The 55,336-nt window shown below is 70.6% G+C and carries 56 protein-coding genes and 2 pseudogenes (2 of these 58 cut by a window edge); 34 read left to right on the forward strand and 24 right to left on the reverse strand.

Going from position 1 to position 55,336, the window contains the following annotated elements; translation table 11 throughout:
- Positions 1–683, reverse strand: partial view of a helix-turn-helix transcriptional regulator gene (locus ABZ441_RS04670; RefSeq protein WP_358968315.1) — the 5' portion only. Its footprint begins 202 nt before the window's first position; 683 of the gene's 885 nt are visible here — the first part of the coding sequence; it begins with the start codon at positions 681–683; its stop codon lies off the left edge, out of view.
- 217 nt (positions 684–900) lie between these two features.
- Here ABZ441_RS04670 and ABZ441_RS04675 point away from each other — a divergent pair, with 217 nt between their 5' ends.
- The 7 genes and pseudogenes from ABZ441_RS04675 (at position 901) to ABZ441_RS04705 (ending at position 5,971) form a co-directional block, all read left to right on the forward strand.
- Complete coding sequence (locus tag ABZ441_RS04675; protein WP_358968318.1) at positions 901–1,221, forward strand: carboxymuconolactone decarboxylase family protein; 321 nt, start codon at positions 901–903, stop codon at positions 1,219–1,221.
- 71 nt (positions 1,222–1,292) lie between these two features.
- Positions 1,293–1,727, forward strand: coding sequence for a cupin domain-containing protein (locus ABZ441_RS04680; RefSeq protein ID WP_358968320.1), 435 nt, complete (start codon positions 1,293–1,295; stop codon positions 1,725–1,727).
- Positions 1,724–2,581 (forward strand): aldo/keto reductase, encoded by an 858-nt coding sequence (locus ABZ441_RS04685; protein ID WP_358968322.1) that lies wholly within the window; start codon positions 1,724–1,726, stop codon positions 2,579–2,581. The genes ABZ441_RS04680 and ABZ441_RS04685 overlap by 4 nt, the downstream gene beginning before the upstream one ends.
- 340 nt (positions 2,582–2,921) lie before the next feature.
- Complete coding sequence (locus ABZ441_RS04690) at positions 2,922–3,908, forward strand: aldo/keto reductase (protein ID WP_358968324.1); 987 nt, start codon at positions 2,922–2,924, stop codon at positions 3,906–3,908.
- Between the two features lie 172 nt (positions 3,909–4,080).
- Positions 4,081–4,275 (forward strand): annotated as a pseudogene (locus ABZ441_RS04695) (Tn3 family transposase); the annotation flags it as partial.
- 188 nt (positions 4,276–4,463) lie between these two features.
- Positions 4,464–5,039 carry a helix-turn-helix domain-containing protein gene (locus ABZ441_RS04700; protein ID WP_358968326.1) on the forward strand — a complete coding sequence of 192 codons (576 nt, stop codon included), beginning with the start codon at positions 4,464–4,466 and terminating at the stop codon, positions 5,037–5,039.
- Between the two features lie 59 nt (positions 5,040–5,098).
- The gene (locus ABZ441_RS04705) at positions 5,099–5,971 is read left to right on the forward strand and encodes an NmrA family NAD(P)-binding protein (RefSeq protein WP_358968328.1); all 873 of its coding nucleotides are present in this window, start codon (positions 5,099–5,101) and stop codon (positions 5,969–5,971) included.
- Positions 5,972–6,007: 36 nt separating this feature from the next.
- On the opposite strand, the pseudogene ABZ441_RS04710 reads toward ABZ441_RS04705, so the two are convergent.
- Positions 6,008–6,193, reverse strand: a pseudogene (locus tag ABZ441_RS04710) (site-specific integrase); the annotation flags it as partial.
- A 534-nt stretch (positions 6,194–6,727) separates the two neighbouring features.
- Here ABZ441_RS04710 and ABZ441_RS04715 point away from each other — a divergent pair.
- Positions 6,728–6,997, forward strand: coding sequence for a type II toxin-antitoxin system Phd/YefM family antitoxin (locus ABZ441_RS04715; RefSeq protein ID WP_358968330.1), 270 nt, complete (start codon positions 6,728–6,730; stop codon positions 6,995–6,997).
- Complete coding sequence (locus ABZ441_RS04720) at positions 6,990–7,253, forward strand: type II toxin-antitoxin system RelE/ParE family toxin (protein WP_358968332.1); 264 nt, start codon at positions 6,990–6,992, stop codon at positions 7,251–7,253. Before ABZ441_RS04715 ends, ABZ441_RS04720 begins: the two co-directional genes overlap by 8 nt.
- Positions 7,254–7,337: 84 nt before the next feature.
- Here ABZ441_RS04720 and ychF read toward each other — a convergent pair whose 3' ends face one another.
- Positions 7,338–8,426: a redox-regulated ATPase YchF gene (gene ychF / locus ABZ441_RS04725; RefSeq protein ID WP_056793849.1), complete on the reverse strand. Its 1,089-nt coding sequence runs from the start codon at positions 8,424–8,426 to the stop codon at positions 7,338–7,340.
- A 344-nt stretch (positions 8,427–8,770) separates the two neighbouring features.
- Here ychF and ABZ441_RS04730 point away from each other — a divergent pair, with 344 nt between their 5' ends.
- Positions 8,771–9,253, forward strand: a complete 483-nt coding sequence (locus ABZ441_RS04730; RefSeq protein WP_358968816.1) for a DUF6542 domain-containing protein — start codon at positions 8,771–8,773, stop codon at positions 9,251–9,253.
- Positions 9,254–9,256: 3 nt separating this feature from the next.
- Here ABZ441_RS04730 and ppgK read toward each other — a convergent pair whose 3' ends face one another.
- Together ppgK and ABZ441_RS04740 are read right to left on the reverse strand one after the other, a co-directional pair.
- Positions 9,257–9,994 (reverse strand): polyphosphate--glucose phosphotransferase, encoded by a 738-nt coding sequence (ppgK, locus tag ABZ441_RS04735; protein ID WP_358968335.1) that lies wholly within the window; start codon positions 9,992–9,994, stop codon positions 9,257–9,259.
- A 120-nt stretch (positions 9,995–10,114) separates the two neighbouring features.
- Positions 10,115–11,104, reverse strand: coding sequence for a 4-hydroxy-3-methylbut-2-enyl diphosphate reductase (locus ABZ441_RS04740; protein WP_205018623.1), 990 nt, complete (start codon positions 11,102–11,104; stop codon positions 10,115–10,117).
- Between the two features lie 78 nt (positions 11,105–11,182).
- Here ABZ441_RS04740 and ABZ441_RS04745 point away from each other — a divergent pair, with 78 nt between their 5' ends.
- From ABZ441_RS04745 to ABZ441_RS04760, 4 genes are all read left to right on the forward strand, one after another.
- Entirely contained in the window at positions 11,183–12,532 is a 1,350-nt protein-coding gene (locus ABZ441_RS04745; RefSeq protein ID WP_358968818.1) for an APC family permease, read from the forward strand.
- Positions 12,533–12,562: 30 nt separating this feature from the next.
- Entirely contained in the window at positions 12,563–13,774 is a 1,212-nt protein-coding gene (gene xseA / locus ABZ441_RS04750) for an exodeoxyribonuclease VII large subunit (RefSeq protein ID WP_358968337.1), read from the forward strand.
- A 40-nt stretch (positions 13,775–13,814) separates the two neighbouring features.
- A complete protein-coding gene (locus ABZ441_RS04755; RefSeq protein WP_358968339.1) occupies positions 13,815–14,069 on the forward strand; it encodes an exodeoxyribonuclease VII small subunit in 255 nt (84 codons plus the stop codon).
- A gap of 341 nt (positions 14,070–14,410) precedes the next feature.
- Positions 14,411–15,001: a malonic semialdehyde reductase gene (locus ABZ441_RS04760; protein ID WP_358968341.1), complete on the forward strand. Its 591-nt coding sequence runs from the start codon at positions 14,411–14,413 to the stop codon at positions 14,999–15,001.
- A gap of 91 nt (positions 15,002–15,092) precedes the next feature.
- Here the strand turns inward: ABZ441_RS04760 and ABZ441_RS04765 are convergent, their stop codons facing one another.
- Positions 15,093–15,650: a DUF4245 domain-containing protein gene (locus ABZ441_RS04765; protein WP_358968343.1), complete on the reverse strand. Its 558-nt coding sequence runs from the start codon at positions 15,648–15,650 to the stop codon at positions 15,093–15,095.
- A gap of 144 nt (positions 15,651–15,794) precedes the next feature.
- Between ABZ441_RS04765 and glpX the strand changes: the two genes are divergently transcribed.
- Positions 15,795–16,826 carry a class II fructose-bisphosphatase gene (gene glpX / locus ABZ441_RS04770; protein ID WP_358968346.1) on the forward strand — a complete coding sequence of 344 codons (1,032 nt, stop codon included), beginning with the start codon at positions 15,795–15,797 and terminating at the stop codon, positions 16,824–16,826.
- Between the two features lie 64 nt (positions 16,827–16,890).
- Here the strand turns inward: glpX and ABZ441_RS04775 are convergent, their stop codons facing one another.
- Together ABZ441_RS04775 and ABZ441_RS04780 are read right to left on the reverse strand one after the other, a co-directional pair.
- Positions 16,891–17,262, reverse strand: a complete 372-nt coding sequence (locus ABZ441_RS04775) for a WhiB family transcriptional regulator (protein ID WP_358968349.1) — start codon at positions 17,260–17,262, stop codon at positions 16,891–16,893.
- A 164-nt stretch (positions 17,263–17,426) separates the two neighbouring features.
- Positions 17,427–18,098 (reverse strand): DUF1707 domain-containing protein, encoded by a 672-nt coding sequence (locus ABZ441_RS04780; RefSeq protein ID WP_358968351.1) that lies wholly within the window; start codon positions 18,096–18,098, stop codon positions 17,427–17,429.
- Between the two features lie 189 nt (positions 18,099–18,287).
- Between ABZ441_RS04780 and ABZ441_RS04785 the strand changes: the two genes are divergently transcribed.
- From ABZ441_RS04785 to ABZ441_RS04800, 4 genes are all read left to right on the forward strand, one after another.
- The gene (locus ABZ441_RS04785) at positions 18,288–19,955 is read left to right on the forward strand and encodes a fumarate hydratase (RefSeq protein ID WP_358968354.1); all 1,668 of its coding nucleotides are present in this window, start codon (positions 18,288–18,290) and stop codon (positions 19,953–19,955) included.
- 174 nt (positions 19,956–20,129) lie between these two features.
- Positions 20,130–21,533: a class II fumarate hydratase gene (locus ABZ441_RS04790; protein WP_358968358.1), complete on the forward strand. Its 1,404-nt coding sequence runs from the start codon at positions 20,130–20,132 to the stop codon at positions 21,531–21,533.
- 44 nt (positions 21,534–21,577) lie between these two features.
- Entirely contained in the window at positions 21,578–22,303 is a 726-nt protein-coding gene (locus tag ABZ441_RS04795) for a DUF402 domain-containing protein (protein WP_358968361.1), read from the forward strand.
- Between the two features lie 381 nt (positions 22,304–22,684).
- A complete protein-coding gene (locus ABZ441_RS04800) occupies positions 22,685–24,619 on the forward strand; it encodes an ATP-binding SpoIIE family protein phosphatase (RefSeq protein WP_358968363.1) in 1,935 nt (644 codons plus the stop codon).
- Between the two features lie 64 nt (positions 24,620–24,683).
- Here ABZ441_RS04800 and ABZ441_RS04805 read toward each other — a convergent pair whose 3' ends face one another.
- On the reverse strand, positions 24,684–26,912 hold the full coding sequence (locus tag ABZ441_RS04805; RefSeq protein WP_358968365.1) for a transglycosylase domain-containing protein: 2,229 nt from the start codon (positions 26,910–26,912) through the stop codon (positions 24,684–24,686).
- A gap of 222 nt (positions 26,913–27,134) precedes the next feature.
- On the opposite strand from ABZ441_RS04805, the gene ABZ441_RS04810 reads away from it, so the two are divergent.
- From ABZ441_RS04810 to ABZ441_RS04830, 5 genes are all read left to right on the forward strand, one after another.
- The gene (locus ABZ441_RS04810; RefSeq protein ID WP_358968368.1) at positions 27,135–28,106 is read left to right on the forward strand and encodes an SPFH domain-containing protein; all 972 of its coding nucleotides are present in this window, start codon (positions 27,135–27,137) and stop codon (positions 28,104–28,106) included.
- The gene (locus ABZ441_RS04815; protein ID WP_358968371.1) at positions 28,103–28,369 is read left to right on the forward strand and encodes a hypothetical protein; all 267 of its coding nucleotides are present in this window, start codon (positions 28,103–28,105) and stop codon (positions 28,367–28,369) included. The genes ABZ441_RS04810 and ABZ441_RS04815 overlap by 4 nt, the downstream gene beginning before the upstream one ends.
- Before the next feature lie 97 nt (positions 28,370–28,466).
- Positions 28,467–28,991 carry a PadR family transcriptional regulator gene (locus tag ABZ441_RS04820; protein WP_358968373.1) on the forward strand — a complete coding sequence of 175 codons (525 nt, stop codon included), beginning with the start codon at positions 28,467–28,469 and terminating at the stop codon, positions 28,989–28,991.
- On the forward strand, positions 28,988–29,674 hold the full coding sequence (locus tag ABZ441_RS04825) for an ABC transporter ATP-binding protein (protein WP_358968376.1): 687 nt from the start codon (positions 28,988–28,990) through the stop codon (positions 29,672–29,674). The genes ABZ441_RS04820 and ABZ441_RS04825 overlap by 4 nt, the downstream gene beginning before the upstream one ends.
- Positions 29,671–32,007: an FtsX-like permease family protein gene (locus tag ABZ441_RS04830; RefSeq protein WP_358968379.1), complete on the forward strand. Its 2,337-nt coding sequence runs from the start codon at positions 29,671–29,673 to the stop codon at positions 32,005–32,007. The genes ABZ441_RS04825 and ABZ441_RS04830 overlap by 4 nt, the downstream gene beginning before the upstream one ends.
- 31 nt (positions 32,008–32,038) lie before the next feature.
- Here the strand turns inward: ABZ441_RS04830 and ABZ441_RS04835 are convergent, their stop codons facing one another.
- The gene (locus ABZ441_RS04835) at positions 32,039–32,998 is read right to left on the reverse strand and encodes a LysR substrate-binding domain-containing protein (RefSeq protein ID WP_358968382.1); all 960 of its coding nucleotides are present in this window, start codon (positions 32,996–32,998) and stop codon (positions 32,039–32,041) included.
- A gap of 132 nt (positions 32,999–33,130) precedes the next feature.
- Between ABZ441_RS04835 and ABZ441_RS04840 the strand changes: the two genes are divergently transcribed.
- Both ABZ441_RS04840 and ABZ441_RS04845 read left to right on the forward strand, forming a co-directional pair.
- A complete protein-coding gene (locus ABZ441_RS04840) occupies positions 33,131–33,685 on the forward strand; it encodes a peroxiredoxin (RefSeq protein ID WP_014154322.1) in 555 nt (184 codons plus the stop codon).
- Between the two features lie 12 nt (positions 33,686–33,697).
- The gene (locus tag ABZ441_RS04845) at positions 33,698–34,234 is read left to right on the forward strand and encodes an alkyl hydroperoxide reductase (RefSeq protein WP_358968387.1); all 537 of its coding nucleotides are present in this window, start codon (positions 33,698–33,700) and stop codon (positions 34,232–34,234) included.
- Positions 34,235–34,357: 123 nt separating this feature from the next.
- Here ABZ441_RS04845 and ABZ441_RS04850 read toward each other — a convergent pair whose 3' ends face one another.
- The 4 genes from ABZ441_RS04850 to ABZ441_RS04865 all read right to left on the reverse strand — a co-directional run bounded on the left by ABZ441_RS04850 (position 34,358) and on the right by ABZ441_RS04865 (position 39,462).
- Positions 34,358–35,779 (reverse strand): AI-2E family transporter, encoded by a 1,422-nt coding sequence (locus ABZ441_RS04850; protein ID WP_358968389.1) that lies wholly within the window; start codon positions 35,777–35,779, stop codon positions 34,358–34,360.
- Between the two features lie 133 nt (positions 35,780–35,912).
- Positions 35,913–36,626 carry a lytic transglycosylase domain-containing protein gene (locus tag ABZ441_RS04855; RefSeq protein ID WP_358968391.1) on the reverse strand — a complete coding sequence of 238 codons (714 nt, stop codon included), beginning with the start codon at positions 36,624–36,626 and terminating at the stop codon, positions 35,913–35,915.
- Between the two features lie 389 nt (positions 36,627–37,015).
- Entirely contained in the window at positions 37,016–38,338 is a 1,323-nt protein-coding gene (locus ABZ441_RS04860) for a PhoH family protein (protein ID WP_358968394.1), read from the reverse strand.
- 335 nt (positions 38,339–38,673) lie between these two features.
- Entirely contained in the window at positions 38,674–39,462 is a 789-nt protein-coding gene (locus tag ABZ441_RS04865; RefSeq protein ID WP_358968397.1) for an isoprenyl transferase, read from the reverse strand.
- Positions 39,463–39,670: 208 nt separating this feature from the next.
- Between ABZ441_RS04865 and mgrA the strand changes: the two genes are divergently transcribed.
- Positions 39,671–40,708, forward strand: coding sequence for an L-glyceraldehyde 3-phosphate reductase (gene mgrA, locus ABZ441_RS04870; RefSeq protein WP_358968400.1), 1,038 nt, complete (start codon positions 39,671–39,673; stop codon positions 40,706–40,708).
- 321 nt (positions 40,709–41,029) lie between these two features.
- Complete coding sequence (locus tag ABZ441_RS04875) at positions 41,030–42,208, forward strand: winged helix DNA-binding domain-containing protein (protein WP_358968403.1); 1,179 nt, start codon at positions 41,030–41,032, stop codon at positions 42,206–42,208.
- 46 nt (positions 42,209–42,254) lie between these two features.
- Here the strand turns inward: ABZ441_RS04875 and ABZ441_RS04880 are convergent, their stop codons facing one another.
- From ABZ441_RS04880 to ABZ441_RS04890, 3 genes are all read right to left on the reverse strand, one after another.
- The gene (locus ABZ441_RS04880) at positions 42,255–42,710 is read right to left on the reverse strand and encodes a hypothetical protein (protein ID WP_358968406.1); all 456 of its coding nucleotides are present in this window, start codon (positions 42,708–42,710) and stop codon (positions 42,255–42,257) included.
- Between the two features lie 116 nt (positions 42,711–42,826).
- Positions 42,827–43,639 carry a class I SAM-dependent methyltransferase gene (locus ABZ441_RS04885; protein WP_358968409.1) on the reverse strand — a complete coding sequence of 271 codons (813 nt, stop codon included), beginning with the start codon at positions 43,637–43,639 and terminating at the stop codon, positions 42,827–42,829.
- A gap of 71 nt (positions 43,640–43,710) precedes the next feature.
- On the reverse strand, positions 43,711–44,496 hold the full coding sequence (locus ABZ441_RS04890) for an A24 family peptidase (protein WP_358968412.1): 786 nt from the start codon (positions 44,494–44,496) through the stop codon (positions 43,711–43,713).
- Between the two features lie 105 nt (positions 44,497–44,601).
- Here ABZ441_RS04890 and ABZ441_RS04895 point away from each other — a divergent pair, with 105 nt between their 5' ends.
- Positions 44,602–44,991 carry a DUF192 domain-containing protein gene (locus ABZ441_RS04895; protein ID WP_358968414.1) on the forward strand — a complete coding sequence of 130 codons (390 nt, stop codon included), beginning with the start codon at positions 44,602–44,604 and terminating at the stop codon, positions 44,989–44,991.
- Positions 44,992–45,027: 36 nt separating this feature from the next.
- Here the strand turns inward: ABZ441_RS04895 and ABZ441_RS04900 are convergent, their stop codons facing one another.
- From ABZ441_RS04900 to ABZ441_RS04910, 3 genes are all read right to left on the reverse strand, one after another.
- Entirely contained in the window at positions 45,028–46,215 is a 1,188-nt protein-coding gene (locus ABZ441_RS04900) for a hypothetical protein (RefSeq protein ID WP_358968417.1), read from the reverse strand.
- Between the two features lie 67 nt (positions 46,216–46,282).
- On the reverse strand, positions 46,283–46,726 hold the full coding sequence (locus tag ABZ441_RS04905) for a hypothetical protein (protein ID WP_358968420.1): 444 nt from the start codon (positions 46,724–46,726) through the stop codon (positions 46,283–46,285).
- Positions 46,727–46,861: 135 nt separating this feature from the next.
- Positions 46,862–47,341 carry a hypothetical protein gene (locus ABZ441_RS04910; protein WP_358968423.1) on the reverse strand — a complete coding sequence of 160 codons (480 nt, stop codon included), beginning with the start codon at positions 47,339–47,341 and terminating at the stop codon, positions 46,862–46,864.
- A 330-nt stretch (positions 47,342–47,671) separates the two neighbouring features.
- On the opposite strand from ABZ441_RS04910, the gene ABZ441_RS04915 reads away from it, so the two are divergent.
- The 3 genes from ABZ441_RS04915 (at position 47,672) to ABZ441_RS04925 (ending at position 51,391) form a co-directional block, all read left to right on the forward strand.
- Complete coding sequence (locus ABZ441_RS04915; RefSeq protein ID WP_358968426.1) at positions 47,672–49,663, forward strand: hypothetical protein; 1,992 nt, start codon at positions 47,672–47,674, stop codon at positions 49,661–49,663.
- 20 nt (positions 49,664–49,683) lie between these two features.
- Positions 49,684–50,277: a hypothetical protein gene (locus ABZ441_RS04920; RefSeq protein ID WP_358968429.1), complete on the forward strand. Its 594-nt coding sequence runs from the start codon at positions 49,684–49,686 to the stop codon at positions 50,275–50,277.
- Between the two features lie 139 nt (positions 50,278–50,416).
- A complete protein-coding gene (locus ABZ441_RS04925) occupies positions 50,417–51,391 on the forward strand; it encodes a hypothetical protein (protein ID WP_358968432.1) in 975 nt (324 codons plus the stop codon).
- A gap of 27 nt (positions 51,392–51,418) precedes the next feature.
- Here ABZ441_RS04925 and ABZ441_RS04930 read toward each other — a convergent pair whose 3' ends face one another.
- Complete coding sequence (locus ABZ441_RS04930) at positions 51,419–51,925, reverse strand: ATP-binding protein (RefSeq protein WP_358968435.1); 507 nt, start codon at positions 51,923–51,925, stop codon at positions 51,419–51,421.
- Between the two features lie 278 nt (positions 51,926–52,203).
- Here ABZ441_RS04930 and ABZ441_RS04935 point away from each other — a divergent pair, with 278 nt between their 5' ends.
- The gene (locus tag ABZ441_RS04935; protein ID WP_358968438.1) at positions 52,204–53,055 is read left to right on the forward strand and encodes a DUF5753 domain-containing protein; all 852 of its coding nucleotides are present in this window, start codon (positions 52,204–52,206) and stop codon (positions 53,053–53,055) included.
- Between the two features lie 11 nt (positions 53,056–53,066).
- Complete coding sequence (locus ABZ441_RS04940) at positions 53,067–53,258, forward strand: hypothetical protein (RefSeq protein ID WP_358968441.1); 192 nt, start codon at positions 53,067–53,069, stop codon at positions 53,256–53,258.
- On the opposite strand, the gene ABZ441_RS04945 is transcribed toward ABZ441_RS04940, so the two are convergent.
- From ABZ441_RS04945 to ABZ441_RS04955, 3 genes are all read right to left on the reverse strand, one after another.
- The gene (locus tag ABZ441_RS04945) at positions 53,255–54,526 is read right to left on the reverse strand and encodes a hypothetical protein (RefSeq protein WP_358968443.1); all 1,272 of its coding nucleotides are present in this window, start codon (positions 54,524–54,526) and stop codon (positions 53,255–53,257) included. The two genes, ABZ441_RS04940 and ABZ441_RS04945, sit on opposite strands and share 4 nt — an antisense overlap.
- A gap of 71 nt (positions 54,527–54,597) precedes the next feature.
- Positions 54,598–55,248: an OmpA family protein gene (locus ABZ441_RS04950; RefSeq protein WP_358968447.1), complete on the reverse strand. Its 651-nt coding sequence runs from the start codon at positions 55,246–55,248 to the stop codon at positions 54,598–54,600.
- A gap of 8 nt (positions 55,249–55,256) precedes the next feature.
- On the reverse strand, positions 55,257–55,336 hold the end of the coding sequence (locus ABZ441_RS04955; protein ID WP_358968451.1) for a hypothetical protein. It continues 514 nt past the right edge of the window; only the last 80 of its 594 coding nucleotides appear in the window; its start codon lies beyond the right edge, outside the window — the gene reads right to left on this strand; its stop codon occupies positions 55,257–55,259.

The following is a 55,336-nucleotide window of genomic DNA, read 5'->3' on the forward strand; positions in this document are numbered from 1 at the left end:
CCGGTGTGGTGCAGGCGCACGTTGTGCTTGGCCCAGGCGATCCGGAATTCGTCACTGCGGGTGACCAGCTCGCCGATCAGCCCGGTGAGTTCCGTTTCGTGCGGAGCGCGCCCCGCCTCGGTGCGCAGTAGCGAGACGGTGGTGTTGAGCGAGGCGTCCCAGTCGGGGAAGAAGTCCCGGCCGGTGGAGTTGAGGAACTGAAAGCGGGCGATGTTGACCGGGCGCGGTGCGTCAGGGGTGAAGAGCGGGGCGTAGAGGGCGCGGCCGAGGCGGTTGATGGCCAGGATGTCCAGGCGTCCGTTGCGGACGAAGGCCGGGCTGTCGGTCATGGAGTCCAGGACGCGCTGGATGCTGGCGGGGATGGGCCCGCGCGGCTTCCTGGTGCGCCGGGCGGGGCGGGTGCGCTGGGCTGCGGCCAGGTCGTAGAGGTGGGCGCGTTCCGCGTCGTCGAGCTGGAGGGCGTTCGCCACGGCGTCCAGGACCTCCTCGGAGGCTCCGGCGAGGTGGCCGCGCTCCAGGCGGACGTAGTAGTCGATGCTGACACCGGCCAGGAGGGCGACTTCCTCGCGGCGCAGTCCCGGTACGCGGCGGTTGCTGCCGAAGGCGGGCAGCCCCGCCTGCTGGGGGGTGATCTTCGCGCGGCGGGTGGCGAGGAACTCACGGATGTCGTGGGCGGTGTCCATACAGCCAGGCTAGGACCGCTTCGGCGGTCCTGGGGAGTCCTGTCAGTACCTGTAACGACAGTACCTTCCGCCCGCGTATGACCTGCGGTTTCCTCGATAGGGAAGGCAGCGACGCCGCCCCGGTCCTGAACGGGGACGGCTGAGGCTGCCGGGCAGACCGCCCTGTTGGAGAGTGGATCTGCCGGATCCGTGACCGTACCGCGTAAGGAGTCATCGCATGGCGAAGCAGTCCGCGCCCCCCGAACTGGCCGGCATCGCGCCGAAGCTCGTCGAAATCTCGAACGATGTGCTGTTCGGCGACGTGTGGGAGCGCCCAGGGCTCTCCCCCCGCGACCGCAGCCTGGTCACGGTGAGCGTCCTGGCCGCTCTCTACCGCAGCGAGCAGCTCCCGTACCACCTAGGCAAGGCCCTGGAGCACGGGCTCAGCGTCGAAGAGCTCTCCGAGGCCATTACCCATCTGGCGTTCTACGCCGGATGGCCCAACGCCATGACCGCGATCACGCTGCTGAAGAAGATCGCGGACGAGCAGTCCGCCTGACCACCAGCGCATCCAACGCCCCGATGCCCCACACGGCCGGACGGGCGTGTTGAACCAAAGGAGAGAACGAGATGGCTGCCCACGAATTCGATCAGGTCTTCCCCCTCGGGGAGAAGAACGACGCCTTCGCGCAGTACTTCACCGGCCAGAGCTACCTGGCTCCGCTCGCCTCGGGCAGCGTTCCCGTCAGCAACGTCTCCTTCGAGCCGGGCTGCCGCAACAACTGGCACATCCACCACGGCACGGACGGCGGTGGTGACCAGATCCTGCTAAGCACGGCGGGCAGCGGCTGGTACCAGGCCGAGGGCGCAGAGCCCGTCAGCATGGAGCCTGGCACGGTCATCCGCGTCCCGGCGGGCACGAAGCACTGGCACGGCGCGAAGGCTGATGCGTGGTTCTCCCACGTCGCCTTCATCACGCCGGGCGAAGACGTCAGCAACGAATGGCTCGAGCCCGTCACCGACGAGGTGTACGGCAAGCTGCCTAAGAGCGGAGCGAACGCATGACCATCCTCAACGAGACGTACAGGCTCTCCACCGGCGTCGTGATTCCCAAGTTGGGGCTCGGGACCTGGTTCATCGACGATGGCCAGGCGGCCGGCGCGGTCCGCGCAGCCGTTCAGATCGGCTACCGCAACATCGACACCGCCCAGGCGTACGGCAACGAGCGCGGCGTCGGCGAGGGGGTGCGCACCTCGGGAGTATCCCGCGAGGAACTGTTCGTATCGACGAAGCTCGCCGCGGAGATCAAGGACTACGACCAGGCGCTCGCCGCGATCGACGGCTCCCTGGACACGCTGGGCCTGGACCGTATCGACCTGATGTTGATCCACAGCCCGCAGCCGTGGGACGACTTCCGCGGCGGCGACTACGCCCAGGGCAACCGCGAGGCGTGGCGTGCCCTGGAGGACGCCCACAAGACGGGCAAGATCCGCTCCATCGGCGTCTCCAACTTCCAGCAGCACGACTTGGAGAACATCCTGCAGGGCGCGACGGTGGTCCCGCACGTGAACCAGTTGCTCGTCCACGCCGGCAACACCCCCACAGAGCTCCTGGCCTACTGCGAGAGCAAGGAGATCCTCGTCGAGGCGTACTCGCCGATCGCCCACGGCGCGATCCTGAAGAACGCCGAAGTCCAGGCGATGGCACAGAAGTACGGCGTGACCGTCCCCCAGCTGTGCATCCGCTACACCCTTCAGCTGGGCGCCGTGTCGCTGCCCAAGACGGCGAACCCCGAGCACATGCGGTCCAACGCCGACGTCGACTTCGAGATCTCCGGCGACGACATGAACGTCCTGCGGGACCTGCGCGACGTGGACTACGGCGAGCACAGCGCCTTCCCCGTCTACAGCGGCAAGTGACGCCAGGCGAGCACCACCATCGCGTCAACGGGCTGGCCCTGACGCCGCGGGCCGGACGCCACAGCGCCTCGGCGTTGGGGCTAGCAGCCGCGCGGTCCTTCGCGCAGGCGGGTGCAGCTGTCGTTCTCGCCGACGTCAACCAAGGAGGCAGCCGCCATGGCTGACGGAGCACCCGTCGGGCGTCTCGGCACCGCCGAGGGAGTCGCCGCCGCCCTCTGACTGCGCGTGACACCGCCGGCTTCGTCGTCGGTGTTGCCCTGCCCATCGACGGCGGGTACACGACCCACCGAACCACCCGCGTCCCGCACCACCACCGCACGCCCGACGAAGGAGATCGATTATGCACATGCGCACGTTGGGCCAGGGCCTGCGAGTGTCTGCCATCGGCCTGGGCTGTATGGGGATGTCCCAGAGCTACGGCCCCAACCCGGGCAGCCGCGCGGACATGATCGGCGTGCTGCGCGGCGCGGTCGAGCGTGGCGTCACGTTCTTCGACACGGCGGAGGTCTACGGCCCCTACGTGAACGAGGAACTCGTCGGTGAGGCCCTGGCACCGGTCCGGGATCAGGTCGTGCTGGCAACGAAGTTCGGCTGGCGCATCGAGAACGGCGCCTCGACCGGCCTCGACAGCCGACCCGAGCAGATCAAGCAGGTCGCCGACGCCTCACTGCGCCGGCTCCGCACCGAGACGATCGACCTCTTCTACCAGCACCGGGTGGACCCCGACGTGCCGATCGAGGACGTGGCCGGAACCGTCGGCGAACTGGTGCAGGCGGGGAAGGTACGGCACTTCGGGCTGTCCGAGGCGGCGGCCTCCACGATCCGCCGCGCCCACGCCGTGCACCCGGTGACCGCGGTGCAGAGCGAATACTCACTGTGGACCCGCGACCCCGAGCCCGAGGTCCTTCCGGTGCTGGCCGAACTCGGCATCGGCTTCGTGCCGTTCAGCCCGCTCGGGAAGGGCTTCCTCACCGGGACGGTCGACACCAGGACCACGTTCTCCGACGGCGACGTCCGCACCACGATCCCCCGCTTCAGCGAAGACAACCGTGCCGCCAACCAGCAACTGGTCGACCACGTCGCCGCCCTGGCCCAAGCAAAGGACGCCACACCAGGGCAGGTGGCGCTGGCGTGGCTGCTCGCCCAGCACCCCTCGATCGTGCCGATTCCTGGTACCCGCCGTACCGAGCGGGTGGAGGAGAACACCGCTGCCACGCAGGTGGCCCTGTCGGCGGATGAGCGGGCGGATCTGGATGCGGCAGCGGGACGTCTCGGTATCCACGGTGACCGCTACAACGAGATGCACATGGGGCTGGTCGGCAAGTGACCCCGCGGCGGCGACCGCCCTCGCACACCGGCGCAGACCGGGGTGGTGCCTTAACTCGGGCACCATCACGACCTACGGGTCTGCGGGTTCTACCGGTACCGGTAATGAACACGCCTCCCCACGCGCGTGACCAGCAGTCTCCTGGAAGCGACTGGGCAGCGACCGTACTGGCTACTCAAAGCCCACGCTGGCGTTCGGCGACCTGCCCGACGAGAAGATGTGGCGCATCGACCGCACGGCCGACTACGGCGCTTTCCAGGACGCTGCCCGCGGCCGGGTCGACCTGGCCCGCATCGAGCGGCACTGGGAGGACATCCTGCGGATCATCGGGTCCATGCACACCGGGGCCGTGCGCGCCTACGACGTGTGGCCGCGCAGAGCCCGCCGCGGGTGCGCGATCCCGGGCAGGGCCGCAAAGCTCACACCTGCCCGAATCACGCACGCGGCATCTTCCGGATGCCGGGGTGTACAGTTTTAACGGAACGCATTCCGTTTAATGTTCTAAACGGAATGCGTTCCGGAAGATGAGTCGAGGTGATCGAAGGAGGATGCCGCATGCCCACCGCCCCCCGCAGGACCAGGAGCGATGCGCTGCACAATCGCGAGCGACTGCTGGAGATCGCCGCACATGCCTTCGCCGAGCAGGGCCCTGAGGCCACGCCGGCCGCCATCGCCAAACAAGCGGGCGTAGGGGTCGGCACCCTCTACCGGCACTTCCCGACCCGCGAAGCCCTCCTCGTCGCCGCCCATACCCGGCAGATCACCCTCGTGTGCGAGAAGGCCGGCGACCTCGCGGCCCGGCACACCGGCGCCGAGGCCACCCGGGCATGGCTGGACCACTTCCTGGACCACGCGATGGCCAACAGCAACATGTGCGCGGCCCTGAATGCGGCCCTCGTCTCCGATGCCGACCCTTACGCCCATACGCACACGCTGCTGAACGAAGCCGTCATCACCCTGGTCGACGCCGGAGCCCGGGACGGCTCCCTGCGCGCCGACATCACCCCGGGCGACGCCCTGCTCCTGGTGGGCAGCGCCGCCGCCTGGGCACAGCACAGCACCAGGGAGCAGGCCCACCGGCTCGTCGAACTCCTCATGGACGCGCTGACCAAAAACGCGACCGCGTCCTGAACCCGCACCGTCGCACCGACGCGGCGACGTTTCACCCGCAGAACTGAAAGGCATCCACCATGGCAACGACCCTCATCATCGGCGCGTCCGGAACCATCGGATCGCATCTGGTCAACGAGCTGGACAAGGACCACGAGGGACTTGAGGTCCGCCTCGCGACACGGCGCGCCGATGTCGCCGAGCAGTGGCGCGCGCAGGGGCGCGAAACCGTCGTGCTGGACCTGGACCGGCCCGAGCACTTCGCCGAAGCACTGGAGGGGGTCGACCGGGTCTTCCTCCTGACCGGGTACACCGCGAACATGCTCTACCAGAGCAAAATGTTCATCGACGCCGCCGCGCAGACCGGCGTGGAGCACATCGTCCACCTCGGAGTCTTCAGCTCCGGCCACGACAGGATTCCGCACTACAGCTGGCACGAGCTGATCGAGACCTACATCGAGGCCAGCGGCATCGCCTGGACGCACCTGCACCCGAACGTCATCACGGACACGGTCCTGGCCACGGTCGCCGAAACCAACTCGTTCAGCGTGTCCTGGCAGGAGACGGCCCTCGGGTGGGTGAGCGCCGCCGACATCGCCGCGGTCGCCGCCGCGGTACTGCGGGAAGGACCGGCCGAACACGGCGGAAAGAACTACTGGCTGAGCACAGAAGTGGTCAGCGGTCCGCAGGTAGCCGAGATCCTCAGCAAGGTGCGGGGAGCCCAGATCACGTGCACCGTGTCCGGCCCCGAGGGCTTGGCCGACTACGTGAGCTCGATCCCCTCGGCCGGCGACCGCCTCTACATGGAAAGCGCCGTCGCGACGATGCGCCAGACCGTGCTCGGCACCATGGAATTCCAGGCCGTCGTCCGCGACGACGTCCGCACCGTCCTGGGACGTCCCGGAACCACAGTGGAGGAGTGGGCGCGGGAGAACCTCGGTCCCACGGCCTGAGTCCGGACGATCCGGCGTCAGGCGTACCGGTGCCGTTCAGCGGCGGACGTCGCCGGGAGCAAGAAGGCTGGTCAGCTCGGCGATCGCCTCAGGTGAGGGCTTGAAGTAGCGGCGGACGTTCTCCGGCTTCTTGTGCCGCGACTTGGCCATCAGCATCAGCAAGAAGGCGCCCTGCTCGCCGAGGTGAGTCAGGGCGGAGTAGCGGTACTCGTGCAGGTCCCAGCACGGGCGTTCCCATCCCATCCCAGCACGATCCCAGCACGGTAGGGATGAGCAGGGGTGATGACAGGTGACGAGGGGTCAGCTATCCCAGCACCATCCCAGCACGGGAAAAAACCGAGGGCCCGACTCCGAAGAGTCGGACCCTCTCTGAGCTGGGCGTTTGTCAGATCAGCGACGTGGTGACATGGCAGCGGCTACACGTTGAAGCGGAATGTCTGCGGTCTGATCCTGACCTGCGGCAGAGCCGAATGCAGCACCCTGACCAGGCATTTCCTCGTTGGTATGCGTTGAGTCCCGACGGACACTTACGGATGCCCTGCGGACCGTTTGCGGACTGATCCGATCCGCGCCTGTCCCTCCTCGACGATCTGGTGGGCCATCGCCGCGCGAAAGGCCGACCGCGTCCGGCGTCGGCTCGGCGACCACGTCGCGGCGCGCGCACGCGCCGAAGGGGCGTCAGCCGCCTCCTGCGGCAACCGCCTCCCGCTCACTGCGCCCATTGTGTACACATGGCACACCTGGTACCCTTCAAGCATGAGTCAGCCGCTACCCATGGAGTCCATCCGCGACGTACGCGCTCACCTGGCCGAAGTCGTCGAACGGGCCGATCGCGACGACGTGCCCACCGTCATCACCCGTCGCGGCAAGCAGGTCGCCGCCGTGGTCTCGATCGACGTGCTACGCAAGTACCAGGAGTGGGAGGAGCGCGAGATCAACCGCATCATCGACGAGCGCATGGCGAGTCCGGCCGTTGGCGTCCCGATCGAGGACGTGATGAGGGAGACGCTGGCACGCAGTGAGTGACTACCGCACGATGTTCCGGCCCGAGGTCCAAGCCGAGTTGCGCAAGATCCCGAGGGACATGGCGCTTCGCATCCTGGCCAAACTGACAGAGCTGGAGAGTGACCCCTTCGGCTTCAACACCACCGCACTGGTGTCTCAGCCTGAGCGCCGCCGCCTCCGGGTCGGCGACTACCGTGTCGTCTACACGATCGACAACGGGGAGCTGGTGGTGTGGGTCGTACACGTCGGACACCGCTCCACGGTCTACGACACGTAGCCCGCTCCCGGTTCTGCGGACTGTTGCGGACAGCAGAAGGGCCTGACCCGCATCCTCGCAGGTCAGGCCCTTCTGCATACGCGATCACACGTTGAAGCGGAACTCCACCACGTCGCCGTCCTGCATCACGTAGTCCTTGCCCTCCATGCGGGCCTTGCCCTTCGCACGGGCCTCGGCGACCGAGCCCGTCTCGACCAGGTCCTCGAAGGAGACGATCTCCGCCTTGATGAAGCCCTTCTGGAAGTCGGTGTGGATCACACCGGCCGCCTCCGGGGCCGTGGCGCCCTTCTTGATCGTCCAGGCGCGGGCTTCCTTCGGGCCTGCCGTGAGGTAGGTCTGCAGGCCGAGGGTGTCGAAGCCGACACGGCCGAGGGTGGCCAGACCGGGCTCTTCCTGGCCCATGGACTGGAGGAGTTCGAGGGCCTCGTCGTCGTCGAGCTCGATCAGCTCGGACTCGATCTTGGCGTTGAGGAAGATGGCCTCGGCCGGGGCGACCAGGGCGCGCTGCTCGTTCTTGAAGTCCTCGTCGACCAGCTCGTCCTCGTCGACGTTGAACACGTACAGGAAGGGCTTCGTCGTGAGCAGGTGCAGCTCGTGGAGCAGGCGGCCCTTCTCGGTGCCGGCGGTGATGCCCCGGGAGAAGAGAGTGTCGCCCGCTTCGAGGATCTTCTGGGCCTCCTCGACGGCCGCGAGGACCGCGACCTTCTCCTTCTGGAGCCGGGACTCCTTCGTCAGGCGCGGGACCGCCTTCTCGACGGACTGCAGGTCGGCCAGGATCAGCTCGGTGTTGATCGTCTCGATGTCGTCCTTGGGCGAGACCTTGCCGTCGACGTGGACGACGTTCTCGTCCTTGAAGGCGCGGATGACCTGGCAGATCGCATCGGACTCGCGGATGTTCGCGAGGAACTTGTTGCCCAGGCCCTCGCCCTCGCTCGCGCCGCGCACGATGCCCGCGATGTCGACGAAGTCGACGGTCGCGGGGAGCAGCTTCTGCGAGCTGAAGATCTCGGCGAGCTTGTTCAGGCGGGGGTCGGGGACGCCCACGACACCGACGTTCGGCTCGATGGTGGCGAACGGGTAGTTGGCCGCCAGCACGTCGTTCTTGGTCAGGGCGTTGAACAGGGTCGACTTGCCGACATTCGGCAGGCCGACGATTCCGATCGTGAGCGACACTTTGGCGACTTCCTGAAGTGAGGTGAGGGGCTGTGCGGGCGGGCCGGGAGTGGACCGATTCTCCAGTTTACGGGCGGGGCGGGGCACCCCGTCACGGGTGCGGGGACGGAGCAGGTCAGGGCCGTACGGGCCTGTTTCGGCCGTGCGGGGTCGAACGCAACGCCAAGGTCGTCCAAAACGCGTGTCCAACGCCCGAAAGAGTGCACCCGGCGACCTAGGTTGTCCGGGTGGAGCAGCACAGGACACGTACCCCGCAGCGCAGGCAGCCCTCGCAGGTCCGGTCCGCCCCGCCGGGCGGCCTCGGCGAGGGGAAGTCCGCGGTGACGGTGACCGTCGCCCCGCCGATGGCGGGAGGAGCGGCGGGTTCCCGGCCCGGCGGCGCCGCGCCTCTGGTCCAGGCGCTGCGCAGATTCCCCAACCCCCGGCTGACCGGGATCGGCGCCGGGCTCTTCGCGGCCCTGGTCATGTTCCTGCTGGCCTGCGTCGACCGGCTGCTCCTCGGCGGTTCGGAGATCGTGTACGGCCTGCTGTTCCTGCCCGTCAGCGCGCTGACCGCCCTCTGGGTGCGGCCCGCCGACCTGGTGACCGCGCCGATCATCGTGCCCATCGCCTTCGCGGTCGGTGTGATCCCCGTCGCCGGGGGCACGGGCGGCTTCGGCGGTCAGACGATGGCCGTCGTGACGGCGCTGGCGGTCCACGCCGGCTGGCTGTACGGGGGCACACTCGTCGCGGGGGTCATCGCCACCGTACGGAAGGTCCGGCAGATGCGGGAGCGGCAGCGTCACCTGGTCAGGGCCGACCGGGCTGTCCGCCGCCCCCGCGCGTAGGGGTTACTTGCCGGTGGCCGCCATGGCCGCACCGACGATGCCGGCGTTGTTCTGCAGCTCGGCGGGGACCATCTCGGCCCGTACGCGCTCGATGAGCGGCAGGAACTTCTCGGCCTTGCGGCTGACGCCGCCGCCGATGATGAACAGTTCGGGCGAGAACAGCATCTCCACGTGGACCAGGTACTTCTGCACCCGGTGCGCCCAGTGGTGCCAGCTGAGGTCCTCGTCCTCCTTGGCCTTCGTGGAGGCGCGCTTCTCCGCGTCGTGACCGTGCAGCTCCAGATGGCCGAGCTCGGTGTTGGGGACCAGCTGCCCGTCGGTGAAGACGGCGCTGCCGATGCCCGTACCGAGGGTCAGCATGATCACCGTGCCCTTACGGCCGCGGCCCGCGCCGAAGGTCATCTCCGCGACACCCGCCGCGTCGGCGTCGTTGAGGATCGTGACGGGCTGACCGATGCGGTCGCTCAGCAGCGTCCGCGCGTCCGTGTCGATCCATCCCTTGTCCACGTTGGCCGCGGTCCTCGTGATGCCGCCGGTGACCACTCCGGGGAACGTGATGCCGACCGGCCCCTGCCAGTCGAAATGGCCGACGACCTCGGCCACACCGTCGGCCACACTGCCGGGCGTGGCCGGGTGGGGTGTCAGTACCTTGTGGCGCTCCCGCGCCAGCTCTCCGCGATCCAGGTCCACGGGCGCGCCCTTGATCCCTGAACCGCCGATATCCACACCGAAGATCTCCATGTGATCCACGGTACGGGCAGGTGGCGCGGATCACTCCCCGGACGGGCGAACCGACGGCGCCCGCACGGGGTCACCGTGCGGGCGCGCGGGTCACTCGCGGGGCAGCCGCGTACGCCGGGACTACTCGGCGGCGAGCGCCGCGGCCTCGGCACGCAGGTCGCGGCGGAGCTCCTTCGGCAGCGAGAAGGTGATCGACTCGTCGGCCGTCTTCACCGTCTCCACGTCCGCGTAGCCCCGCTCGCCCAGCCACTCCAGCACCCCGTCGACCAGGACGTCGGGCACCGAGGCACCCGAGGTGAGGCCGACCGTGGTGACGCCCTCCAGCCATGCCTCGTCGATCTCGTCGGCGAAGTCCACCAGGTGGGCGGCCTGAGCGCCTGCGTCCAGGGCCACCTCGACCATACGGATCGAGTTGGAGGAGTTCTTCGAGCCGACGACGATGACCAGCTCCGCGTCCTCGGCCAGCTTCTTCACCGCGACCTGGCGGTTCTGCGTGGCGTAGCAGATGTCGTCGCTGGGCGGGGAGAGGAGGTTCGGGAACTTGTTCTTGAGTGCGCCGACCGTCTCCATCGTCTCGTCGACGGAGAGCGTGGTCTGGGAGAGCCAGACGACCTTCGACTCGTCGCGGACCTCGACGTTGGCGACGTCCTCGGGGCCGTCGACCAGCGTGATGTGGTCGGGGGCCTCGCCGCTCGTGCCGATGACCTCCTCGTGACCCTCGTGGCCGATCAGGAGGATGTCGTAGTCCTCCTTGGCGTAGCGGACGGCTTCCTTGTGGACCTTGGTGACCAGCGGGCAGGTCGCGTCGATCGTCGCGAGGTTGCGCTCGGCGGCCTCCGCGTGGACCGTCGGGGCGACGCCGTGCGCGGAGAACATCACGATGGAGCCCTCGGGCACCTCCGCGGTCACGTCGACGAAGATCGCGCCCTTCTTCTCGAGCGTTTGCACGACGTACTTGTTGTGCACGATCTCGTGACGGACGTAGATCGGGGCACCGTACTGCTCCAGGGCCTTCTCGACGGCGATCACGGCGCGGTCCACGCCCGCGCAGTAGCCACGGGGCGCGGCGAGCAGGACACGGCGGGCAGGAGTTGCAGTCATGCGTCCCATCGTAAGGCCGTACCGAACAGGCGCCGGATCGGCGGGGTCGGGAGACTGATGCGTACGCAATCCAGTGACGGAGGCTTCATGGCGGACAGCGGCAGCAGCACGGACGAGGGATCGCTGCGGCGCACACTCGGGTTCCGGGACCTGGTGGTCTACGGGCTGCTGTTCATCGCCCCCATGGCCCCGGTCGGCGTGTTCGGCACGCTGGACGCGAAGTCCGACGGGGCCGTGGCGCTGGTGTACCTGGTGGCGACGGTGGTGATGGCCTTCACGGCGTTCAGCTACGCCCAGATGGTCCGGGTCGCCCCGATGGCCGGGTCGGTCTTCGCCTACGCCCGCAAGGGCCTCGGGGAGGGGCCGGGGTTCATCGCCGGCTGGATGGCGATGCTCGACTACCTGCTCATCCCCGCCGTCGCCTACCTCTTCTCCGGGATCGCGATGAACGCTCTGGTCCCCGAGGTGTCGCGGTGGGTGTGGACGGCGATCGCGGTCGTGGTGACGACCCTGCTCAACCTCTGGGGCGTACGGGCGGCGGCCCGGGTGGGCTTCGCGGTGCTCGCCATGGAGATCGTGGTGCTGCTGGTGTTCGTGGTGTCGGCCGTGGTGGTGCTGGCCAGGGACGGGGCCCAGCGCGGCTGGCTGACGCCCCTCACCGGGGACACCGGGTTCTCGACGACCGCGGTGCTGGGGGCGGTGTCCGTCGCCGTGCTCTCCTATCTGGGCTTCGACGCGATCGCCTCGTTCGCGGAGGAGGTGACGGGGGGTTCGGCGAAGGTGGCGAGGGCGGTGCTCTTTTGCCTGCTGCTCGCCGGGGTGCTGTTCGTCGTCCAGTCGTATCTGGCGGCCCTGCTGCAACCGGTGAGCTCGGCGGAGCTCGCGGCGGACCCGGTGATGCAGGGGTCCGCGTTCTACGACGCGGTGGACGCCTCGGTCGGCACCTGGCTGCACGACCTGGTGGCCGTCAGCAAGGCGGTCGGGGCGGCCTTCGCGGCGCTGGCCGGGCAGGCGGCGGCCGGGCGGCTGGTGTTCGCGATGGGCAGGGAGGGGCGGCTGCCGTCGTTCCTCTCCCGGGTCGACGGCAGGTCGGGGGTGCCGCGCGTCGCGATCGCGTGCGCCGCGGTCGTGACGCTGGTGGCGGCGGTGTGGGCAGCCCGGCGCGACGACGGCCTCGACCACCTGGTGTCGGTGGTGAACGTCGGCGCGCTCACCGCGTTCGTGCTGCTGCACGCGTCGGTGGTCGGCTGGTTCGCCGTGCGCCGGATGGAAGGACCGCCGAGCTGGTGGCGTCACGTCGTGGTGCCGGTGGTGGGTGCCGGCGTACTGGTCGCGGTGATCCTGGAGGCGACGGCGACCGCCCAGCTGGTGGGCGTGTGCTGGCTGGGGATCGGCCTGGTGGTACTCGCGCTCCAGTGGGGGCGGCGGGCCGCCTGATTGTCGGCACCGGCCGATACGCTCGCCCGTATGGCTCTCACTACGTCCCCGGAAGCCCCGCTGCCCGTCGGCGACGTGTCACGGCTGATCGGCGGGTGGATCGACAGGCTCGGCGCGGTCTGGGTCGAGGGGCAGATCACCCAGCTGTCGCGGCGGCCCGGTGCGGGGGTGGTGTTCCTGACGCTGCGCGATCCGTCCCACGACATCTCGGTGAGCGTGACCTGCTTCCGGCAGGTCTTCGACCGGATCGCCGATGTGGTGACGGAGGGCGCCCGGGTGGTCGTCCTCGCCAAGCCGGAGTGGTACGCCCCTCGCGGGCAGCTGTCCCTGCGGGCCACGGAGATACGGCCGGTGGGCATCGGGGAGCTGCTGGTGCGGCTGGAGCAGCTGAAGAAGTCGCTGGCCGCCGAGGGGCTCTTCGCCCTGGACCGTAAGAGGCCCCTGCCTTTCCTGCCGCAGCTGATCGGCCTGGTCTCCGGTCGGGCGTCGGCGGCCGAGCGGGATGTGCTGGAGAACGCCAGGCGGCGCTGGCCCGCGGTGCGCTTCGAGGTGCGCAACACGGCGGTGCAGGGCGTGCACGCCGTGAATCAGGTGGTGCGGGCGGTGCAGGAGCTGGACGGGCTGCCGGAGGTCGACGTGATCGTCGTCGCCCGCGGCGGCGGCAGCGTCGAGGACCTGCTGCCGTTCTCCGACGAGGCACTGATCCGGGCGGTGGCCGCGTGCCGTACACCGGTGGTCTCCGCGATCGGGCACGAGCCGGACTCGCCGCTGCTCGACCTGGTGGCGGACGTGCGGGCGTCGACGCCGACGGACGCGGCGAAGAAGGTCGTGCCGGACGTGGGCGAGGAGCTCGACCGCGTCCAGCAGCTCCGGGACCGGGCGCTGCGGACCGTGCGCGGGCTGATCGACCGGGAGGAGCGGGGGCTCGCGCACGCGCTGGGCCGGTCCTCCATGGAGCGGCCGCAGCGGATGGTGGACGAGCGGGAGGCGGAGATCGAGGCGCTGACCGGGCGGAGCCGCAGGGTGCTCGGGCATCTGCTGGACCGTGCCGACTCGGAGCTCGCGCACACCCGGGCCCGGGTCGTGGCACTGTCGCCCGCGGCGACGCTGGAGCGGGGATACGCCGTGCTGCAGCGGCCGGACGGCCATGTGGTGCGCTCCCCCGCGGACGCCGGGGCGCCCGGTGGGGAGCTGCGGGCGCGGGTCTCCGAGGGCGAGTTCACCGTCCGGGTCGCGGAGTGAGGGCCGGGGATTGTCCGAGCCCGCGCATAGGGTGGTCGGCATGACGGACGACGGGACGACGACGGCTGCCGCGACGGGCACGCTCGGGTACGAGCAGGCACGGGACGAGCTGATCGAGGTCGTACGCCGCCTGGAGGCGGGCGGTACGACGCTGGAGGAGTCGCTGGCCCTGTGGGAGCGCGGCGAGGAGCTGGCGAAGGTGTGCCGGCACTGGCTGGAGGGCGCGCGAGCCCGGCTGGACGCCGCGCTGGCGCGGCCGGAGGAGCCCTCCGAGGCGGACGGCCCCACGGACTGAGGCGCGCGGCGCGGGCGCTTCGGGCACGGCGCCTGTGCGGGTGCGCTACCCGGTGGGATTCCACGGGCGAGGCGTCACGAAGTGGTGGGTCACCGCGCCCTGGAACTCTGAGCGGTGGATCTCTGAGCCCTGGAACTCTGAGCCGCGGACCGGTGCGCCGTAGATCTGCGTGCCGTGGAGCATGCACCGCAGACCCGCGTGCCGTGGACCATGCTCCGTGGAACCGTGTGCCGTGGATCACCCCGAAGCGATTTAGTTGAACTTTAATCTATTCTTCGGTTACGGTACTTCACGGTGCTCCTGAAGCCCTCACTCGTATCCGTCGGAAGGTAACGCCCCAGATGTCCCTCGTTCTTGACCCCGCCGCCCAGGACCTCCTCTTCCGTGAGGCTCGCACTGCGAACACGTTCACCGACGAGCCGGTGACCGACGAGCAGGTCCAGGCGATCTACGACCTGGTCAAGTACGGCCCCACCGCCTTCAACCAGTCGCCGCTGCGCGTCGTCCTGGTCCGCTCGGCCGAGGGCCGCGAGCGCCTGGTGAAGCACATGGCCGAGGGCAACCGCCCGAAGACCACGACCGCCCCGCTGGTCGCGCTCCTCGTCGCGGACCACGAGTTCCACGAGGAACTCCCGGCACTCCTGCCGCACTTCCCGCAGGCCAAGGACGCGTTCTTCTCCGAGCGCCCGGTCCGCGAGCAGTCCGCCGCGCTGAACGCCGCGCTGCAGGCCGCCTACTTCATCATCGGCGTCCGCGCCGCCGGCCTGGCCGCCGGCCCGATGACCGGCTTCGACGCCTCGGGCATCGAGAAGGAGTTCCTGGACGGCGACCACAAGCTGCTCATGGCCGTCAACATCGGCAAGCCGGGCGAGGACGCCTGGTTCCCGCGCCTGCCGCGCCTGTCCTACGACGAGGTCGTCACGACCGTCTGAGTTCCCCTCCCGGAACCGGCACAGGAGCCCCGCGACGCCGAGCGTCGCGGGGCTCCTTCATGCTCACGGCCCGGCCGGGACCCGAATCCCGTCAGGAGGCGGCGGGTGCGCCCGAGGGGGCGTCCTCGGCCGGGGCGGTCTCCAGGGCGGCCGCCATCTCGGCCAGCCGCTCCGCCGGGGCCGAGCCGGTGACCACCGTCGTCACACCCTCGGCGTGCAGCACCAGCGCGTCGTACTTCGGCCCCTCCCAGACCTCCCAGGCCCGGCCGGAGACGTCCCGCGTGCGCCCGGTGTCCTCCGCGTCCTGGCTGACCGCGGGCACGTACTTCTTCGCCGGGGTCGTCGACTGCTCCACGGCGACGTACCGGTCGTCCGGGTCGAGGTAACCGAGGTGCCAGCCCGCGCCCTTCTGCCCCTCGTAGGAGACGGAGGTCGGCTTCCAGCCCTCGGGCAGCCCGGCCGGGGCCGCCACCGGGTACGGCGCGGCCCGGCGGGCCGTCGCGAGTTCCACCCGGTAGTCGACCGCCTTGATCGGGTCGGCCTTGTCGTCGTGCGGGATGAAGATGTAGACGACGCCCGCCACCGCGGTGATCACGAGCATCGACAGGATCATGTCCCGGACGGTCTGCTTGCCTCGCTTGCTTGCCACGGACTCAATGGTGGCATGAGCGCCCCGCCGACCGGTCGGCGGGCGCCTGCTCATACGTGACCCGCCCTGCTCATTTTATCGACCTACCGATAGAGTCACAGCACCCTCTTTTCCGGTCGTCGTCGTACAGAAAGGTGCGCTCCGATGTCCGAGCATCATCTGCCGTCCCCGCTCGAGGTCTCCCCGGAGGCCCCCGACCGCAACCTGGCCCTCGAGCTGGTGCGGGTCACCGAGGCCGCCGCCATGGCCGCCGGGCGCTGGGTCGGCCGTGGCGACAAGATCGGCGCCGACGGCGCCGCGGTGAACGCCATGCGCACGCTCGTCTCCACGGTGTCGATGAACGGTGTCGTCGTCATCGGTGAGGGCGAGAAGGACGAAGCCCCCATGCTCTTCAACGGCGAGCACGTCGGCGACGGCACCGGAGCCGAGGTCGACATCGCCGTCGACCCGATCGACGGCACCACGCTCAACGCCAAGGGCATGCCCAACGCGATCGCCGTACTGGCCGCCGCGGACCGCGGCGCGATGTTCGACCCGTCCGCGGTCTTCTACATGGACAAGCTGGTCACCGGCCCCGAGGCCGCCGACTTCGTCGACATCAACGCACCCGTTTCCGTGAACATCCGACGTGTCGCGAAGGCCAAGAAATCGGCCCCCGAGGACGTCACCGTCGTCATCCTGGACCGCCCCAGGCACGAGAACATGGTGCGGGAGATCCGGGAGACGGGCGCCCGGATCAAGTTCATCTCCGACGGCGATGTCGCCGGCTCGATCATGGCGGCGCGCGAGGGGACCGGCGTCGACCTGCTCATGGGGATCGGCGGCACCCCCGAGGGCATCATCTCGGCCTGCGCCATAAAGTGCCTCGGCGGTGTCATCCAGGGCAAGCTCTGGCCCAAGGACGAGGCCGAGCGGCAGCGCGCTCTGGACGCCGGTCACGACCTGGACCGGGTGCTGTCGACGGACGACCTCGTCAGCGGCGACAACGTGTTCTTCGTCGCCACGGGGATCACCGACGGTGAACTGCTGCGCGGTGTGCGGTACCGCGCGGAGACGGCCACCACGGAGTCCCTGGTGATGCGGTCCAAGTCGGGCACGATCCGGAGGATCGACTCGACGCACCGGCTCTCGAAGCTGCGCGCCTACAGCGCGATCGACTTCGACCGCGCCAAGTAGCCCCTCGGGCCACGGACATGGGGGCCGCCCCGAACGGGCGGCCCCCGGTCCGTCCGTGCAGGAATCAGCCCGCGGCGGCTATCCGCCCGGTCTGGGACGCCGCCTTGAGCTCCACGTCGCGCCTGCGGCGCCGGGCGAGGGCCACGCGGCGTTCGGCGGCGGTGAGGCCGCCCCACACCCCGTAGGGCTCGGGCTGTACGAGCGCGTGCTCCCGGCACTCCACCATCACCGGACACCTCCCGCAGACCTGCTTCGCAGCGTCTTCACGGGACAGCCGGGCAGCAGTCGGCTCCTTCGACGGGGCGAAGAACAGTCCGGCTTCGTCCCGGCGGCACACCGCCTCCGAGTGCCAGGGCCCCGCCTGGTCCTCCCGCGCGGGCGTGCGCTGGGACGGTACGGCGGCGACCTGCAGGGGCTGATGCGGCATGTGCAGCACGGTCCACTCCTGACGACGGCTTCGGGCTTCGCGAGCGAGAGGCGATGCAGCTCTCCCTACCCGCTGTGCGCACGCCTAAGCACTGAGTGGCACCGCCCCACGCCCACCCCGGGGGCACCTCACCGACGATTGGCCCGAATACGCCGTCGACCTGCCGACCCGCCTCAGTACCCGAGGTGTTTGCGCAACTGCCGGTGCAGATTGGCGATGAGCTTGCCACGCTTGGGTTTCGCCTCGACGCTCCCGAAGACGGAATAGCCGTTCACCACGACCACCGGTGCTTCCGGGTCCGCGGATTCCAGTGTGTCGACCTCGAAACTGCCGCAGACACCCGTTCCGCTGCCGCGCAGCGAGATGTTCTCGGGGACCCTGACCTCGACACTGCCGAAGATCGACGTCGCGTTGACGACCGTCAGACGCTGGCCGAACAACGCCTCGGTCAGGTCGATCTCGACGCTCCCGAACAGCGCGAAGGCGTTCGTACGGCCACCGACGCGCCAACGGCCCCTGCGGGTCGAGCTGCTGAACACCGCCACCAGGTTCTCGGCGGGCCCGGCCGCCCCCTCGGGGCCGTACCCGTAGGAGGGGGCGGCCTGCCTGGCGGTGCCGCCCGGCGCCGGCAGGTCATGGACCAGCGGCTCGAGTTCGCCGACGGTCTTGGCCCGGTAGACGAGGTCGATCCGCTCGGCGTGCTCGTCGGCGGTCAGCCGGCCCTCGGCGACCGCGTCCCGCAGGATGTCCGCGGTCCGGTCACGGTCCGCGTCGGAGGCACGGAGTCCGGCGGGCGCGGGACCGGCCGGAGCGTCGGGCTGCTGGGGCTGCTTTTCGAGGTCCACCGGCCAAGCGTACCGAAACGCGATAGATCGCGACCAGTGCCTCACCGGCCCCGCTCCCGATCCGGCGCACGGATCGAGCGGTCCGGGTGAGCCTTACCTCACAGGCTCGGCACGCCCCCGGGGTTCTACCCTGGTGGATGCGCTGCCCAAGGGAGGGCAGCCGCTGTCGCCGAGTGAGGAATGGCCGTAATGCCAGAGTTTGCGTACTCCGATCTGCTCCCCCTGGGAGAGGACACCACGCCGTACCGGCTGGTGACCGCCGAGGGCGTCTCGACCTTCGAGGCCGACGGCCGTACGTTCCTCAAGGTGGCTCCGGACGCCCTGCGCACCCTCGCCGCCGAGGCCATGCACGACATCTCGCACTATCTGCGGCCCGCCCACCTGGCGCAGCTGCGGCGCATCGTGGACGACCCCGAGGCATCCTCCAACGACAAGTTCGTCGCGCTGGACCTCCTGAAGAACGCGAACATCGCCGCCGCGGGTGTCCTGCCGATGTGCCAGGACACCGGCACGGCGATCGTCATGGGCAAGCGCGGTCAGAACGTGCTCACCGAGGGCGGTGACGAGGAGGCCCTGTCGCACGGCGTCTTCGACGCGTACACCAAGCTCAACCTGCGCTATTCGCAGATGGCCCCGCTGAACATGTGGGAGGAGAAGAACACCGGCTCGAACCTCCCGGCGCAGATCGAGCTGTACGCGACGGACGGCGGCGCCTACAAGTTCCTCTTCATGGCCAAGGGCGGCGGCTCGGCCAACAAGTCGTTCCTCTACCAGGAGACGAAGGCGGTCCTCAACGAGGCCTCCATGATGAAGTTCCTGGAGGAGAAGATCCGTTCGCTCGGTACGGCGGCCTGCCCGCCCTACCACCTGGCGATCGTCGTCGGCGGCACGTCGGCCGAGTTCGCGCTGAAGACCGCCAAGTACGCCTCGGCGCACTACCTGGACGAGTTGCCCGCCGAGGGCTCGCCCACCGGTCACGGCTTCCGCGACAAGGACCTGGAGCAGAAGGTCTTCGAGCTGACGCAGAAGATCGGCATCGGCGCGCAGTTCGGCGGCAAGTACTTCTGCCACGACGTGCGCGTCGTCCGCCTCCCCCGCCACGGCGCCTCGCTGCCCGTGGCCATCGCAGTGTCCTGCTCGGCCGACCGCCAGGCGACCGCGAAGATCACCGCCGAGGGCGTGTTCCTGGAGCAGCTGGAGAAGGACCCGGCGCGCTTCCTCCCGGACACCACCGACGAGCACCTGGACGAGTCCGGCGACGTCGTCCGCATCGACCTGAACCGGCCGATGGACGAGATCCTCGCCGAGCTCACCAAGTACCCGGTCAAGACCCGTCTCTCGCTGAGCGGCCCGCTGGTCGTGGCGCGCGACATCGCGCACGCCAAGATCAAGGAGCGGCTCGACGCGGGCGAGGAGATGCCGCAGTACCTCAAGGACCACCCGGTGTACTACGCGGGCCCGGCGAAGACCCCCGAGGGCTACGCGTCGGGTTCCTTCGGGCCCACGACGGCCGGCCGCATGGACAGCTACGTCGCCCAGTTCCAGGCGGCGGGCGGCTCCAAGGTGATGCTCGCCAAGGGCAACAGGTCCAAGCAGGTCACGGACGCGTGCGACGCCCACGGCGGCTTCTACCTCGGCTCGATCGGCGGTCCCGCCGCGCGCCTCGCGCAGGACTGCATCAAGAAGGTCGAGGTCGTCGAGTACGAGGAGCTCGGCATGGAGGCGGTCTGGCGCATCGAGGTCGAGGACTTCCCCGCCTTCGTCGTGGTCGACGACAAGGGCAACGACTTCTTCACCGAGCCGGCCCCGGCACCGACCTTCACCAGCATCCCGGTCCGCGGCCCCGGCCTCGGCTGACCTCGCTCATGCCGAAGGGGCGCACCCGGCCGGGTGCGCCCCTTCGGCATGACCTCCGCCGGTGTACGCGTGAACGTCGCGGCCGGCCGTGATCCGCCCGGCGGTCCGGGGCAGGAGTAGCGGGGGAATACGGCGGGCGCGGACCGTGCTCGCTCCAGCAGGAGGTTTTGACACATGGACGGATCGGCCGAGGGAACGACGTACCGCGTCGAGCACGACTCGATGGGTGAGGTGAGGGTGCCCGCACACGCCAAGTGGCGGGCGCAGACGCAGCGCGCGGTGGAGAACTTCCCCATCTCCGGGCAGCGGCTCGAGCGGGCCCACATCGAGGCACTGGCCCGGATCAAGGCGGCGGCGGCCAGGGTCAACGCCGAGCTGGGGGTGCTGGATCCGGACATCGCGGGGGCGGTCCAGGAGGCGGCCGCGGAGGTGGCGGCCGGGCGCTGGGACGAGCACTTCCCCGTGGACGTGTTCCAGACGGGCTCCGGCACGTCGTCCAACATGAACACCAACGAGGTCGTGGCCACGCTGGCCACCGAGCGCCTCGGACGCGAGGTCCATCCCAACGACCACGTCAACGCCTCCCAGTCGTCGAACGACGTGTTCCCGTCGTCCGTCCACATCGCCGCGACCGCGGCCGTCACCGCCGACCTGATCCCGGCGCTCGAACACCTGGCCGCTTCCCTGGAGCGGAAATCGGCCGAATTCGCCGAGGTCGTCAAGTCGGGGCGTACCCACCTGATGGACGCCACCCCGGTCACCCTGGGCCAGGAGTTCGGCGGGTACGCGGCGCAGGTCCGCCACGGCGTCGAGCGGCTGCACTCCTCGCTCCCCCGTCTCGCCGAACTCCCCCTCGGGGGAACGGCGGTGGGAACCGGCATCAACACGCCGCCCGGCTTCTCGGCCGCAGTGATCGCGGAGGTCGCCCGCACCACCGGGCTGCCGCTCACCGAGGCCCGGAACCACTTCGAGGCCCAGGGCGCCAGGGACGGACTCGTGGAGGCCTCGGGCCAGCTCCGTACGATCGCCGTGTCGCTCACCAAGATCTCCAACGACCTGCGCTGGATGGCCTCCGGCCCCCGCACCGGGCTGGCCGAAATCAGCCTGCCGGACCTGCAGCCGGGGTCGTCGATCATGCCGGGGAAGGTCAATCCGGTCATCCCGGAGGCCGTGCTGATGGTCGCGGCCCAGGTGACGGGCAACGATGCCACCGTCGCCGCCGCCGGAGCCGCCGGCAACTTCGAGCTGAACGTCATGCTTCCGGTGATCGGGAAGAACCTGCTGGAGTCGGTGCGGCTGCTCGCCAACGCCTCCCGGCTGCTCGCCGACCGCACGGTCGACGGCATCACGGCCCATGTGGAGCGGGCACGGCAGTACGCGGAGTCCTCGCCGTCGGTCGTGACCCCGCTGAACAAGTACATCGGCTACGAGGAGGCGGCGAAGGTGGCCAAGAAGTCCCTGGCCGAGGGCACCACGATCCGGGAGACCGTACTGGCCGGGGGCTACGTCGAACGCGGCGACCTGACACGGGAACAGCTCGACGAGGCGCTCGACGTGCTGCGTATGACCCGGCCTTGACGCGTAACGCACCATGCCGGCGGGCACCTCTCTAAGATCTCTCCATGACAGCCACGGAAGCGGGTACGGGAGCAGGCACCGGGGCAGGTGCGGGGGACGGCGTGCGCTGGTCGCCGGGGGACCGGATCCTCTGGCGCTACCGGGACAACGGAACGCCCGGCGGCAGCGGTGACGGTGGCCGCTCGGTCCACATCTGCCGGCCGGTCACCGTCGTCGAGGACACCGACGAACTGCTGGCGGTGTGGATGGCGTCGGGCACCGAGTGCGTGAAGCCGGTCCTCGCCGACGGCACCCAGGTGCACGCCGAGCCGCTCGCCACCCGCTACACGCGCCCCCGCACGACGGTGCGCGCCCGGTGGTTCGGCTCGGGTGTGCTGAAGCTCGCCCGGCCGGGCGACCCCTGGTCGGTCTGGCTGTTCTGGGACCGCGGCTGGCTCTTCCGCAACTGGTACGTCAACCTGGAGGAGCCCCACTCACGCTGGTCGGGCGGGGTCGATTCGCAGGATCACTTCCTCGACATCTCGGTGCGCCCCGACCGCAGCTGGGAGTGGCTCGACGAGGACGAGTTCGCGCAGGCGCAGCGGGTCGGACTGATGGACGAGGCCACCGCCCGGCAGGTACGCGAGGCGGGTCTGTCGGCCGTCGAGGTGATCCGGCGCTGGGGCGCGCCGTTCAGCGACGGCTGGGAGCACTGGCGGCCCGACCCCCGGTGGAAGGTCCCGCCGCTGCCCGATGACTGGGACCGCACCCCTGCCCCCACGCCGTCGTGAGACCCTTGACGCACCCCAGGGGGGGCAACCGTAGGATCGCCCCCCATGAACCGGTCCGCCGGACCCGTGCGCCACAACGTGCGTCGGCGGCCCGGGGACTGACCACCAGTCACCGAACGCGCCGCGCGAGTCACACGGTCCACGAAGCCGGGTGAACCGTGCGGACGCACGAACCACTACGAGGGGTGGAGACGTGCTCGCTGTCCGCTGCCCAGCCACCGGAGGGACCCATACCGGCCCCGTTGGCGGGCGCACGGTTTCGGCCCCTTCTCCCAGGGCATCCGGTGACAGCCGTTGTTCTCGGTGCTCTTGCCGGGGCACAGTGGCGCCCCACGAGGTGATCGCCTCATACAACCGGCCCGGACGGACGGAATCCCACGCGTGACGGAGCATCCCACCTCCCACGAAGGCCGGCAGCCTCTCGCCGCCCGGCCGCAGGAACGCGCCCGGCCCCGGCAGCAGGAGGAGCAGCCGGGCGGCGCCGCGATCCCCGGCCCCTCCCCGGTGCCGGACACGGCCAGGGGCCCGGCCCCCGGCGCCGCACCGGGTACGGTGCCCGCCGCGGACGCGGCCACACCCGTCGTTGACACCCAGACGGTCACCCGCCGCGAGGGGGACCGGCTGCGCTTCGTCGGTGCGGCGACCCGCCGGATCGCGCGGGGCATAGACCTGGACGAGATCGTGCTGGGCCTGTGCCGGGCGAGTGTCCCCACCTTCTCCGACGCCATACTCGTCTACCTCCGCGACCCGCTCCCGGTGGGTGACGAGCGTCCCGTCAACCCCTTCGTGCTGCGGCTGCGGCGCACCGACAGGCTGCGTACGGCGGACGAGGAGAGCGAGAGCGGGTCAGACGGCGAGCGGCTGCGGCTGACCGTCACCGACCCCCAGGCCGGACTGCTGCCCGCCGCCGACCTGTGCGAGATCCAGACGGGCGGGGCGCTCGACGAGGTGCTGCGCGGGGTGCGGCCCGTCTTCGGGGACTCGGCGGCGGCGCGTGTCGCCCTGCCCGAGCTGCTGGGGGCCGGCCGGACGGTGCCGACCGGGCACCGCGCGATCCTGGCCCCGCTGCGCGGCCGTCGCCGGGTGATCGGCGCCGCCGTCTTCCTGCGCGGACCGGACCGTCCGCCGTTCGAGGCGAACGACCTCCTGGTCGCCGCCCAGCTGGCCACGCACACCGCGCTCGGCATCGACAAGGCCGTGCTGTACGGCCGTGAGGCGTACATCGCCGACGAGCTCCAGCGCACGATGCTGCCCGACTCGCTGCCCCAGCCCACGGGTGTGCGCCTGGCGTCGCGCTACCTCCCGGCCGCCGAGACGGCCCGGGTCGGCGGGGACTGGTACGACGCGATCCCGCTGCCGGGCAGCAGGGTCGCCCTGGTCGTCGGCGACGTGATGGGCCACTCCATGACGTCCGCGGCGATCATGGGTCAGCTGCGGACCACCGCGCAGACCCTGGCCGGCCTCGACCTTCCCCCTCAGGAGGTCCTGCACCACCTGGACGAGCAGGCCCAGCGACTCGGCAGCGACCGCATGGCGACCTGCATGTACGCGGTGTACGACCCCGTCGCCCACCGCATCACCATCGCCAACGCGGGTCACCCGCCGCCCGTGCTGCTCCACCTGGGCGGCCGGGCCGAGGTGCTGCGGGTACCGCCGGGTGCGCCGATCGGGGTCGGCGGGGTCGATTTCGAGGCCGTCGAGCTGGACGCCCCGGCCGGGGCCACGCTGCTGCTGTACACGGACGGCCTGGTGGAGTCCCGGATACGGGATGTCTGGACGGGCATCGAGATCCTGCGGGAGCGGCTCGCCGCCACCGCCCAGCTGACGGGGCAGGACCATTCGCCGCCGCTGGAAGCGCTCTGCGACGACGTGCTGGACATGCTCGGCCCGGGCGACCGGGACGACGACATCGCCCTGTTGGCCGCCCGGTTCGACGGGATCGCGCCGAGCGACGTCGCGTACTGGTCCCTGGAACCGGAGGACGCGGCGCCGGGCCGGGCCCGCAGGCTGGCCCGCAGGGCGCTGAGCCGGTGGGGTCTGGACGACCTCTCGGACGAGGTGGAGCTGCTGGTCAGCGAGGTCGTGACCAATGCCGTGCGCTACGCGGAGCGTCCGGTGACGCTGAGGCTGCTGCGTACGGACATCCTGCGCTGCGAGGTCGGTGACGACGCTCCGCAGCTGCCCCGGCAGCGGCGCGCCAGGGAGACGGACGAGGGCGGCCGCGGGCTGTTCCTGGTCAACCGCCTGGCCCGGCGGTGGGGGGCGACCCGGCTGTCGACGGGCAAGGTGGTCTGGTTCGAGATGGCCACCCCCTGAGGGTGCCGGCAGGTGCACACACGTGAGGGGCGGGTGCCGGCCGGCACCCGCCCCTCACGTGTCTCTACTGCCCCGGCAAGGTGTCGGCGCCCGGCCGCCCGCCCGGCGGCTCGACCCCTCCGTCCTCGGGGTCCTTCGTGGTGCTGGGCGTCCCGCTCGGCGTCCAGGTGGGTGTCTCGCTCGGCGTCTCGGAGGGCGTCGGCTCCTCGCTGGGTGTCTCGCTCGGCGTCTCGGAGGGCGTCGGCTCCTCGCTCGGCGTCGCGGAGGGCGTCTCGGTCTCGGACGGAGTGGCCGAGGGGGTCTCGGTCACGGCCGTCTCACCGCGTTCGACTCCCTGGAGGTCGAAGGTGGCGTCCGAGCCTCCCCCGAGCGCGCCGAGGGTGTAGTCCGCCCAGATCTTCGCGGGGAATCCGCCGCCGTTGGCCCGGCCGGAGTTGGCCGTGCCGGTCAGGCTGACCTGGCCGCCGCCCTCCTGGGTGGACTCGCCGAAGAGGGCCACGGCCGTGGTGAGTTCGGGGGTGTAGGCCGTGAACCAGGCCGCCTTGTTGTTCTCGGACGTACCCGTCTTACCCGCCGCGTCGTAGGCGGAGGAGTTGGCCTCGCGGCCGGAGCCGATGTCGACCACCTCGGTCAGCGCCTTCGTCACGGTGTCGGCGGACGCCCGGCTGATCGCCTGGCCGCCCACACCGTCCACGGGCTGCATGGTGCGGTCGCGGTGCACGGCGGACTTCACGATGGTCGGGGTGACCTTCTTGCCGTGGTTGTCCAGCGTGGCGTACACCCCGGCCATGTCCCACGTCGAGGCGTTCATGGTGCCGAGCGTGATCGCCGGACGCTCGGGGAAGTTCTTGTCCGGTACGCCCAGGTCGAGCGCGGTCTTCTTCACGGCGCTCGGGGTGACGTCGACGACCATCTGCGCGAAGACCGCGTTGATCGACTTGTCCATGGCGGTCCGGACGGTCGGGCTGTCGTAGCTGATGTCGTCCTCGTTCTGCGGGGCGAACGGGGTGTCGCTGCCGACGACCGGGCGCTTGCTGGTGCCGTCGTAGACCGTGTTCAGGCCGATCAGGTCGCCGTTCCGGGTCTTCGCCCCGTTCTCCAGCGCGGAGGCGAGGACCAGGGGCTTGAAGGTGGAGGCCGGCTGGTAGTCCTGGCGGGTCGCGTTGGATATGTAGTGCTCGGTCGCACCGACACCGCCGTACAGCGCGACGACCTTCCCGGTCTTCGGATCCACCGAGGTGGCGCCGGCCTGGACGGTCGCGTCGACCTTGCTCTTCTCCCGGTCGAGCTGGTTCTCCAGCTGCCGGTCGACCGACTTCTCGAGCTGCTTCTGCCGCTTCTTGTCGATGTTCAGCGTGACCGTCCAGCCGCCGGACTCGCGCATCTCCTCGGTGATGCCCTGCCGCTCCATCTCGTCGTTCGCGGCCTCGACGAGGTAGCCGGTCTGGCCGTCCATGCCGGGGGCGGCCTTGGGCGCGTCCGGGACGGGGAAGGTCATCCTGTCCCGCTCGGCCCGGTCGAGCCAGCCCTCGTCGACCATGTTGTTCAGCGTGTAGGCCCAGCGTTCCTTGACCAGCTTCTTGCCGGACGCCGAGGCGACCGCCCAGTCGTACTGGCTGGGGGCCTGGAGCAGGGCCGCGAGATAGGCGCCCTGGGAGGTGTCGAGATCCTTGGCGTCGACGCCGTAGTAGGCCTGTGCGGCCGCCTGGATACCGCTCGCACCGCGCCCGTAGTACACCGTGTTGAGGTAGCCGGCGAGTATGTCGTCCTTCTTCGTGCGCTGGTCGACCTTGAGCGAGATCACCAGCTCCTTGAGCTTGCGGGTGACCGTCTGGTCCTGCGTGAGGTAGTAGTTCTTCACGTACTGCTGGGTGATCGTGGAGCCACCCTGCTTGCCCTTGCCGGAGAGCGTGTTGATCACACCGCGCGCGGTGCCCTTCAGGTCGACGCCCTGGTCCCGGTAGAAGGACTTGTTCTCGGCGGCGACGAAGGCGTGCTGGACGCTCTTGGGTACGACGCCGAGGTCGACGATCTCCCGGTTGACGTCGGAGTTGCTCCGGGCCAGGAGCGTGCCGTCGCTGTACTTGTAGACGTTGCTCTGCTTCTGCGCCTGGGCGTTGGCCTCGGGCACGTCGACGTACACGTAGAGGGCGGCGAAGGCGCCCATTCCGAGCAGGCAGAGTCCGAAGAACGTGCCCAGTATCCCGCGCCAGGTGAAGAGCCGGCGTTTGCCGCCGCTCCCGGCCCGGCGCGCTTCGCGCCCCTGGGCTCGCCGCGCATCCGCTCGACCCATCGCTGTGGTGCTCCTGTTCTTCGGCTCGTACCACTCCGGTCAGACCTGCCAGCTAACACTGCACGCACGGACAAATGGCAAGCGATCCGGTCTTTTCCGGGCGTGAGAATCAGCACCCGGCTTTGAAGGAACCGACTCATGAGGGATGCACAAGGTTGCGAGTTCCGTTAATGTGTAATCACATTGCTAGCGCGGCGCTATGCCGCACGAGACGGGGGATCCATGTCCGCACCGCACGACCTTCCCACCACGGCCGGCCCCGGCGCCGACCTGACGCCGGACGCTCCCGAGATGCCGGCACCGCAGGTCAGGGAGACGGTCGCCCACTCCATCCCCGGCGGTCTCGGGCTCCTGCTGACCGTCTTCGGGGTCTTCCTCGGCGTGGCCCTGTGCATCGTGGGGGGCGTCCTCGGCTCCAACGGCCACAACGGTGCGGGCATCCCGCTCTTCGTCCTCGGCCTGCTCCTCACCGTCGCCTCCTTCTTCTGCATGAGCGGCGTGAAGATGGTCGCTCCGGGCGAGGCCCGGGTCATCCAGCTCTTCGGCCGTTACGTCGGCACGATCCGGTCGGACGGCCTGCGCTGGATCAACCCGCTGACGTCCAGCCGCAAGATCTCCACCCGGGTCCGCAACCACGAGACGGCCGTCCTGAAGGTCAACGACGCCTACGGCAATCCGATCGAGCTCGCGGCGATCGTCGTCTGGAAGGTCGAGGACACCGCGCAGGCGCTCTTCGAGGTGGACGACTTCCTGGAGTTCGTCGCCACCCAGACCGAGGCGGCCGTCCGGCACATCGCGATCGAGTACCCCTACGACGCCCACGAGGAGGGCGGGCTCTCGCTGCGCGGCAACGCCGAGGAGATCACCGAGAAGCTCGCGGTCGAGCTCACCGCGCGGGTCCAGGCGGCGGGCGTGCTCATCATCGAGTCCCGCTTCAGCCACCTCGCGTACGCACCCGAGATCGCGTCGGCGATGCTCCAGCGACAGCAGGCGGGGGCGGTCGTCGCGGCTCGCCAGCAGATCGTCGAGGGTGCGGTGGGCATGGTCGAGATGGCGCTGACCCGGATCGCGGAGCAGGACATCGTCGAGCTCGACTCGGAACGCAAGGCGGCCATGGTCAGCAACCTGATGGTGGTGCTGTGCGGTGACCGTGCGGCGCAGCCGGTCCTGAACACGGGCACGCTCTACCAGTGACCGACGACGCGGCCCCTCCCTCCGGCCGGGCGCCCCGGCGCGGCCCCGCCCGGAAGCAGATGCTGCTGCGGCTGGATCCCGCGGTCCACGACGCGCTGGCCCGGTGGGCCTCGGACGAGCTGCGCAGCGCGAACGCGCAGATCGAGTTCCTGCTGCGGCGGGCCCTGGGGGAGGCCGGCCGCCTCCCGGGCGGCGCGGCCCCGATCCCCCGCCGGGGACGGCCGCCGAAGGCCCCGCCGGAGCCGCCCGAGCCGGCGGAGTGAGCGTGGGGGCGGGCCCCGGAGGCCCGCCCCCACGGACGGTCCTCCCACCCGGGGTCCGTATACATGCGAGGTATACACGCCGTGTACAGTGCGCCGCATGTCAATCGGTCACACCCTCCTCGGGCTCCTGGAGTCCGGCCCCCGCCACGGCTACGACCTCAAGCGCGCCTTCGACGAGAAGTTCGGTCACGATCGCCCCCTGCACTACGGCCAGGTCTACGCGACCATGTCCCGCCTGCTGAAGAACGGACTCGTCGAGGTCGACGGGGTCGAGACGGACGGCGGGCCCGAGCGCAAGCGGTACGCCATCACCGACGCCGGCATCACCGACGTCGCCACCTGGCTCGCGCAGCCCGAGGAGCCGGAGCCGTACCTCCAGTCGACCCTGTACACCAAGGTCGTCCTGGCCCTGCTCACCGGCCGCGACGCCGCCGACCTGCTGGACGCCCAGCGCTCCGAGCACCTGCGCCTGATGCGCGTCCTCACCGACCGCAAGCGCAAGGGCGACCTCGCCGACCAGCTGATCTGCGACCACGCGCTCTTCCACCTCGAAGCCGACCTGCGCTGGCTGGAACTGACCTCCGCCCGCCTCGGCCGGCTCGCCGAGGTGATCGCCCCGTGACCCCCGCAGGCTCCCTGCTCGCCGCCCACGACCTCCACAAGACCTACGGCTCGACGCCGGCACTCGACGGAGCCTCGTTCTCCGTCCACCCCGGCGAGGTCGTCGCCGTCATGGGCCCGTCCGGCTCCGGCAAGTCGACCCTGCTGCACTGCCTCGCCGGGATCGTCACCCCCGACTCGGGCACCGTGACCTACGGCGGCCGCGAGCTGTCCGCGATGCCGGACGCCGAACGCAGCGCGCTGCGCCGCGGCGACTTCGGTTTCGTCTTCCAGTTCGGCCGGCTCGTCCCCGAGCTGACCTGCGTGGAGAACGTCGCCCTGCCGCTCCGCCTCAACGGCGTCAAGCGGAAGGAGGCCGAGCGCACCGCCCTGGAGTGGATGGAGCGCCTGGAGGTCGAGACCCTCGCGGCCCAGCGCCCCGGCCAGGTGTCCGGCGGTCAGGGCCAGCGCGTGGCCGTGGCCCGCGCCCTGGTCGCCTCCCCCAAGGTGGTCTTCGCCGACGAACCGACGGGCGCGCTGGACTCCCTGAACGGCGAGCGGGTCATGGAACTGCTCACGGAGTCCGCCCGCACCGCCGGCACGGCCGTCGTGCTCGTGACCCACGAGACGCGCGTCGCCGCGTACTCGGACCGCGACATCGTCGTGCGCGACGGCCGTTGCCGTGATCTGGAGTACGTCGTATGACCTGGCTGCGAGACCTCGGCCTCGGCATACGCTTCGCCGCCGCGGGCGGACGCGAGGGCTGGGCCCGGACCGCGCTCACCGCCGTCGGGGTGGGGCTGGGGGTGGCGCTGCTGCTGACCGCCGCGTCCGTGCCGCATCTGCTCGACGAGCGTTCCTCGCGTGACCGGGCCCGCGAGGAGGTCTCGGCGTCCCGCGACGCCGAGGTCCCGAAGTCGGACAGCACGGTCCTGCGGGTCAGCGCGGCGACGGAGTACCGCGGCCGGACGGTCGACGGCTACCTGATGCGCGCGGAAGGGCCGCGACCGGCCGTGCCGCCCGGGGTCCGGTCGTTCCCCGCGCCCGGCGAGATGGCTGCCTCGCCCGCCCTCCGCGAGCTGCTGACCTCCCCCGAAGGCGCCCTCCTCGAGGAGCGGTTGCCGTACCGCATCACCTCGACGATCGCCGACACGGGCCTGCGCTCACCCAACGAGCTGTACTTCTACGTGGGCAGCGACTCGCTGACCCCCGCAACCGGCGGGCACCGGCTGGCCGGTTACGGCAACGACAGGCCGGGGGATCCGCTCACACCCGTCCTGGTCGTCCTGGTCATCCTGATCTGTGTCGTACTGCTGGCGCCGGTCGCGATCTTCATCGCCACCGCCGTGCGGTTCGGCGGCGAACGCCGCGACCGCAGGCTCGCGGCCCTCCGCCTGGTCGGTGCCGACATCCGGACGACCCGCCGGATCGCGGCGGGCGAGGCACTGTTCGGCTCGCTGCTGGGACTGCTGGCCGGGCTGGCGTTCTTCCTGGTGGGCCGCAGATTCGTCGGCGACGTCGAGCTGTGGAACCACAGCGCCTTCCCCTCCGACCTCACGCCCTCCGTCTGGCAGGCGGCGCTCGTCGCCCTGACGGTCCCCCTGTCGGCCGTACTCGTCACCCTGGTCGCCATGCGCTCGGTGGCCGCCGAGCCGCTGGGCGTCACGCGCGACGCGGGCAGCCGCAGGCGGCGCCTCTGGTGGCGCCTGCTCGTACCGGCCCTGGGGCTGGCCGTCCTGGGGCTGACGGGCCGGGTCGAGGAGAACGACTCCGTCAACCCGTACCCGATCGCGGCCGGCGCCGTGCTCGTCCTGTTCGGACTCGCGCTGCTCCTGCCCTGGCTGGTCGAGGCCTGTGTGAGCCGGCTGCGCGGCGGCCCGCTGCCCTGGCAGCTGGCGGTCCGCCGGCTCCAGATGAACAGCGGGGCGGCGTCCCGCGCCGTCAGCGGCATCACCGTGGCGGTCGCCGGCGCGGTGGCCCTCCAGATGCTGTTCGCGGCCGTCGGCGACGAGTTCGAGGCGATGACGGGTCAGGACCCCTCGCGCGCCCAGTTCCACACCTTCTCGGAGGAGGTCACCGGGGACGCGGCCGCCCGGACCATCGAGGAGTTCCGCTCCACGAAGGGGGTGGAACGCGTCATCGGTACCGTCGAGACGTACGCGACCAAGCCGGGGACGTACAAGGAGGACGAGGTCACGCCCACCACCTCCCTCACTGTCGGCGACTGCGCCACCCTGAAGGAGCTCGCCGAGATCCGTTCCTGCAAGGAGGGTGACGCCTTCGTCGTCCACCCCCGGGGCGACAAGGAGATGAGCGACTGGGTCGACGAGACCGCGCGCAAGGGCAAGGAGGTGGAACTCAACTCCTCCTCCGGCTGGGACCCCGGGGCCGAGTCGGTGCTCTGGACCCTGCCCGCGGACACGCCGACGGTCACCACGAGCCGCGACCCGATCGGTGAGGAGCACTGGGGGATCATGGCGACCGTCGGCGCCATCGACCCGCGCACCCTGCCGAGCGCGCAGACGATCGCGCAGATCAAGGTCGACGAGGGCGTGAAGGACGTCTCCGAGTACGTACGGAACACGGCGGCGAGGATCGACCCGGGGATGCGGGTCGCCACCCTGGCCTCGACGGAACGCGACCGCCAGTACGCCAGCGTGCAGACCGGCCTGCGATTCGGCGCGGTGGCGACGCTGCTGCTCATCGCCTCCTCGATGCTGATCTCCCAGCTGGAACAGCTTCGGGAGCGCAAGCAGCTGCTGTCGGTCCTGATCGCCTTCGGCACCAGGCGCGTCACCCTCGGCTGGTCGGTGCTCTGGCAGACCGCCGTGCCGGTGGTCGTCGGCCTCCTGGTCGCGATCGCGGGGGGCCTCGGGCTCGGTGCCGTCATGACCTGGATGCTGGCCAAGACCGTGACCCGGTGGTGGCTGTTCCTGCCGATGGCCGGCGCGGGCGGGGCCCTCGTCGTGGCGGTGACCCTGCTCTCGCTGCCCCTGCTGTGGCGCCTGATGCGCCCGGACGGTCTGCGTACGGAGTGACGACGGAGGGGTGAGCGCGCCGGGGGCGCGTTCACCCCTCTTCGGGCACCCTCACCGGCAGCGTCCCCATCGCACCGCGGAGCGCGGCTGCCAGCTCCTCGAACTCCTCGTGCCGCGCCGAGCCCGTCCGCACGGCCAGCGCCACCCGCCGCGAGGGCGCCGGGTCCATGAAGTACCCGGTGGACAGGGCCTCGTTCCGCCCGGTCTCCACCGTGACCGCAGTCCGTGGCAGCAGCGTCACCCCGAGCCCGCCCGCGACGAGCTGCACGAGGGTGGAGAGCCCGGCCGCGGTCGTCGTCACCGGCGCACCCCGGCTCCGCCCGGCCTCCCGGCAGATGTCCAGCGCCTGGTCGCGCAGGCAGTGGCCCTCGTCGAGCAGCAGCAGCGGCAGATCACGCAACGTCTCGCGGGGCAGGCCGGTGCGCCCGGCGAGGTGATGCCCCTTCTCCATGACGAGCACGAAGTCCTCGTCGAACAGCGGGAGTTCCGTGACCCCGGGGACCCCGAGCGGCACGGCGAGCAGCAGCAGGTCCAGCCGCCCCGCCGCCAGCCCCTCCAGCAGCGAGGAGGTCTGCTCCTCGTGGACCTGGAGATCCAGATCCGGATAGCTCTCGTGGACCAGCCTGAGCACGGCCGGCAGCAGATACGGTGCGACCGTCGGGATCACGCCGAGCCGGAGCACCCCGGTGAACGGCGCCCGCACCGCCTCGGCCTCCTCCATCAACTCGCCGAGCGCTCCCAGCACCGCCCGGCTCCGCACCGCGAGGCGCTCCCCCGCGGGCGTGAGCAGCACCTTGCGCGTCGTGCGCTCGATCAGCTGGACACCCAGTGCCACTTCCAGCGTGGACACCGCCCCGGAGAGTGCCGGCTGACTCATCCCGATTGCTGCCGCGGCGTCCCGGAAGTGCAGATGTTCCGCCACGGCCGAGAAGGCCCGCAGCTGCGAGAGGCTGGGCTGCTTGCCCCTGTTGGCCTGATTCACATACGCCACTGATAGGTACCTCCGATCATCCCGACCGAGTGTAGCTATTTCCGCGATCAATGCACTGTGTGCCAAGGTGGGGGCAGTCCAACCCCCAGGAACGCCCCCAAAAAGGGATTTCCTACGCAACAAGGAGTGCGCGTGCTCACTGTCGGTGACAAGTTCCCCGAGTTCGACCTGACCGCTTGCGTGTCGCTGGAGAGCGGCAAGGAGTTCGAGCAGATCAACCACAAGACCTACGAGGGTCAGTGGAAGATCGTCTTCGCGTGGCCGAAGGACTTCACCTTCGTGTGCCCCACCGAGATCGCCGCCTTCGGCAAGCTGAACGACGAGTTCGCCGACCGTGACGCGCAGGTCCTCGGCTTCTCCGGCGACTCCGAGTTCGTGCACCACGCCTGGCGCAAGGACCACCCGGACCTGACCGACCTGCCCTTCCCGATGCTGGCCGACTCGAAGCACGAGCTCATGCGTGACCTCGGCATCGAGGGCGAGGACGGTTTCGCCCAGCGCGCCGTCTTCATCGTCGACCAGAACAACGAGATCCAGTTCACGATGGTGACCGCCGGTTCCGTGGGCCGTAACCCGAAGGAGGTCCTGCGGGTCCTCGACGCCCTGCAGACCGACGAGCTGTGCCCCTGCAACTGGACCAAGGGCGAGAACACCCTCGACCCGGTCGCCCTCCTCTCGGGCGAGTGAGCTGACACCGACATGGCACTCGACGAACTGAAGTCCGCCATACCGGACTTCGCCAAGGACCTGAAGCTGAACCTCGGCTCGGTCATCGGCAACAGCGAGCTTCCCCAGCAGCAGCTGTGGGGCACCGTCCTGGCCTGCGCGATCGCCTCGCGCTCGCCGAAGGTGCTGAGCGAGCTGGAGCCTGAGGCCAAGGCCAACCTCTCCGCCGAGGCGTACACCGCGGCGAAGTCGGCCGCCGCCATCATGGCGATGAACAACGTCTTCTACCGCACCCGGCACCTGCTGTCGGACCCCGAGTACGGAAACCTCCGTGCGGGTCTGCGGATGAACGTCATCGGCAAGCCGGGCGTGGAGAAGGTCGACTTCGAACTGTGGTCGCTCGCCGTCTCCGCGATCAACGGCTGCGGCCAGTGCCTGGACTCGCACGAGCAGGTGCTGCGCAAGGCCGGCGTCGACCGTGAGACCATCCAGGAAGCCGTCAAGATCGCTTCGGTGATCCAGGCGGTCGGCGTGACCCTCGAATCCGAGGCTGTACTCGCCGGGCAGTAACGGGCAGTACCTTTGTACGGGAAGGGCCCCGTCGACGACCGACCGTCGACGGGGCCCTTCTTCGTGTCCGCGTCCGGCACGGGCACGGTCCGGACGCCTCCCCGGCACCCGGACCGCCGCGCCCTACTGCTTCCGGTCGTCCGGCGACCGCTCCGCGCTCTCGCCGCCGCGATCGTCCACGGCTCCGGCCACGGGGGCGTCCGCGGGGACGGGCGGCTCCTTCGGCGGTACGGCCGAGAGTGCCGTGGCGCCGTGCGGTCCGGGCCCCTGGAGCGCGGCCGGGTCCTGCCCGTACGAGCGCAGGTAGCCGACCACCGTGTTGGTCACCGCCACCAGGGGTACGGCCACGACCGCGCCGCCGATGCCCGCGATCATCCCGCCCGCGGCGACCGAGAGCACCACGGCCAGCGGGTGGACGCGCACGGCACGGCCGAGGATGAAGGGCTGCAGGATGTGGCCCTCGATCTGCTGCACGGCGAGCACCACGATCAGCACCATCAGGGCGGTGAACACGCCCTGGGTGACGAGCGAGACGACGACGGCGAGTGCCCCGGAGACCACGGCGCCGACCAGCGGGATGAAGGCGAAGAGGAAGATGAAGACGGCGAGCGGGACCGCCATCGGCACATCGAGGAAGTAGATCCCGAGGCCGATGAAGATCGCGTCGATCAGAGCCACGATCACCGTGCCCCGCACATAGGCGGTCAGCGTCCGCCAGGCACGCGGCCCGGCACCGGCGACGCCCGGACGCGCCTGGGCGGGGACCAGCTTGAGGACCCAGTGCCAGATGCGCTTGCCGTCGTGGAGCAGGAAGAGCGTCGAGAACATCGCCAGCAGGAGCCCGGTGAGGAACTCCACCATCACCGTGACGCCCTGGAGCCCGGCGGAGGTGATCTCCTCGGTGTTGGTGCCGATGGTGTCGCTGAGGTTCTTCGCGATGTCGTTGATCTGCGACTCGGTGACGTGGAACGGGCTGTCCAGGAGCCAGCGCTTCAGCTCGTCGATGCCGTCACGGACCCGGTCCGAGAGGGTGTCCAGATTGTCCATCACCTGCCAGACCACGAACCAGCCGACCAGGCCCATGACGACGAAGCCGAGCACCGCCGTGACCGCGGTGGCCAGACCGCGCGGCAGCCCCAAGCGCCTCAGGCGTACGACGGTGGGCTGGAGCATCGCGGTCACCAGGAGGGCGGCGACGAAGGCGAGGACGACCAGTTGCACGGCGCTGATGACCCGCATGAGCACCCAGAGGGTGCCGGCCAGGACCAGCAGCCGCCAGCCCGCCTCGGCCGCGACGCGCATCCCCCAGGGGATCGCGGTCACCGGCTCGGGTCGGGTGGACGTGGAAGGAGCGGACACGGAAGGGGCGTACGTGGGCGGGCGCGGCACCTGCTCGGCGACGGTCGTGGAGAGCGTCGACGAGGAGCCGCTCACCGCGGCCGCGTCGGCGCGGCGCTCGTCCTCGGCGCGGCGTTCTTCCAGGCGCGCCCCGATCTCGGTGATTTCGGCTCCGAGCCGACCGAGCCACCCCGGAAGTTTCGACATGCTTTTCCCTCTTCCCCCGTCTGCTCCCCGCAGACCCCCGGAGTTCTCCGGATCGAACCGTACACGCGAGATGCCCCGCACCGTCGAACGGTGCGGGGCATCTCGGAGTCGGGCGCGGAACCTCGTGGGGTTCCTAGTACCAGTTGTTGGCCTGCCAGAAGGACCAGGCTCCGCACGGGCTGCCGTAGCGGCCGTCCATGTAGCTGAGGCCCCACTTGATCTGGGTGGCCGGGTTGGTCTGCCAGTCGGCGCCGGCGGACGCCATCTTGGTGCCGGGCAGCGCCTGCACGAGACCGTACGCCCCGGAGGAGGGGTTGCTCGCCCGGTAGTTCCAGGTCGACTCGTGGTTCACGATGTTGCTGAAGCACTGGAACTGGTCGGCGGGAACCATCTGCCGGGCCATCGCCTGCACTTCGGCCACCGAGTAGGAGCCCTGAGCCGAGAAGGACGAGGCGTCGCGGACGGAGGACCGGCTCGCGCGCTCGGCCTCCTTCTTCGCCTTCTCCTTGGCCTCGCGCTCGGCCACCAGCTTGTCCTCGGCCGCCTGCTTCTTCGACTTGGCGTCCTTGGCGGCCTGGATGCGGGCCGTCTCCTCGGCCGACTTCTTCGCCGCCGCGTCGGCCGCGGACGCCTGGGCGTCGGCCTGCTGCGTCAGCGAAGCGGTCTGCACCTGGGCCTGCTGGCCCGCGGGGATGTCTGCGAGCAGCGTGGTGTCGGCTGCGGCCGCCTCGAAGTTGTTGTCGTCGACAGCGGGAGTGCTGCCCGACGCAACGCCTACGACGGCGCCTACGGTGGTTACGGCGGTGGCGGATGCCACGGCGAACCCCCGGACCGAGATCCGGCTCACACGGTGTCCTTCCAGCATCGCCCGCTTAGGTGACCTCGCGGGCGCAATCGTGCCCCTGACACTGGCCTCCCTACTGCTTGGGTCACGGGAGGCACGGGCCCGGTGGGCGACTCCCTCTCGGGAGCGCCGCGTTGTGCTCGCGGGCGGCATACGGACGGCGATTGTTGAGTTGTGTGGTGCGTGGCGCCTTCGGAGGTGCCCAAGTGCCGTATGCGGGGCCTGACGGAAGCAAGACTCTGCCGGAAGGACACGGCGCGTTGCAATTCTGTGTTGCGTGTGAAAGGTCACACCTCGTTTGGCGCACAACTTTTTCGGAAATGACGGTGCAGCACGATGCCGCCCGGCTAAGCTCCTTGGCTCGCCGGGCGGCATCTATGGGGTGTTCCGCGTCAGATGTGTACGTCCTCCAGCATTTCGGTCACCAGCGCGGCGATCTGCGAGCGCTCGGAGCGGGTGAGCGTGACGTGCGCGAAGAGCGGATGCCCCTTCAGTTTCTCGACCACGGCGACGACTCCGTCGTAGCGGCCGACCCTGAGGTTGTCCCGCTGCGCCACATCGTGAGTGAGCACCACCCGCGAATTCGCCCCGATACGGGACAACACGGTCAGCAGGACGTTGCGCTCCAGTGACTGCGCCTCGTCCACGATCACGAAGGCGTCGTGGAGCGAGCGGCCCCGGATGTGGGTGAGCGGCAGGACCTCCAGCATCCCGCGCCCCAGCACCTCTTCGATGATCTCGCGCCCGGCGACCGCCGACAGCGTGTCGAACACGGCCTGCGCCCAGGGGCTCATCTTCTCGGACTCGCTGCCGGGGAGGTAGCCGAGCTCCTGCCCGCCGACTGCGTACAGCGGCCGGAAGACCATCACCTTCTTGTGCTGCCGGCGCTCCAGGACGGCCTCCAGCCCCGCACAGAGCGCCAGGGCCGACTTACCGGTGCCCGCCCGGCCGCCCATCGAGATGATCCCGACGTCCGGGTCGAGGAGCAGGTCGAGCGCGATGCGCTGCTCGGCGCTGCGGCCGTGGATACCGAAGGCCTCCCGGTCGCCGCGTACGAGACGGACGTTGCCCTCGGCCGTGACCCTGCCGAGCGCCTTGCCCCGATCGGACTGGAGGACCAGTCCGGTGTGCACGGGGTATTCGGCGGCCTCGGGGACGTACAGGTTCTCCTCACTGAACAGCAGGTCGACCTGTTCCGCGGCGAGGGACAGCTCCGCCATCCCGGTCCAGCCGGAGTCCGTGACGGCGAGTTCGGCGCGGTACTCCTCGGCGAGGAGGCCGACCGAGGACGCCTTGATCCGTAGCGGCAGGTCCTTGGAGACGACGGTGACGTCGTATCCCTCGGCCTGCAGGTTGCGTGCGACCGCGAGGATCCGTGAGTCGTTGTCCCCCAGCCGGTAGCCGGCCGGCAGGACTCCGGGATCGGAGTGGTTGAGTTCGACACGGAGCGACCCGCCCAGATCCCCGAGCGGGATCGGGGCGTCCAGCCGGCCGTACCGGATGCGGAAGTCGTCCAGGAGGCGCAGGGCCTGCCGGGCGAAGTATCCGAGCTCGGGGTGGTGCCTTTTGGCCTCCAGCTCCGTGACCACGACGATCGGCAGCACGACTTCGTGCTCGTCGAACCGGGTCACGGCTTTGGGGTCGGCCAGCAGGACGCTGGTGTCTAGAACGTAGGTGCGCCTGTCGGGCATGCGGCGCTTTGTGCTGGTCACCACGGAAGGACGTACCCCCTCGGACGAGGTCGGGGAGTGCGACGGAGGTCGCGGAACTTCCCGAAGGGAGAGGACGGACCGGGTTCTGGCCCCGTGCGCGGGCCGAACACCGGCCCTCCGCGTCGGCCGCGTGTGGTGCGGTCCTTCGTGTGCAAAGGGCCTCCCGGGCGAGCGGGCTGGGTGCCGCTCACTTGGCTGCGACGTCCGCCTGGTTGCTGACCGGACATCGACCTGAGAGCTGTATTCCCTCGAACACGCGAAGCCATGCCCCGGCCTGCGACGAGGTGCGCCCGGGCGGATTCCGTGCTCCGGCACGCCCGCCGGGCGCGCCGTGCCGGTCAGGCCCCGTAACGCCGGTGGCGCGCCGCGTAGTCGCGCAGGGCGCGCAGGAAGTCGACCTTGCGGAAGGCCGGCCAGAAGACCTCGCAGAAGTAGTACTCCGAATGGGCGCTCTGCCAGAGCATGAAGCCCGACAGCCGCTGCTCCCCGCTGGTGCGGATCACGAGGTCCGGGTCGGGCTGTCCACGGGTGTAGAGGTGCTCGGAGATCAGGTCCGTGGAGACGACCTCGGCGAGCTCCTCGAAGGTGGTGCCCCGGGAGGAGTGCTCCAGGAGGAGGGAGCGGACCGCGTCCGCGATCTCCTGCCGCCCGCCGTAGCCGACGGCGACGTTGACGATTATCCCCTTCCCGGAGCCTCCGGCCCGGGAGGTGTTGACACCCGCCGTGGCCTCCTCCGCCTCCTTGAGGACGGTCTGGGTCCGTGCCGGAAGCAGGTCGAGCGTGCCGACGTGGTGGACTCGCCACCGCCCGTCGGACGCGAGCTGGCGCACGGTGTTCTCGATGATGCCGAGCAGAGGGGTGAGCTCCGACTCGGGCCGGTCGAAGTTGTCGGTGGACAGGAGCCAGAGGGTGACGACCTCGACATCGGTCTCGCTGCACCATCCGAGCAGCTCCGAGATCTTGTCCGCCCCGGCCTGGTGTCCCTCCACGGCCGAGCCGCCGGACGCCTTGGCCCATCGCCGGTTGCCGTCGAGGATGACTCCGATGTGCTTGGGCACCTGGTCGTGGTCCAGGCGGCCTCCCACCCGGCGGGCGTAGAGCCCGTACACCAGGTCGCGCAAGTTCACTGAGTTCACCCTCTCGGTTCCGTACGGGCTCACGGCCCGCCCTCCCCCTCACCGGGGGGTCCGGGGCCGACCCCCGGGGGATCGCCGTGCGGTCCGCGCACCGCGCTCTCGCGCCGCGGATCGGCATGTCCCGAAGCCGCCACATTACTGCGGCCGGGTCACAGGGGCCCAACCCGGCCTGTCACAAGTTCGTGATAAGGAGTGAAACGTGACTGATTCCCTCCCCTACCGAGCCGGCACGTCCCGCTACGACTCCATGGAGTACCGCCGCACCGGCCGCAGCGGGCTCAAGTTGCCCGCCGTCTCGCTCGGCCTCTGGCACAACTTCGGCGACGACCGCGCCCTGGGCAGCCAGCGGGCGATCCTGCGCCGTGCCTTCGACCTCGGTGTGACCCACTTCGACCTGGCCAACAACTACGGCCCGCCGCCGGGCTCCGCCGAGCTGAACTTCGGCAAGCTCTTCAAGCAGGACTTCGCCCCGTACCGGGACGAGATCATCGTCTCCACCAAGGCCGGCTACCGGATGCACCCGGGTCCGTACGGCGAGTGGGGTTCCCGCAAGTACCTGCTGTCGTCGCTCGACGCCTCCCTGCGGCGGACGGGCCTCGACCACGTCGACATCTTCTACTCCCACCGCTTCGACCCCGCCACCCCGCTCGAGGAGACGATGGGGGCGCTCGCCTCCGCCGTGAGCCGGGGCAAGGCGCTGTACGCGGGTGTGTCCTCCTACAACGCGGAGCAGACCGCCGAGGCGGCACGGATCCTCGCCGAGATGGGCGTGCCCGCCCTGATCCACCAGCCGTCCTACTCGATGGTGAACCGCTGGATCGAGGGGGACGGGCTGCTCGACGCGCTGGAGACGGCCGGCATGGGCTGCATCTCCTTCGCGCCGCTCGCCCAGGGGCTGCTCACCGGCAAGTACCTGGCGGGCATCCCCGAGGGGTCTCGCGCCAGCCAGGGCAAGTCCCTGGACCCGGACCTGCTCTCCGACGAGATGGTGCGCCGGCTGCGCGGGCTGAACGACATCGCGCGGGGCCGCGGGCAGTCCCTCGCACAGCTCGCGCTCAACTGGGTCCTCCGCGACAGCCGTATGACCTCGGCCCTGATCGGCGCGTCGAGCGTGAAGCAGCTGGAGGAGAACGTGGCCGCACTGGCCGCACCGGCGCTGACCGCCGCCGAGCTGAAGGAGATCGACACCTTCGCCGTGGACACCGCAAGCACCAACATCTGGGCCGACCGGCGCTGACGAACAGCCGCCCCGCTGCCCTGATTCCCGTACGCCGCCGGGGCACCGCGCGGGGCCGGGGCCCGGCCCGCACACGGGCCGCACAGGCGGAACACCGTGCGGGCACAAAAAACGGGCCGGTCCGTGGGGGGGGTTACGGACCGGCCCGAGGGGGGGTTTCCACCATAACCCTTCGTAAGTGCTGATGCGTGCCACGCCGCCGAATTATCACTCTCCGAATTCATCGGACTGCGCAGCGGGCATATCCGCGGATGTGACGCGAGAGGCGCCGGAGACGCTTACAGGACAGTTCCTGTCCTGTAAGCGTCCTACATTCGGCCCATGACGACACGAGCCCGCACCATCACCGTGAGCTGGCCCCAGGCGAACGCGCGGCGCCTTGACCGGCAGTTCCTCTCCGACGGGGCCCCGTCGGACGGTCACGCGACGCAGGACGTGGCCGGTACCGTCGCCACGATGCTCGGGGCGCACGCGCAGGTGCTGTCTGCGGCGGAACTCTCCGTCGGACTGCGCGCGCCGGGGACGACACGCACAGATGTGCGCGCGGCGCTGTGGACGGACAGGACCCTCACCAAGACGTTCGGGCCGCGCGGCACCGTGCATCTGCTGCCGGCCGGTGAGCTGCCGATGTGGACCGGAGCCCTCTCGGCCCTGCCCCGGGGCAGCAGTCCGTTTCCCCAGCACGCCCGGATGACACCGGAACAGGTCGAGGCGGTCGTGGCCGCGGTCGCCGACGCCCTGACGGGTGCCGAGCTCACGATCGACGAGCTCTCCGAGGAGGTGATCGCCCGCACCGGCCCGTGGGCGGGGGACCTCGTGATGCCCGGGTTCCAGGCGATGTGGCCCCGCTGGCGCCAGGTGCTGCACCTGGCGGGCCACCGGGGTGCCCTGTGCTACGCGGCGAACCGGGGCCGCAAGGCCACGTACACCAACCCGGGGACCGTCCCGATGCCCGCCGGTGAGGCGACCGCCGAGCTCGTACGGCGCTATCTGCGGGCGTACGGGCCCGCCACGCCGGGCCACTTCGCCCAGTGGCTGGCGGCACCACGCGGCTGGGCCGGACAGCTCTTCGAGGACCTGGCCGGCGACGGCGTGATCGAGGAGGTGCTCTTCGAGGAGTGCGGGGCCGCCTGGGTGGCGGCGGGTGACACCCTGTTCCCGTCAAAGGCGCCGCGCGGCGTGCGGCTGCTCCCCTATTTCGACGCGTTCACCATCGCCTCCCGGCCGCGCGAGCGGCTCTTCCCCGGCGCGGCGTACGAGCGTGCGCTGGCCGGCGGTCAGGCGGGCAACTTCCCGGTGCTGCTGGTGGACGGCACGGTCGCCGGGGTGTGGCACCAGCGCCGCTCGGGCAGGCGGATCTCCGTCACCGTGGAACCGCTCGGCCCTCTGGACGCCCGGCGGACGCGGGCGTTGGAGGAACAGGTGGCAGGGCTGGGCGAAGTGATGGAGGGAAACCCCGAACTGACGGTGGGAAAGGTGAGCGTGGGCGCGCACGCTTAGAGCGGACCCGGACGGACCCGGTGGGGCCCGCCGGGTCCGTCCGGGATCAGCGGGGCACGAAGCGGATCGCCACCGTGTCGCCGCCGCCGATCACGAAGTCGCCGTTCTCGCACCGGATCATCGCCTCGCGCACCTCACCGTGCCCGTCGCGCCGCTCCTGCGTGCCCGTGACCGTCCAGGCCCCGCCGTGCGGAGGGGAGGGCAGCCGGCCGAGATGCTCGAACTGCCACTGACCCGCGGGCACGCACCAGTCGGGAAGGGAGGGCCAGGCTCCCGAGGTGATGCTCAGCGTGTGGTCGGAGGCACAGGTCAGCAGGACCGACTGCCCGCCCTCCAGCACGAATTCGACGGCTTCCGGCTCCCCCGCGCGCCCCTCCGGCCGGTAGAAGAGGCCGTGGACGGCGGTGATCCGCGCGCCCGTGAGCCAGTCGGCCTTCCCGTGGCGCGGCCGGCCGACCGGCGGGCTGGTCTCTCCGCCCGACATTTCGCTTCCCACCGACATGACGTGCTCCTTCGTTGTGCGCTCAACCAACAGGGTCGCACTACTCATGGGTAGGACGGAGGGGCGGGTGATGCCGTTGCACCCGTGGTCCGTGAACCCGCCCTCGGGGCAGGGCCCTACGGGACCACCGGCCGCGGTGGCTTCCGTGCCTCGACGAGGAAGCGGGCGCTGTGTGCGACGAACGGCCCCTCCTCCTCCATCTGCCTGTGCAGGGATAGCAATTGGGGCAGGTAGGCGCCGACGGTGAAGCCGGGCACCATCCAGATGACCTTGCGCAGGAAGTACACGACGGCGCCGATGTCGAGGAACTCGACACGCAGCCGCTCGGCACGCAGGTCCGTCACCTCGAGTCCGGCGGCCTCCGCGTCCTCCCGCGCGTGTCGCGGGTCGCGGGCAGCGCGCTGCTCGGCGGACAGCGGGCCGAGGAAGTACTCGATGAGCTCGAACACGCTCTCCCTGCCCACCTGCTGGGAGAAGTACGTGCCACCGGGGGCGAGCACCCGGGCGATCTCGTCCCACCACGTCGTCACCGGATGCCGGCTGACGACCAGGTCGAAGGCATGGGCGGCGAAGGGCAGCGGCGGCTCGTCGGAGTCCGCGACGACCACGGCACCGCGCGGGCGGAGCAGGGCGGTGGCGCGGGCGACGTTCGGCGGCCAGGACTCGGTGGCCACGGTGAGCGGCGGCAGTACGGGCGCGGAGGCGAGGACCTCCCCTCCCCCGGTCTGGATGTCGAGCGCGGCCTCCGCACGTGCCAGCCGGTCGGCCATGGCCCGCGCGTACCCCCAGGAGGGGCGCTGCTCGGTGGCCCGCCCGTCGAGCCACGAGAAGTCCCAGCCGTCGACGGACACGGTGTCGGCCTCCGCGACGAGGGTCTCGAAGCGCGCGTCGGAGGCGGAAGGGACGAGGGGTGCGGACGATCCGGTCATACGGGGAGGGTGCCAGTGCGCGAGGACCTGGCGCGAGCGGATATCACGCACGGAGGTACGACGGGTGGGATTCACGCGACGAGGCCTCCGAACAGCAGTCCGACGAGTGCTCCCGCGATCATGAACGGCCCGAACGGGATGCCCGTCCTGCGCCCGGCACGGCGCATCAGCATCAGGCCCGCCCCGTACAGCGCGCCGAACAGGAAGCCGGCGAAGCCGCCCGCGAAGAGCACCGCCCAGCCGTACCACCCGAGGGCCAATCCCAGCGCGAGGGCGAGCTTCACGTCGCCGAAGCCCATGCCGTCCGGGTTGATCCGGAAGAGCAGGAGGTAGAAGCCGCCGAGTGCCACTCCGCCGAGCAGGGCGGAGGTCCAGGACCCGCCGTGCCCGGGCAGCAGGGCAGCTCCGCCCAGGAGTGCCGCGGCGGCACCGGCCAGGGGCAGCGTGAGCATGTCGGGGAGCCGGTGGACACGGCGGTCGATGACGGCGAGGAGCACGGCGACGGGGGCCAGCAGCAGCCAGACGACGGCTTCGGGCCGGGTGCCGGCCGCGGTGGCGAGCGCCGCACAGGCGAGCACGGTGACCACCGGGGCGGCGACGGCGGGTGCGTAACGGCCCTGCCCCGCCGGGGCCTGCGGGGCCGCGCCTGCGGGGAGCGCGGGGACGGCCACCGCGCACTCCGCGCACCTGGCCGGGCCGAGCCAGCCCCGAGCGGACCCCGGCAGCGCGTGCCCGGCCGGGCAGGCGTCGCGCCAGGGTTCCTCGGGCTCGACGGAGAAGCGGTACGCGGCACGCGGGAGCAGCAGTCCGGCGGCGGCGCCCCAGAGCGCGGCGACCGCAATCAGTGTGGCGTCCACGGTCCCGACCCTAATCCGGAGGGCACGGCGGGGTCTTGGGTCCTGGGACCCACCGCCCGCCGTACCGGACCCACGCGCGGGCCGTGAGGTCTACGGTCGGTGCCCATGGGGAAATGGCGCAACGGCAACGGGACTCTGACGGTCGGTACGGGATCCGGGGCGCGGGAGGTGCCGCTGCGCATCGCCGCCTCCTACCGGGCGCGGGCGCGTGGCCTGCTCGGTGTGGACGGTGTCGACGGTGCGCTGCTGATCACCCCGTGCGGGAGCGTCCACACCTTCCGGATGCGGTTCGCCATCGATGTGGCCTACCTGGACCGGAAGTTCGGCGTTCTGGCGGTACGCACGATGAGGCCCGGCCGGTTCGGCCTGCCCAGGCTCCGCGCCCGCCATGTGGTGGAGTCGGAGGCCGGGGCGATGGAGCGGTGGGGCCTTCGGCCCGGGACGCGGGTACGAATCTCCGTACCCGCCGCGGAGAGCTCGCCGCCCGCGCGGTGACGGGTGCGGCGGCGGGCCGCGGCCTCGGCGGCCGGTTCACGGCGGTCCCGGTCCCAGCAGCGTCCACGCCCCGTACGCGGCGGAGCCGATGGCCAGCGCGGCGACGACCGCCCCCGTGCGCGCCCTCGTACGCAGTCCCGTCAGCGCGACGGCCGGGGGCAGGAGCAGGGTGAACGCGGGCATCATCAGGCGCGGCCGGGAGCCGAAGTAGCCGGAGCCGATGAGTGAGATGACGACGACCGCGATGCCGTACAGCAGGACGGGCAGCGGCTGCCGCTGCCGTACGCACAGGAGGACCAGCCACCCCAGCAGCCCCAGCGCCGCGCAGAGGCCGAGCGCGGCGGGAAGCGGCAGTCCGGCGATGAAGGCGGCCAGCGCCCGGCCGCCGTCGATGCTGTTGCCCCACTGCGCCTGGACGTCGAAGTACGCGAACGCGCCGCCCTCCCGTACGGCGACGAACACCACGTGGCCCAGCCATCCCAGCGGTGCGAGGCACACTCCCAGCAGCATGCGCGCGTTCCGGCGCAGCAGGCCCCGCCGGTCGCCCGCACGCCACTCCCGTACGAGGACGGCGGCGGCGGTGATCGCGAGCGCCGCGATGAGGGCGGCGGCCGAGGGCCGCGTCAGCCCGGCGAGCACGCACAGCGCGCCCGCGACGATCCAGCGGTCCCTGAGCACGGCGTACAGGGACCAGGCGGCGAGGGCGGTGAACAGGCTCTCGGTGTACGCCATCGACTGCACGAACGCCGTCGGGTACGCGCCCCACAGCGCGGCAAGCACCACCCCGGTCCGCCGCCCGTGGAGCCGGGCTCCGACGGCGAAGATCCCCCAGGCCGCGAGGAGCCCCGCCAGCCAGGCGACGGCGATGCCCGCGCCCTGCACGGTGAGCGGGGTGAGCGCGGCGAGGCCCCGTTCCATGGCCGGCAGGAGCGGGAAGAAGGCGAGGTCGGGGTGAACACCGCCGTCGGGGAGGGTGACGGTGTAGCCGTAGCCGTTCTCCGCGATCCGCTGGTACCAGACGGAGTCCCATCGCCCGCCGAGCAGGTGCAGGGCGTCCTTCCCGGCGGCCGACGCCGCCACCTGGAGTACCAGCAGCCCGACGGCCCTGACCGCCGCGTAGGCACCCAGGGCGGGGGCTGCGGCCGTGAGCAGGGCCATGGCGCCGTGCCGGGTGCTGTGGGATTCGGGCGCCACCGGGCGGGTGCGCGTCTGCTGATCGGGCATGCGGCAGATTATGAGCCCGCCGCCCCGGAGCCACCGACCCGGGCCCGTCAGGAGGGCACGGACCGGCTCACCAGGCCGGGCTCGGCGGTGGGCCTCCTCCGGCCCGCAGGACCTCCGCGTGGCGGACCTGCCGGGTGCCGAGCCCCCGGCCTATCAGCGGGCCGACCGTACGGATCAGCTTCAGCTGCACGGAACGCAGGACGCGCACCGTGATGTCGTCGGGCCAGCCGGTCGAGGTGGACCACTCGTACCCCGAGCCGACCACGTCACTGGCGAAGGCCAGCTCGGTCGCCAGCAGGGCCCGCGCCCAGTCCATCGGGTCCAGCGATTCCCGGCCCGCCAGCGCGCCGCGGATCGACATGCCCCGGTGGCTCAGGTCCTGAACGCTGTCGAAGCCCATGGCCACGGCGAACTCCTCGGTGCAGCGGGCCGGGCCGCACCATTCCGTCAGTCCTAGCTGGAGGAGACGGGACTCCTCGTCGTTCAGGGCCAGCTGCTCAGCCGTGGGCACGCGCCGTCACCTTCCGATTGCGGCCCGGCCCGGCGCCGTGGGGGGGCACGCCGGGACGGGCATCGATCACCTGCGGCGCAGACGCTAATCGCCCCGGCGGGCGCCGTCATGGGCCCAGGGACCCAACCCGGGGCCTCAACCGTCCTGGCCGGCCTCACGGATGGGTTCCACCCGTGCCCCGGGAAGAGAGCCGACCGGCTTCCCGACCGCGTCCACGATCAGGACCGGCCGGGTGTTCCCGTCCGTGCCCCCGTCCAGGACCCGAGCCCGCGTGCTGGTGCCGTCCGGCAGGGCCGCCCGGTACGCCGAGGGGCGCACCCCGTCCGCCGGACGGAGCACGGTCGTGCCGAGCCGGGCCGCGAGCCGGCGTGCCGCTTCGGCCTCGGTGGGCGGCGCGGGCTCCACGTCCGCCGACACGTACACGTCCCAGGCGAGCGCGAGGTCGCCGTCCAGGTCCGTGAAGTGGCACAGCACCGCAGCCGACCAGTCACGGTGGCCGTCGGAGTCGTCGGACACGTCCACTTCGGCCGCTGTCACTCCCACCACGTCGGCCAGGGCGGCAGCCATGGCGTCCGGTGAGGTCCGGTGCACGGTCAGGAAGGTGTACGCGGTCATCGGCGTCCCCGGCCCGTCCCCGGCGCCCCAGGCTCACTCGGCCGCGGGGAGGCGCCGACCACCCGGCGGTACATGCACAATGCACCCACTGCACACCGTGCTTACGGGCCGGTGCGGCCCGACAGCCGTGCCGGTACGGCACTTTACGCAGTCGGCACGACGTCCGGACGAAACCGGTGAACTGCAGCCGACCGCCCGTGGCTTCTCCGCCCGGGGCGGCGACGGACACATTTGGGCCCGCATTTGGGGCCGGGGGCCCAGGTCGAGCTGGATTTCCGGCAATACATTCGGCCGGGGGCAACGGTGCGGGTACCGGCGAGAGGGTGGACCGTGAGCGGTGGCGGCTGGGGAGACCGGGGCGCGGGCCACATACCGCCGGGTGGCGGCGGGGGTGGCTGGTTCTTCCCCCTGAGCCGCGGCTGGGCGGCCGGCGCCCTCGTCTACGTCGTCACCGGGTTCCTGGTGGCGCGGGCGCTCGTCGGGACGCTCGCCACCGACGAGCGGCTCGATTCGGTCGGCTGGCGGCTTGCCCTTCTGCACCTGCCCGGCATCCTCGTGACCGCCCTGGCGGTCCTGGCGGCCGCCCGCGCCCTTCCCGGCCGGCAGCGCGACTCACGCGCCCTGCGTCTCGTCGGCACCCTCGCCGTGCCGGTGGCTGGACTCGCCTTCGGTTACACCGTGACATGGGACGTGGTGAACACCGAAGGGCTCCTGCTGCCGTTGGTGACGATGGTCACCGGCGCCGCCGTGGGACTGTCGCTGGACCGGCTCCTCGACAGCCGCGACACACCTTCCGCACCCTCGTCGCAGGCCTCGGCGTACGGACGCTCGTACGACTGGCGTGACAGCGGCGCCACCGCGACCGAGTACCTCGGCGTCGTCGTCCTGGTCGTCGCACTGACCGGCGCGCTGGCCATGGCCGGTCTCGGAGGCCGGATCGGGGAGGGCATCCGCTGCGCCATCGGCACGCTCACCGGGGACGGCGGGGGATGCGGGGCGGGCGGGGACAGCACGGCGAAGCCGAAGACCGACGCCGACTACGAACCCAGGCTCTGCCAGATCTCCAACGTCTCCGACACCGCGGGCGGCAAGGTCAAGATCGGCTGGTTCGAATGGGGCGAGGAGTACGGCTTCCAGCAGAAGGTGGCCCGGGCCAACCACGACGTGAACGAGGACGGAACGGTCGACGAGAACGACAAGCTCGTCTACATGACGTTCACCGACGCCGCGTCCGCGGGTCTCACCGCCGGCACCCCCGGTGTCAAGCTCGGCAGTCTGGGCAAGGCGGACGTCGACATCGGCGGCGGGATCAAGATCACGAACGGTGACACCTGGGTGTTCAGGAGCGAGGCCGACGCCCAGAGGATGAGGGACGACATCGAGGAGATGAAGATGTGGGAGACCTCGATGAAGCACAGCGGCGGCTACGGCGGCGGCTGGTACTCCGGCATGAAGTGGGCGGAGAAGACGGAGGACATCGAGAAGAAGATCGGCGACAAGAAGATCTCCTACTCCACCCTGGGCATCAACGCGTACGCGGACGGCGGCCTCTCCGTCAAGGCCGGTGACGACACGAAGCTCGGCGCCGAGCTGGGCGGCAAGGCCAAGCTCTCACCTGACGTGACGATCACCAAGGACGACGTCAACGGCAACGAGTCGTACACCTACACCGCCAAGCTGGAGATCGAGGGCAAGGTGAGCGGCACCGCGGGCCCCCTGGGCGGCACCGCCGTTGCCAAGGACACCCGCACCGGGGCCCTCACCGTCACGCGCGACCAGAAGACCGGGAAGATCGTGCGGATCGACATGACGCAGACGGTCGACCAGACCTCGACCTCCGACAAGGGCGAGGCCGGCGGCGACAACGGCAGGACGGGCAAGGACAAGCGCGGCGGCAAGGGCGGCGTCACCGACTCCTCCGGGGACACCGGCATCGACGTACGTACGAACTCCGTCGTGTTCGGCAAGGAGACCGACGAGGCCACCGAGGCGAAGCGCTCCGTCGCCGAGGAGTGGCTCGACGGCTCCGGCGACAACACCGCCCCGTTCGCGTACATGTTCGGCGACCATTCCCTGGAGAAGAAGCCCGACGGGACGGACCCCTTCGCACAGCTGATGTTCCAGGACGGTCTGTCCAGCACGATGCGCTACCACGGCGAGTCGGACGCCCAGGAGTTCGGCTTCGAGGTCTCGCTCGGCATGAGCCTCGGATTCTCGATCTCCGGCGAGCACAAGGAGGAAACCCTGACGGACGCGGAGTTCCTCGGTGCTCCGCAGGACGGCAGGCGCACGTACCTCCCGTACAGCTACTGCGCGCAGTGAACGCGCACGACGAAGGGGCGATGACCTTGACATCGACGTCGACGAAGTTCAGGGCGCTCGGCGCGGCCGTCGTGGCCACCCTCGGCCTGACGCTGCTCAGCGGCTGCGGCGGGGAGGACGCCGGGACGGTCCCGGACGGCTGGGGCACGCTCGACACGAAGAGCGTGTCGGTCGGTTACCCCGAGGCCGCGGGATACGCCCCGCAGCCGGCCGCCGAGCGCGGCAAGGCAAACGCGGCGGTCGCGCTCAAGGTGGAGAAGGGGCTGCGCACCGGCATGGTCTCCGTCCAGCTGAACTTCGCCACCGGTGTCGGCGACGCCGGTGAGGCAGCCGCGGCGGCGGGCGCCGGGATCGGGCTGGGAGCAACCCGCAAGGACACCCAGGACGTGCGCCTCGCGGGCGAGGAGAGCGCTCAGGAAGCCCGCAGGATCGACTACGAGTTCACCTCGTCGGGCGAGGAGTCGACCCCGGCGAAGGGGACGCGGATGACGGGGGTCGTCGTGGCAGGCGTCGACTCGAAGGACGTGCCGTTCGCCATCCGGATCAACGCGGTGAAGGGTGAGCTGAGTCCGGCGGACCTCGACTCGTTCGTCGGATCCGTCACCGTCAGGTGAGCGGCCTCCTTGCTACCCGCAGTCGATAGACACCCCCAGGCCCCGACCCGCATGCCCCGACCCGCATACCCCGACCGGGCAACACCCCCGTTGTCCACAGGCCCGCGCAGCAATCCGTTCCGCGCGGCATCCTCTCCTCATGACGGGGAACCTCCACCCATACGCCAGACGGGGCGTCCTGCTCACCCGGGACGCCTTGGCGGCCGGTGTGCCGGCGCGGCAGTTGAACCGTCGGCTGAACACGGAACGCTGGCAGCGCGTCACGCGCGGGGCCTGGGTCGCGCCGGGTGTCGAACTGACACCGTGGTTGCGGGCCCGCGTCGTACAGATAATGGACCCCGGCCTCACCCTCAGCCATCGTGCCGCAGCCACACTCCACCGCATCGAACTGCTGTGGGAAGCCATCGAGTTCACCGAGCCCGCCGGCCTCCAGGGCCGACGCCACGGCTTCACGGTGCACCGTACGCCCCTCGCCCCGGACGAGATCTGCACACGCGACGGGCTGCTGGCGACCACACCACTGCGCACCCTGCACGACCTGCTCCTGACCGGCACGAGGGACGAGGCGCTGGTAGCCGTCGACTCCGCCCTGGGTACGCGCGTGGTGGGCGGAGTACGCCGAAGGCGCCTCATCACCATCGAGGTGCTGGCCACCGCCTGCGCGACACACCCCACCCGACGCCACGGCACACCGAGGGCGGAGCGGCGGCTCGCACTGGCCGATCCGCAGAGCGGCTCGCCTGCCGAGACGATCGCCCGGCTACGGATGCACGACGTCGGCCTGCACCCGCTCAGCCAGGCCGAACTGGTGACACCGGGCGGCCGCCGGATCCGGCCAGACTTCCTCTTCCTCCGGGAGGGTGTGGTGGTGGAGATCGAGGGCTACGCCTACCACGGCAGCCGCGAGGCGCACCGCCGTGACCTCGACCGCTTCAACGTGCTGAGCACCTGCCACGGAGTGCGGCTGGTGCTCCGCTTCCCCGCCGCGACGGTCTTCCGTACCCCCGACCGCATGCTCGCCGAGATCCGCGGGGCGCTGGCAGGCGCGAGCGCATCGTCGTCGGGAAGTTACGGACACCCAACTCGGACATACAGGGCGGGATTTCGTCCGTAAAGTCCCACCGACCGCTCGGCCCTCGCATCACTGCGGGAGGAGGGCCCATGTTCTGGTGCCCTGGTGGGGTGGCGGGGCCTCGCTGGTGCCCCAGTCGCCGCCCCAGTCGTCGACGACGGCCGCCAGCAGCCAGAGGGCGCGGCGACGCCGGACCTCGCAGAGCGCGAGGGTGTCCGGGTCGGCGTGGTGGGGGTGCTGGTCCCAGAGGACCAGGCGGAGGTCGCCGTCACGGTGGCGGAGCGAGAGGTAGAGCTCGCGGCCGGGCGTCAGCGCCGCGTTGACGGCGATGAGTTCGGTGACGGCGAGCGTGGCCGGCCACGCGTGGGAGCGAAGCCCGTACGTGGACAACGCGGCCGTGACCGCATGCCGTCCGACGGCCGCGCTGCGGGGGTCACCGGGGAGGGTGAGGCTGAGGACGAGCCCCGGGTGCGGGCGCGGTTTCGGCCGGAGGTGCGGGGGTGATGCGACGTCGGGGAGGGGTGGCCTCGCGGGGCACAGGGCGGTGCGTCGGGGCTGCGGCGCGTACGGATGCATGACGACTCCCGGGTACGGGGGGTGAGTTGACGTTCATCGGCGCTGCGGCTGATCTGTGGCCTGTCTCCCTGACGCGGCCCCGCCCCTCCCAGGGCAGGAGGTGCGGGCAGGGCCGCGCGATGCACTTCGTTTCGGACGCAGCGTGTGCGGTGCGGTACCCAAGGTATGCATACGGGGGCACTCGTGTCGTCATGCTGGAGGCAATTGCCTCCTTACGAGTGGACCGCGTATCCATCGCAGCGGCAGACTGTGCACATCGTCGGCGGAAGAAGGGGCTTATGCCGAGCAGTTCCACACCTACCGAGCGACAACGGCGTCTCGGCGCCGAGCTTCGGAAGATGCGCACCGCCGCCGAAGCAACGACCGCGTACGCGGCGGGGCTGCTGGGCGTCGACAGGACGAAGATCTCCAACATGGAGGGCGGCGTCCGGCCGGTGACGGCCGAGCGTGTTCGCACGCTCGCCTGTAACTACGCGTGCTCCGACTCTCGTTACGTACAAGCGCTCGTGAACATGGCCGAACACCGCGAGCGCGGCTGGTGGGAGCAGCACCGGGGCACCCTGCCCTCGGGCCTGCTGGACATCGCCGAACTCGAGTGGAACGCCGTGCGCATTCGCACCGCGCAAACCGTCCACCTGCCGGGCCTGCTCCACACCGAGGAGTACGCGCGGGCGGTGTTCGGTGCCGTACTTCCAGCCCTCTCGCGGCTGGAGGTGGAGCTGCGCGTGGCCCACCGCATGGAGAGGCAGCAGGTGCTCGACCGACCGGCACCGGTCGACTACGTGGGCTTCGTGCACGAGGCTGCGCTCCGCATGCGGTTCGGTGGCAGAGACGTCACCCTGGAGCAGCTCGCCCACCTCTGCGAGGCGTCGGAGCGCCGGAACATCGAGCTACGCGTCATCCCCGTCGACCGCGGCGCGTTCCCCGGCGCAGGGCACGCGCTTCTGTACGCGCACGGCGCTGTGCCACAACTGGACACGGTTCAGCTGGACTCTGCGCACGGACCGGAGTTCATGCACGCCGAAGCGCAGCTCACCAAGTACCGGGCCCACCTGGAATGGATGGAGGACGCTGCCCTCGGCACCGCCGAGTCACGAGACTTCATCCACGCCGTCTCACGTCAACTCTGAGGAGTTTCGTCATGCCCGAAGTCAACTGGGAAGAGCCTTACTGCGGCGAGGGAAACAATTGTTTCCGGCTGGGGACGGACACGGAAGGCAACGCGTTCATCGCCGTCCTCGGCCAGGAGGATCGTTACCTCACCGACAGCCGCGAGGCCCTCCAGCAGATGATCCGGGACATCAAGGCGGGCAAGGCCGACCACCTGCTCTAGGCGGCCTGCCCCTCGGGCCGGCGCCGGCGGCTTCCCAGGAGCTGCCACGTGCCCAGGCCCAGGACCAGCACGGTCCCGAGGCCGATTCCGCCGATCCCGATCGCCCGCATCGTGCCGCCGTCGCCACTCGCGGGGCCCGTGGCGCCCAGGCCGAATCCCGCCGCTGCCGCGTCACCGTCGTACGGGGGGCCCGGTTGGGCCTTCCCCTTCAGGCCGACGTCCAGGGTCAGCGGGACGCTGCTCGGTACCTTGGGGTCGAGGGTGACCTGGACGTAGTACCAGCCCTCGAACCGCATCGCCGAATCCGCCTCCGAATCGCCCGCGAACCGGTTCGCGTAGGCGGCCGGGGCCGTGCCGAGATCGACTCCGGCGGGGGCGCCCGTGTAGCCGGCGCTCTTGTCGGAGACCCGGCCACGAGCCGTGTTGTACAGAGCGAGGCGCAGACCGTTGACGGCGAAGAACGAGTCGTCCGTGGTGGCGTTGGCGAGCTGGGCCCGCAGGAAGAGCTGTTGGCCCCAGGCGACCGGCACCTTGTAGAACCGGCTGTCGCCGGGCCGGATGTCGTCCCGCCAGGCGCCGTCTTCCACAGCTGCGGCGTCGTTGAATCCCGTGCCGCCGCTCACCTTCCGCGGTGAGGCCGCTGCCGGGGACGGTGCCTTCGAGCTCCAGGAGGTCGGCGCCTGCGGCGTGGCGGCCCCGGGCTTGAGGCCGGGTTCGGCCATGTAGGTCAGCTCGATCGGCCACTTCGCGGCGCCGCTGGTCTTCTGACCGGACCAGGCCACGGTGTAGAGGTAGTCCCCGGCTTCCTGGCAGGCGGTGCTGTCGTCGCTGATGCGACGCGAAGCGTAGTCCGCGACCGGGCGGGTGGTGTCGCCCCCGAAGTAGACGGCAGGGCCGGAGCCGCACGGCGTACCGTCGGCAGAGGTCAGCGCGACCTGAATGCCGTCGAGGATCCCGCTCTTGGTGCCGGGAGGCGGGGCGAGCACCGTGGAGACGAACGCGTTGGACGTCTCGTCCAGCCGGACCCGGTAGTACTTCTTCTGGCCGGGGCCGATGGTGTCCGAGTAGATCTTCGCCCGTTCCAGCCGGGGTCCGTCCGCGCTCGACGCAGTACCGGTGACGGGCAATGACCCATCGGCAGGCCGGTACGCGGAGACTTCGCCCGGAGCGTCGTCGGCGCGCGGGTGCGCCGCCGCCGTCCCCGGCAACAGCAGTACGCAGGCCAGCGCAGCCGTTGCGGCGACAGCCGCCACGGTCCTCGACTTCATTCCGCTCCTAGCTTCCGGCACCGGGACCGCCACTCGCGCGGAGCCGGTGCCCCGACAGGTCTCTGCCGGCTCTACGAACCGCTGGTGCGTTGGAAGGTGACCTCCACGCGGCGGTTCTTCTTACGGCCCTCTTCGGTCTCGTTGCTCGCGATCGGATACTCCTCCCCGTAGCCACGGATCTCGAAGGTGACGTTCGGGAGACCCGGGGAGAGAACTCCCGAGACGGCGTCGGCCCGCTTCTTGGAGAGCACGTCGCCGTGCGCGGAGGAGCCCAGATCGTCGGTGAACCCGAACACGCGGACCGTGGTGGCGTTCTGGTTCCTGATCTCCTCGCCGATCGCGACGATACGGGCGTTGGCCGCGCCGCTCAGCTTCGCGCTGTCCTTGCCGAAGAGGACCTCGGCCTGGAGGGCGAAGGTGATGTCGACGTTGGTGTCCTCGCGGCGTTCCTCGCCGCCGAGGTCCTCGACGACGGACTTGATGTCGAGGACGCGGACATCGCCGAGGGTCGCGCCGTCACCGAGCATCAGCCCGGGCGAGTTCGCGTCGACCTCGACGGGCGGGGAGGCGCTGGGGACGTCGGTGGGATTGTCGTCCGCCGTCGCGGAGGCCGTGCCCCAGAGCGCCGAGGTGCCGACGACGACCGTGGCGACGGCGCAGAGTCCGACACGGCGGCGCAGCGCGCCTCGTGATGCTCGGGAGGTGGGGGTGGGTGGCTGCATGGCGGCCATCACCCGGAGATCTTGATCGTCGCGGTGGGCATGGTCGGGATCTGGAAGTCGACATCGGTGGTGCCTGCTGGCGGGGCGG

Origin of the sequence: Streptomyces sp. NPDC005752 (genome assembly GCF_040630715.1) — a bacterium.
Lineage (GTDB): Bacteria > Actinomycetota > Actinomycetes > Streptomycetales > Streptomycetaceae > Streptomyces.

What these genes read in the sequence shown, in the direction of transcription:
- ABZ441_RS04760 (WP_358968341.1), top strand. Translation starts at nt 14,411, where the DNA reads ATGTCCCTCGTTCTTGACCCCGCCGCCCAGGACCTCCTCTTCCGTGAG.
- ABZ441_RS04680 (WP_358968320.1), top strand. Translation starts at nt 1,293, where the DNA reads ATGGCTGCCCACGAATTCGATCAGGTCTTCCCCCTCGGGGAGAAGAAC.
- ABZ441_RS04790 (WP_358968358.1), top strand. Translation starts at nt 20,130, where the DNA reads ATGGACGGATCGGCCGAGGGAACGACGTACCGCGTCGAGCACGACTCG.
- ABZ441_RS04895 (WP_358968414.1), top strand. Translation starts at nt 44,602, where the DNA reads ATGGGGAAATGGCGCAACGGCAACGGGACTCTGACGGTCGGTACGGGA.
- ABZ441_RS04805 (WP_358968365.1), bottom strand. Translation starts at nt 26,912, where the DNA reads ATGGGTCGAGCGGATGCGCGGCGAGCCCAGGGGCGCGAAGCGCGCCGG.
- ABZ441_RS04875 (WP_358968403.1), top strand. Translation starts at nt 41,030, where the DNA reads ATGACGACACGAGCCCGCACCATCACCGTGAGCTGGCCCCAGGCGAAC.
- xseA (WP_358968337.1), top strand. Translation starts at nt 12,563, where the DNA reads ATGGCTCTCACTACGTCCCCGGAAGCCCCGCTGCCCGTCGGCGACGTG.
- ABZ441_RS04880 (WP_358968406.1), bottom strand. Translation starts at nt 42,710, where the DNA reads ATGTCGGTGGGAAGCGAAATGTCGGGCGGAGAGACCAGCCCGCCGGTC.
- ABZ441_RS04885 (WP_358968409.1), bottom strand. Translation starts at nt 43,639, where the DNA reads ATGACCGGATCGTCCGCACCCCTCGTCCCTTCCGCCTCCGACGCGCGC.
- ABZ441_RS04900 (WP_358968417.1), bottom strand. Translation starts at nt 46,215, where the DNA reads ATGCCCGATCAGCAGACGCGCACCCGCCCGGTGGCGCCCGAATCCCAC.
- ABZ441_RS04705 (WP_358968328.1), top strand. Translation starts at nt 5,099, where the DNA reads ATGGCAACGACCCTCATCATCGGCGCGTCCGGAACCATCGGATCGCAT.
- ABZ441_RS04935 (WP_358968438.1), top strand. Translation starts at nt 52,204, where the DNA reads ATGCCGAGCAGTTCCACACCTACCGAGCGACAACGGCGTCTCGGCGCC.
- ABZ441_RS04925 (WP_358968432.1), top strand. Translation starts at nt 50,417, where the DNA reads ATGACGGGGAACCTCCACCCATACGCCAGACGGGGCGTCCTGCTCACC.
- ppgK (WP_358968335.1), bottom strand. Translation starts at nt 9,994, where the DNA reads ATGGAGATCTTCGGTGTGGATATCGGCGGTTCAGGGATCAAGGGCGCG.
- ABZ441_RS04820 (WP_358968373.1), top strand. Translation starts at nt 28,467, where the DNA reads ATGTCAATCGGTCACACCCTCCTCGGGCTCCTGGAGTCCGGCCCCCGC.
- ABZ441_RS04745 (WP_358968818.1), top strand. Translation starts at nt 11,183, where the DNA reads ATGGCGGACAGCGGCAGCAGCACGGACGAGGGATCGCTGCGGCGCACA.
- ABZ441_RS04930 (WP_358968435.1), bottom strand. Translation starts at nt 51,925, where the DNA reads ATGCATCCGTACGCGCCGCAGCCCCGACGCACCGCCCTGTGCCCCGCG.
- ABZ441_RS04675 (WP_358968318.1), top strand. Translation starts at nt 901, where the DNA reads ATGGCGAAGCAGTCCGCGCCCCCCGAACTGGCCGGCATCGCGCCGAAG.
- ABZ441_RS04945 (WP_358968443.1), bottom strand. Translation starts at nt 54,526, where the DNA reads ATGAAGTCGAGGACCGTGGCGGCTGTCGCCGCAACGGCTGCGCTGGCC.
- ABZ441_RS04910 (WP_358968423.1), bottom strand. Translation starts at nt 47,341, where the DNA reads ATGACCGCGTACACCTTCCTGACCGTGCACCGGACCTCACCGGACGCC.
- ABZ441_RS04755 (WP_358968339.1), top strand. Translation starts at nt 13,815, where the DNA reads ATGACGGACGACGGGACGACGACGGCTGCCGCGACGGGCACGCTCGGG.
- ABZ441_RS04950 (WP_358968447.1), bottom strand. Translation starts at nt 55,248, where the DNA reads ATGCAGCCACCCACCCCCACCTCCCGAGCATCACGAGGCGCGCTGCGC.
- ABZ441_RS04795 (WP_358968361.1), top strand. Translation starts at nt 21,578, where the DNA reads ATGACAGCCACGGAAGCGGGTACGGGAGCAGGCACCGGGGCAGGTGCG.
- ABZ441_RS04845 (WP_358968387.1), top strand. Translation starts at nt 33,698, where the DNA reads ATGGCACTCGACGAACTGAAGTCCGCCATACCGGACTTCGCCAAGGAC.
- ABZ441_RS04730 (WP_358968816.1), top strand. Translation starts at nt 8,771, where the DNA reads ATGGCGGGAGGAGCGGCGGGTTCCCGGCCCGGCGGCGCCGCGCCTCTG.
- ABZ441_RS04700 (WP_358968326.1), top strand. Translation starts at nt 4,464, where the DNA reads ATGCCCACCGCCCCCCGCAGGACCAGGAGCGATGCGCTGCACAATCGC.
- ABZ441_RS04785 (WP_358968354.1), top strand. Translation starts at nt 18,288, where the DNA reads ATGCCAGAGTTTGCGTACTCCGATCTGCTCCCCCTGGGAGAGGACACC.
- ABZ441_RS04940 (WP_358968441.1), top strand. Translation starts at nt 53,067, where the DNA reads ATGCCCGAAGTCAACTGGGAAGAGCCTTACTGCGGCGAGGGAAACAAT.
- ABZ441_RS04920 (WP_358968429.1), top strand. Translation starts at nt 49,684, where the DNA reads ATGACCTTGACATCGACGTCGACGAAGTTCAGGGCGCTCGGCGCGGCC.
- ABZ441_RS04690 (WP_358968324.1), top strand. Translation starts at nt 2,922, where the DNA reads ATGCACATGCGCACGTTGGGCCAGGGCCTGCGAGTGTCTGCCATCGGC.
- ABZ441_RS04830 (WP_358968379.1), top strand. Translation starts at nt 29,671, where the DNA reads ATGACCTGGCTGCGAGACCTCGGCCTCGGCATACGCTTCGCCGCCGCG.
- ABZ441_RS04685 (WP_358968322.1), top strand. Translation starts at nt 1,724, where the DNA reads ATGACCATCCTCAACGAGACGTACAGGCTCTCCACCGGCGTCGTGATT.
- ABZ441_RS04850 (WP_358968389.1), bottom strand. Translation starts at nt 35,779, where the DNA reads ATGTCGAAACTTCCGGGGTGGCTCGGTCGGCTCGGAGCCGAAATCACC.
- ABZ441_RS04715 (WP_358968330.1), top strand. Translation starts at nt 6,728, where the DNA reads ATGAGTCAGCCGCTACCCATGGAGTCCATCCGCGACGTACGCGCTCAC.
- ABZ441_RS04740 (WP_205018623.1), bottom strand. Translation starts at nt 11,104, where the DNA reads ATGGGACGCATGACTGCAACTCCTGCCCGCCGTGTCCTGCTCGCCGCG.
- glpX (WP_358968346.1), top strand. Translation starts at nt 15,795, where the DNA reads ATGTCCGAGCATCATCTGCCGTCCCCGCTCGAGGTCTCCCCGGAGGCC.
- ABZ441_RS04810 (WP_358968368.1), top strand. Translation starts at nt 27,135, where the DNA reads ATGTCCGCACCGCACGACCTTCCCACCACGGCCGGCCCCGGCGCCGAC.